This window comes from Lentzea albida, assembly GCF_900111005.1.
GTDB classification, from domain to species: Bacteria; Actinomycetota; Actinomycetes; order Mycobacteriales; family Pseudonocardiaceae; genus Lentzea; species Lentzea albida.
The window spans coordinates 393484-450518 of the sequence record NZ_FOFV01000005.1; the positions used below are offsets into that span (position 1 = coordinate 393484).

57 protein-coding genes and 1 pseudogene (2 of these 58 only partly in view) are annotated in these 57035 nt (G+C 69.8%); 22 read left to right on the plus strand and 36 right to left on the minus strand.

Annotation, left to right across the window (positions count from 1 at the left end; translation table 11 throughout):
* The 3 genes from BMY74_RS16435 to BMY74_RS16445 form a co-directional block, all read right to left on the minus strand.
* Positions 1–877, minus strand: partial view of an ATP-grasp domain-containing protein gene (locus tag BMY74_RS16435; protein ID WP_089916684.1) — the 5' portion only. The gene continues 359 nt to the left of window position 1, outside the view; only the first 877 of its 1236 coding nucleotides appear in the window; its start codon is at positions 875–877; the stop codon falls past the left edge of the window.
* A gap of 93 nt (positions 878–970) precedes the next feature.
* Positions 971–1588: a ScbR family autoregulator-binding transcription factor gene (locus BMY74_RS16440; protein WP_089916686.1), complete on the minus strand. Its 618-nt coding sequence runs from the start codon at positions 1586–1588 to the stop codon at positions 971–973.
* The gene (locus BMY74_RS16445; protein WP_089916689.1) at positions 1585–2004 is read right to left on the minus strand and encodes a nuclear transport factor 2 family protein; all 420 of its coding nucleotides are present in this window, start codon (positions 2002–2004) and stop codon (positions 1585–1587) included. The genes BMY74_RS16440 and BMY74_RS16445 overlap by 4 nt, the downstream gene beginning before the upstream one ends.
* Before the next feature lie 244 nt (positions 2005–2248).
* Here BMY74_RS16445 and BMY74_RS16450 point away from each other — a divergent pair, with 244 nt between their 5' ends.
* The 4 genes from BMY74_RS16450 (at position 2249) to BMY74_RS16465 (ending at position 7917) form a co-directional block, all read left to right on the plus strand.
* Entirely contained in the window at positions 2249–2557 is a 309-nt protein-coding gene (locus BMY74_RS16450; RefSeq protein ID WP_245786160.1) for a helix-turn-helix transcriptional regulator, read from the plus strand.
* A 150-nt stretch (positions 2558–2707) separates the two neighbouring features.
* Positions 2708–3223, plus strand: a complete 516-nt coding sequence (locus tag BMY74_RS16455; RefSeq protein ID WP_177229773.1) for a lamin tail domain-containing protein — start codon at positions 2708–2710, stop codon at positions 3221–3223.
* Between the two features lie 133 nt (positions 3224–3356).
* Positions 3357–3992, plus strand: coding sequence for a lamin tail domain-containing protein (locus BMY74_RS16460; protein WP_089916696.1), 636 nt, complete (start codon positions 3357–3359; stop codon positions 3990–3992).
* 181 nt (positions 3993–4173) lie between these two features.
* Complete coding sequence (locus BMY74_RS16465) at positions 4174–7917, plus strand: S8 family peptidase (RefSeq protein ID WP_245786161.1); 3744 nt, start codon at positions 4174–4176, stop codon at positions 7915–7917.
* Here the strand turns inward: BMY74_RS16465 and BMY74_RS16470 are convergent.
* Entirely contained in the window at positions 7902–8876 is a 975-nt protein-coding gene (locus BMY74_RS16470; RefSeq protein WP_245786162.1) for a helix-turn-helix domain-containing protein, read from the minus strand. The two genes, BMY74_RS16465 and BMY74_RS16470, sit on opposite strands and share 16 nt — an antisense overlap.
* A gap of 58 nt (positions 8877–8934) precedes the next feature.
* Positions 8935–9393 carry a MarR family winged helix-turn-helix transcriptional regulator gene (locus BMY74_RS16475; RefSeq protein WP_218159645.1) on the minus strand — a complete coding sequence of 153 codons (459 nt, stop codon included), beginning with the start codon at positions 9391–9393 and terminating at the stop codon, positions 8935–8937.
* Between the two features lie 108 nt (positions 9394–9501).
* Here BMY74_RS16475 and BMY74_RS16480 point away from each other — a divergent pair, with 108 nt between their 5' ends.
* On the plus strand, positions 9502–10647 hold the full coding sequence (locus BMY74_RS16480; protein ID WP_089916702.1) for an FAD-dependent monooxygenase: 1146 nt from the start codon (positions 9502–9504) through the stop codon (positions 10645–10647).
* A gap of 162 nt (positions 10648–10809) precedes the next feature.
* Positions 10810–11619 carry a dioxygenase family protein gene (locus BMY74_RS16485; RefSeq protein WP_089916704.1) on the plus strand — a complete coding sequence of 270 codons (810 nt, stop codon included), beginning with the start codon at positions 10810–10812 and terminating at the stop codon, positions 11617–11619.
* Here BMY74_RS16485 and BMY74_RS16490 read toward each other — a convergent pair.
* Positions 11593–12852, minus strand: a complete 1260-nt coding sequence (locus BMY74_RS16490) for a PucR family transcriptional regulator (RefSeq protein WP_089916706.1) — start codon at positions 12850–12852, stop codon at positions 11593–11595. The two genes, BMY74_RS16485 and BMY74_RS16490, sit on opposite strands and share 27 nt — an antisense overlap.
* Positions 12853–12933: 81 nt before the next feature.
* Between BMY74_RS16490 and gabT the strand changes: the two genes are divergently transcribed.
* From gabT to BMY74_RS16520, 5 genes are all read left to right on the plus strand, one after another.
* Positions 12934–14217, plus strand: coding sequence for a 4-aminobutyrate--2-oxoglutarate transaminase (gene gabT / locus BMY74_RS16495; RefSeq protein WP_089916711.1), 1284 nt, complete (start codon positions 12934–12936; stop codon positions 14215–14217).
* Positions 14112–15524, plus strand: a complete 1413-nt coding sequence (locus tag BMY74_RS16500) for an aldehyde dehydrogenase family protein (RefSeq protein WP_425434836.1) — start codon at positions 14112–14114, stop codon at positions 15522–15524. The genes gabT and BMY74_RS16500 overlap by 106 nt, the downstream gene beginning before the upstream one ends.
* A 57-nt stretch (positions 15525–15581) precedes the next feature.
* Positions 15582–16544 (plus strand): LacI family DNA-binding transcriptional regulator, encoded by a 963-nt coding sequence (locus tag BMY74_RS16505; RefSeq protein WP_089916716.1) that lies wholly within the window; start codon positions 15582–15584, stop codon positions 16542–16544.
* A 313-nt stretch (positions 16545–16857) separates the two neighbouring features.
* Positions 16858–17370, plus strand: a complete 513-nt coding sequence (locus tag BMY74_RS16510; RefSeq protein WP_089916718.1) for a CAP family protein — start codon at positions 16858–16860, stop codon at positions 17368–17370.
* A 902-nt stretch (positions 17371–18272) separates the two neighbouring features.
* Entirely contained in the window at positions 18273–19562 is a 1290-nt protein-coding gene (locus tag BMY74_RS16520) for an amino acid permease (RefSeq protein WP_089916723.1), read from the plus strand.
* On the opposite strand, the gene BMY74_RS16525 is transcribed toward BMY74_RS16520, so the two are convergent.
* From BMY74_RS16525 to BMY74_RS16540, 4 genes are all read right to left on the minus strand, one after another.
* On the minus strand, positions 19552–20058 hold the full coding sequence (locus tag BMY74_RS16525) for an NlpC/P60 family protein (RefSeq protein WP_089916726.1): 507 nt from the start codon (positions 20056–20058) through the stop codon (positions 19552–19554). The genes BMY74_RS16520 and BMY74_RS16525 overlap by 11 nt on opposite strands.
* Positions 20059–20180: 122 nt before the next feature.
* Positions 20181–20438, minus strand: coding sequence for a helix-turn-helix domain-containing protein (locus BMY74_RS16530; protein WP_089916728.1), 258 nt, complete (start codon positions 20436–20438; stop codon positions 20181–20183).
* A gap of 277 nt (positions 20439–20715) precedes the next feature.
* Complete coding sequence (locus tag BMY74_RS16535) at positions 20716–21354, minus strand: UdgX family uracil-DNA binding protein (RefSeq protein ID WP_089916730.1); 639 nt, start codon at positions 21352–21354, stop codon at positions 20716–20718.
* A complete protein-coding gene (locus tag BMY74_RS16540) occupies positions 21332–21511 on the minus strand; it encodes a CsbD family protein (protein ID WP_089916734.1) in 180 nt (59 codons plus the stop codon). The genes BMY74_RS16535 and BMY74_RS16540 overlap by 23 nt, the downstream gene beginning before the upstream one ends.
* A gap of 219 nt (positions 21512–21730) precedes the next feature.
* Here BMY74_RS16540 and BMY74_RS16545 point away from each other — a divergent pair, with 219 nt between their 5' ends.
* On the plus strand, positions 21731–22075 hold the full coding sequence (locus BMY74_RS16545; protein ID WP_089916736.1) for an ANTAR domain-containing protein: 345 nt from the start codon (positions 21731–21733) through the stop codon (positions 22073–22075).
* Here the strand turns inward: BMY74_RS16545 and treZ are convergent.
* The 7 genes from treZ to BMY74_RS16580 all read right to left on the minus strand — a co-directional run bounded on the left by treZ (position 21994) and on the right by BMY74_RS16580 (position 31887).
* Positions 21994–23667, minus strand: coding sequence for a malto-oligosyltrehalose trehalohydrolase (gene treZ, locus BMY74_RS16550; RefSeq protein ID WP_089916739.1), 1674 nt, complete (start codon positions 23665–23667; stop codon positions 21994–21996). The two genes, BMY74_RS16545 and treZ, sit on opposite strands and share 82 nt — an antisense overlap.
* Complete coding sequence (treY, locus tag BMY74_RS16555; RefSeq protein WP_089916741.1) at positions 23664–25742, minus strand: malto-oligosyltrehalose synthase; 2079 nt, start codon at positions 25740–25742, stop codon at positions 23664–23666. Before treY ends, treZ begins: the two co-directional genes overlap by 4 nt.
* Positions 25742–27847: a glycogen debranching protein GlgX gene (gene glgX / locus BMY74_RS16560; protein WP_089916976.1), complete on the minus strand. Its 2106-nt coding sequence runs from the start codon at positions 27845–27847 to the stop codon at positions 25742–25744. Before glgX ends, treY begins: the two co-directional genes overlap by 1 nt.
* 217 nt (positions 27848–28064) lie before the next feature.
* Positions 28065–28370 carry a hypothetical protein gene (locus tag BMY74_RS16565; RefSeq protein ID WP_177229775.1) on the minus strand — a complete coding sequence of 102 codons (306 nt, stop codon included), beginning with the start codon at positions 28368–28370 and terminating at the stop codon, positions 28065–28067.
* A gap of 94 nt (positions 28371–28464) precedes the next feature.
* Positions 28465–30276 carry a 4-alpha-glucanotransferase gene (locus BMY74_RS16570; RefSeq protein ID WP_089916747.1) on the minus strand — a complete coding sequence of 604 codons (1812 nt, stop codon included), beginning with the start codon at positions 30274–30276 and terminating at the stop codon, positions 28465–28467.
* A gap of 105 nt (positions 30277–30381) precedes the next feature.
* A complete protein-coding gene (locus BMY74_RS16575) occupies positions 30382–30807 on the minus strand; it encodes a RidA family protein (RefSeq protein WP_089916749.1) in 426 nt (141 codons plus the stop codon).
* Between the two features lie 159 nt (positions 30808–30966).
* Entirely contained in the window at positions 30967–31887 is a 921-nt protein-coding gene (locus BMY74_RS16580; protein WP_089916979.1) for a LacI family DNA-binding transcriptional regulator, read from the minus strand.
* Between the two features lie 31 nt (positions 31888–31918).
* On the opposite strand from BMY74_RS16580, the gene BMY74_RS16585 reads away from it, so the two are divergent.
* Complete coding sequence (locus BMY74_RS16585; RefSeq protein WP_089916752.1) at positions 31919–32368, plus strand: peroxiredoxin; 450 nt, start codon at positions 31919–31921, stop codon at positions 32366–32368.
* Here the strand turns inward: BMY74_RS16585 and BMY74_RS16590 are convergent.
* The 10 genes from BMY74_RS16590 to BMY74_RS16630 all read right to left on the minus strand — a co-directional run bounded on the left by BMY74_RS16590 (position 32355) and on the right by BMY74_RS16630 (position 42957).
* Positions 32355–32837, minus strand: a complete 483-nt coding sequence (locus BMY74_RS16590; RefSeq protein WP_089916754.1) for a hypothetical protein — start codon at positions 32835–32837, stop codon at positions 32355–32357. The genes BMY74_RS16585 and BMY74_RS16590 overlap by 14 nt on opposite strands.
* 42 nt (positions 32838–32879) lie before the next feature.
* Positions 32880–33449 carry a TetR/AcrR family transcriptional regulator gene (locus BMY74_RS16595; protein WP_089916757.1) on the minus strand — a complete coding sequence of 190 codons (570 nt, stop codon included), beginning with the start codon at positions 33447–33449 and terminating at the stop codon, positions 32880–32882.
* A gap of 2 nt (positions 33450–33451) precedes the next feature.
* Positions 33452–34402 (minus strand): LLM class F420-dependent oxidoreductase, encoded by a 951-nt coding sequence (locus tag BMY74_RS16600; protein ID WP_089916760.1) that lies wholly within the window; start codon positions 34400–34402, stop codon positions 33452–33454.
* A 67-nt stretch (positions 34403–34469) separates the two neighbouring features.
* Positions 34470–35126, minus strand: a complete 657-nt coding sequence (locus tag BMY74_RS16605) for an O-methyltransferase (protein WP_245786163.1) — start codon at positions 35124–35126, stop codon at positions 34470–34472.
* A gap of 13 nt (positions 35127–35139) precedes the next feature.
* Positions 35140–35898, minus strand: coding sequence for a hypothetical protein (locus tag BMY74_RS16610; RefSeq protein ID WP_089916763.1), 759 nt, complete (start codon positions 35896–35898; stop codon positions 35140–35142).
* Positions 35895–37406, minus strand: a complete 1512-nt coding sequence (locus tag BMY74_RS16615; protein WP_089916766.1) for an HAL/PAL/TAL family ammonia-lyase — start codon at positions 37404–37406, stop codon at positions 35895–35897. Before BMY74_RS16615 ends, BMY74_RS16610 begins: the two co-directional genes overlap by 4 nt.
* Before the next feature lie 296 nt (positions 37407–37702).
* Positions 37703–37912, minus strand: a complete 210-nt coding sequence (locus BMY74_RS46190; protein ID WP_245786164.1) for an AMP-binding enzyme — start codon at positions 37910–37912, stop codon at positions 37703–37705.
* Positions 37887–39131, minus strand: a complete 1245-nt coding sequence (locus tag BMY74_RS16620; protein ID WP_245786165.1) for a class I adenylate-forming enzyme family protein — start codon at positions 39129–39131, stop codon at positions 37887–37889. Before BMY74_RS16620 ends, BMY74_RS46190 begins: the two co-directional genes overlap by 26 nt.
* Before the next feature lie 96 nt (positions 39132–39227).
* Positions 39228–39989 carry a M23 family metallopeptidase gene (locus tag BMY74_RS16625; protein ID WP_245786166.1) on the minus strand — a complete coding sequence of 254 codons (762 nt, stop codon included), beginning with the start codon at positions 39987–39989 and terminating at the stop codon, positions 39228–39230.
* Positions 39990–40863: 874 nt separating this feature from the next.
* Entirely contained in the window at positions 40864–42957 is a 2094-nt protein-coding gene (locus BMY74_RS16630; RefSeq protein ID WP_245786167.1) for a transglycosylase domain-containing protein, read from the minus strand.
* 202 nt (positions 42958–43159) lie between these two features.
* Between BMY74_RS16630 and BMY74_RS45745 the strand changes: the two genes are divergently transcribed.
* A complete protein-coding gene (locus tag BMY74_RS45745) occupies positions 43160–43507 on the plus strand; it encodes a hypothetical protein (RefSeq protein ID WP_218159646.1) in 348 nt (115 codons plus the stop codon).
* Positions 43508–43552: 45 nt separating this feature from the next.
* Complete coding sequence (locus BMY74_RS16635) at positions 43553–44317, plus strand: RNA-guided endonuclease InsQ/TnpB family protein (protein WP_218159647.1); 765 nt, start codon at positions 43553–43555, stop codon at positions 44315–44317.
* A gap of 111 nt (positions 44318–44428) precedes the next feature.
* Here BMY74_RS16635 and BMY74_RS16640 read toward each other — a convergent pair whose 3' ends face one another.
* The gene (locus tag BMY74_RS16640) at positions 44429–45469 is read right to left on the minus strand and encodes a carbohydrate kinase family protein (RefSeq protein WP_089916768.1); all 1041 of its coding nucleotides are present in this window, start codon (positions 45467–45469) and stop codon (positions 44429–44431) included.
* A 51-nt stretch (positions 45470–45520) separates the two neighbouring features.
* Between BMY74_RS16640 and BMY74_RS16645 the strand changes: the two genes are divergently transcribed.
* A complete protein-coding gene (locus BMY74_RS16645) occupies positions 45521–46732 on the plus strand; it encodes an MFS transporter (RefSeq protein ID WP_089916770.1) in 1212 nt (403 codons plus the stop codon).
* Here BMY74_RS16645 and shbA read toward each other — a convergent pair.
* From shbA to BMY74_RS46195, 6 genes are all read right to left on the minus strand, one after another.
* Positions 46695–47390: an RNA polymerase sigma factor ShbA gene (gene shbA / locus BMY74_RS16650; protein WP_245786168.1), complete on the minus strand. Its 696-nt coding sequence runs from the start codon at positions 47388–47390 to the stop codon at positions 46695–46697. The two genes, BMY74_RS16645 and shbA, sit on opposite strands and share 38 nt — an antisense overlap.
* Before the next feature lie 145 nt (positions 47391–47535).
* A complete protein-coding gene (locus BMY74_RS16655; protein WP_089916775.1) occupies positions 47536–48762 on the minus strand; it encodes an SAM-dependent methyltransferase in 1227 nt (408 codons plus the stop codon).
* Complete coding sequence (locus BMY74_RS16660; protein ID WP_245786169.1) at positions 48759–49439, minus strand: DUF1365 domain-containing protein; 681 nt, start codon at positions 49437–49439, stop codon at positions 48759–48761. The genes BMY74_RS16655 and BMY74_RS16660 overlap by 4 nt, the downstream gene beginning before the upstream one ends.
* A complete protein-coding gene (locus BMY74_RS16665; RefSeq protein WP_245786170.1) occupies positions 49436–50674 on the minus strand; it encodes an NAD(P)/FAD-dependent oxidoreductase in 1239 nt (412 codons plus the stop codon). Before BMY74_RS16665 ends, BMY74_RS16660 begins: the two co-directional genes overlap by 4 nt.
* Positions 50667–51338: an alpha/beta hydrolase gene (locus BMY74_RS16670; protein ID WP_245786171.1), complete on the minus strand. Its 672-nt coding sequence runs from the start codon at positions 51336–51338 to the stop codon at positions 50667–50669. The genes BMY74_RS16665 and BMY74_RS16670 overlap by 8 nt, the downstream gene beginning before the upstream one ends.
* Positions 51339–51406: 68 nt before the next feature.
* Entirely contained in the window at positions 51407–51595 is a 189-nt protein-coding gene (locus BMY74_RS46195; protein WP_245786184.1) for a hypothetical protein, read from the minus strand.
* A gap of 120 nt (positions 51596–51715) precedes the next feature.
* Between BMY74_RS46195 and BMY74_RS46200 the strand changes: the two are divergent.
* The 4 genes and pseudogenes from BMY74_RS46200 (at position 51716) to BMY74_RS16690 (ending at position 54404) form a co-directional block, all read left to right on the plus strand.
* Positions 51716–52237: pseudogene (locus BMY74_RS46200) on the plus strand (SDR family NAD(P)-dependent oxidoreductase).
* An 11-nt stretch (positions 52238–52248) separates the two neighbouring features.
* Positions 52249–53073, plus strand: a complete 825-nt coding sequence (locus tag BMY74_RS16680) for an alpha/beta fold hydrolase (RefSeq protein WP_089916783.1) — start codon at positions 52249–52251, stop codon at positions 53071–53073.
* Between the two features lie 20 nt (positions 53074–53093).
* Entirely contained in the window at positions 53094–53729 is a 636-nt protein-coding gene (locus BMY74_RS16685) for a response regulator transcription factor (protein WP_342717078.1), read from the plus strand.
* Positions 53730–53816: 87 nt separating this feature from the next.
* Entirely contained in the window at positions 53817–54404 is a 588-nt protein-coding gene (locus tag BMY74_RS16690; RefSeq protein WP_089916786.1) for a nucleotidyltransferase family protein, read from the plus strand.
* On the opposite strand, the gene BMY74_RS16695 is transcribed toward BMY74_RS16690, so the two are convergent.
* Complete coding sequence (locus tag BMY74_RS16695) at positions 54379–54987, minus strand: C39 family peptidase (RefSeq protein WP_177229777.1); 609 nt, start codon at positions 54985–54987, stop codon at positions 54379–54381. The two genes, BMY74_RS16690 and BMY74_RS16695, sit on opposite strands and share 26 nt — an antisense overlap.
* A 224-nt stretch (positions 54988–55211) precedes the next feature.
* Here BMY74_RS16695 and BMY74_RS16700 point away from each other — a divergent pair, with 224 nt between their 5' ends.
* The gene (locus BMY74_RS16700; RefSeq protein WP_089916791.1) at positions 55212–56162 is read left to right on the plus strand and encodes a MarR family transcriptional regulator; all 951 of its coding nucleotides are present in this window, start codon (positions 55212–55214) and stop codon (positions 56160–56162) included.
* Here BMY74_RS16700 and BMY74_RS16705 read toward each other — a convergent pair.
* Positions 56159–56341 (minus strand): hypothetical protein, encoded by a 183-nt coding sequence (locus tag BMY74_RS16705; RefSeq protein WP_089916793.1) that lies wholly within the window; start codon positions 56339–56341, stop codon positions 56159–56161. The two genes, BMY74_RS16700 and BMY74_RS16705, sit on opposite strands and share 4 nt — an antisense overlap.
* 95 nt (positions 56342–56436) lie before the next feature.
* On the opposite strand from BMY74_RS16705, the gene BMY74_RS16710 reads away from it, so the two are divergent.
* Positions 56437–57035, plus strand: the 5' portion of a protein-coding gene (locus BMY74_RS16710; protein ID WP_089916796.1) for an SIS domain-containing protein. The gene runs 142 nt beyond the window's last position; the window shows 599 of its 741 coding nt (coding positions 1–599); it begins with the start codon at positions 56437–56439; the stop codon falls past the right edge of the window.

Genomic DNA, 57035 nt, shown 5'->3' on the forward strand with positions numbered 1-57035 from the left:
CGGCGCCGGCGAGCCGCGCGCCGATCTCGATCAACCGGGGCCCGGCGGGCGTGACCATGACCGCCACGTGGGCCGGTCCGTTGCGGACGCCGGTCGCGTCGAGCACCTCGCGGACGTAGTCGGACAGCACGCCGACCACGGGGTCGCCGGACTCGACGAGCGTGTTCGACAGGTAGATGCCGAGCCGGTCGCCGCGCCGTTCCTTGGCGTAGCGCCAGACCGCGACCAGTCCGTGGTCGCCGTCGATCGAGTAGGTGTCGACCTCGTACTCGGTGCCCACCGCGAGTTCCTGCACGAGCACCTTGTCGTTGCGGACGTTCCTCTCGTTAACGCGGCCGAGGACGTGGTGGAACTTGGCGCGCCAGTCTTCACCCGGTTCGGCGACGAGCACGTCCCCCGCACCGCCGCAGTTCTGCGACTTCAGCACGAAGGGCGAGTTCTCGAGGCCCTCGCGGCGCAGCCAGGCGGCCACCTCGTCGACGCGGTCCGAGCTGATCTGGCGCAGGTGCGGCACGTCGGCGGCGCGCAACGCCACGCCCATCTGCCACTTGTCGCTGCGCGCGGACGACAGCCTCAGGACGTTCGACCGGCCCGGTGCGATGAGCTCGGACAACGTCTCCGCGGCCTCCACGCCGGACTCGGCGCCCGCCACGACGGCGATCGGGTCGTGCACGGCCAGTTTCGCGGCGAGCTCGTCGAGGTCGTGCAGCACGTGGACCTCGTGGTGGTCATCCGGGTTCCACGTCGGCGCGAGCCACGGGGACGGCCTGCCCGCCGTCAGGACGGCGATCGCGCCGACACCTCGCCGCGCGAACGCGGGGGCGATGCCCCGGCCTTCCGAGAACGGATCCACCACCACGACGCTGCGACCGGCCACCGCTGCCCTCCCCTGCGCGACTCCGCTGAACGCAGGAACACAACAGGGCCGGAGCGAGCAGGCATTCCTGTCTCGATTGGGACGAGACGACCGTCACTCGAACCGCAGCCGCTCCCGGACCGCGGCGGTCACGAGGCAGCCGGAGGTGGCGCGCCACAACCGGCCCAGCCGGACGCCGAGGTCGGTGCCCCCGGTCAGCGCCTGCGCCACGAACTGCAGCCCGAGCAGTTCCGCCACGACCTGCTCGGCCGCGTGCCGCACGTTCACCTCGGGCCTGAGCTCACCGCGCTCGCGCGCGAGCGACAGCAGGTCCCGCACGACGGTGACCCAGCCGATCACCTGCGCGGCGGCCGCGACGTCGAAGAACACGGCCTCCCGCAAGAGCTTCGCGCTCACCCGCACGGTCAGGTCGGTCTCGAGCCTGCGGACGAACTCGAACGACATCGCGATCAACGCCTGCACCGGCGACGGCTCGACGGCGAGCACCTCGTCGCGCAACCGGTGCCACAGCAGGGACTGCTCCTCGATGATGGCGACGCCGAGCGCCTCCTTGGAACGGAAGTGGCAATACAACGCGCCTTTCGACACGTCGGCCCTCGAACACACCGCGGTGAGGCTGGACCTGGCGAAACCCTCGCGGTCGAACACCTCCGCGGCGGCATGCAGCAACTTGGCCCTGGTACGGGACGATCTCTCACGGTTGACGCTCATGCCTGGGTCCGCGCGACTCCTGTGGCGACGGCCGTGGCCAGTGTGTCCGGCAGCTGCCAGCACTGCTCGATCTCCCCCAGGTGAACGGAGAGCACCACGACGAAACGCACATCCACCCGCAGAGCAGAGGCGAGAACCCGCCAGCGCGCCGAACACACCACGGCCGCGTCTCCTCCGTCGACGATCACCTGGCGAGCCGAGAGCCGTTCCAGGCAGAACGTGGCGAACAGGGTCAGGAACTGGGACTCGACCTCCCTGCGGGTGCGCAGGCCGGTGGTCCAGCAGACGCCGTTGGGGTCGGGCGCCTCCCATTCCACGGTCGGTGCGCACAGTCGCGCTATACCCGCTGCGTCCTGCGCCGCGAGCCGCGCAAGAAACACCTGCACCACTTCGACCGTCGAGAGCACTTTATCCACCTTCTCGTCCTGGTCATTGCTGTCGCAACGATCACGGTGTTGTCACACTAGTCAGAGCCCCATAATGCGAGAACGCACACCCCATTGGCCCAGCTCCGTTTCCCCCAAACATCCGATCAGACGATTCCCGCGGTACAAGAAATTTCAACGACCACCGGTATCACCGCAATGCACGGATCGGAGATCCGCACTCTGCGGCATGGTGGTGGACACACCCAGCACCCCACCGAAACGGAGCAGAACCGTGCTCAAGGCAGCCCAACCCGCCCACGAGCACCAGGACGTGCCGCCCATTACCTCGTTGATTCCGCAGGCCAGGCGGGAGCGAGGCCTGACCCAGCGCGAACTCGCGGACCTCTTGTGCGAGATCTCACACAATGACAGCGTGACCCGTGAGGAAGTGTCGCGATGGGAACGCGGTAAACGCATTCCTGGCCCCTACTGGCGCACCTTCCTCAGCGCCGCTCTCGACGTACCACACGCAGCGGTCGACCGTGCGGCGTTGATCGAACGGGAAACTCGCAGAGCCAGGACCGAAGACCCGTCCCGCTAGCGGAGCGCGGGCAGCCGGCAGAGGACTGCCCGCCCGCGGGGAGGTGGCCCCCGGCAGCGGAGGAAAGGGGGCCACTTTCTCCGCAAGGCCCTGGTTGCGAGGACCTTTGGCCCCGTGTGCCACAGTGCACACGGGGCCAGACTGCGTCTTGTGACACCCCTCGGAAACACCCTCGCAACACTGCTGTTCGCCGTCGGCACGGTCGGTGGTGGCCCGGGGGTCTCCCCGATCAAGGTGAACGAGATAGCACTCGGGGCCGCCGGATTCGTCGAGCTGCGCAACACCGGCAGCGCCGCGGCAGACATCGGAGGATGGACGATCGAGACATGCGAGGACGGCATCATGCGAATCCTCGCCGCCATCCCACCCAACACCGCCCTACCAGCGGGCGAATACTTTGTGATTGTCGGATCCGGGTTCAGCGGAACCATGCCGCCCGGACTCCTGGTGGACGCCGTCCACGGAACAGGCGTCATAGCCAGAAACCGGACAGGCGCGCACATCGACAGCATCGGCCTGAGCTCGCACTCGCCGTGCCGCGAAGACGATCCCGCGGCACCGTGCGCCGATTCCTCGCTCGGCCGTGATACGGCTTCCCGCGACACGAATCACAACTCGACCGACTTCACCTGCCAGATTCCGTCTCCCGGCGAAAACAACCCGTAACCTGAATGAAATGGCCCCTTTCGGACCCGAACAGTCGAGAGCAGAGTCAGTTCCAGCGGCACGACAGGCCATCCCGACAAGCCAGTCAGCCGTTTATGAGAAAGTCCGAAACATTTCTCGAAGGGACAGGACAATGCGTCGACTGCTGAGTGGCGCCACCGCACTCGCGATCGCGGGCACCATCGCGCTCACGGGTCTGGCGAGCGCCGCCGAGGAGCCGGAGGCTCCCGAGGTCATGCAGCTTCCGGTAGCGCTGATCAACGAGGTCTCCGCGATGGGCCCCAACGGGCCGCTCGACGAGGCCATCGAGATCATCAACACCTCGTCGCAGCAGCTTGACCTGAACAACTGGGTCATCCGGATCTACAACCAGCGCAACGAGGTCATCCAGACGATTCCGCTGGTCGACGTGACCGGTGAGTCGGTCGTGCTGGCGCCGAGCGGCAACGTCGGCAGCACGCTCGTGCTGACCGGTGCCGAGTTCTCCGGCACCGTGACCAGCCCGAACGTCCTGCCCGTGCGCTTCCTCGGTGAGGAGGGCATCCCGGTCCACGGTGGTGTCGCGGTGTTCGGCAGCGCCGCGCCGAACGCCTTCAAGGTCGACGGTGTCGCGTTCTCGTCGGCGGTGTCCGCCGCCAAGGAGGGCGTGCACGCGCAGCCCGAGAACCAGCGCACGGCGCAGCTCAACGGTTCCAACACGCGGAACCTGCTGAACCAGGACACGAACAACAACCAGCGCGACTTCTCGTTGCAGGAGCGCACCTTCTGATCGACAAGATCTGATCTTCCAAGCGGGTGCACAGGACGTGCCCGGGTCGTTGTTCCTCGACGGCCCGGGCACTTCTCTCTTGTGGCGCGAAGTCGCCAACGGCGACCAGCCGCCGCTTTTTCCTGTTTCCCAACGATTTGCGGCCCCTCATCCTGCTGTGACTGATCACCGAGGAGGCGCCGTGATTCGACAGGTTCTGGCACTTGCCATCACAGCGGCCGCAGTGGCCGCGCCACCGGCGTCCGCCGCCCCGGCGACGTCGGCCCCGCCGCGGACGTCCGAGACGTCACATCGGATCACGCTCATCACCGGCGACGTCGTCGACTACACCGAACGCTCGGACGGTCGCGAGGTCGTCCAGATCCAGGCTGCGCCAAGGGAAGGCGAACCTCCGATCTTCCACACGATGACGACGGACAAAGGTCTGCACGTCTACCCGTCCGACGCGATCGGCGCCATCACCTCGGGCACCGTCGAACGCTCCCTCTTCAACGTCACGGATCTGGTCCGCACCGGCCAGTCCGACGAACGGGCCACCACCGTCCCCGTTCTCGTCACCGGCGGTGTCCTCGCCGGCGCGCACACCAGGATCAGCAGCATCAACGCTTCCGGCGTCCACGTGGAGAAGACCAGGGCGCGGGAGTTCTGGCGGTCACTGGACACGAGCGCGAAGTCCGGTGTGCGGGTGCGCTACGACCGCCCGATCCGTCTCGCGCTCGACCAGACCACGAAACAGGTCGGTGCTCCCTCCGCCTGGCAGGCGGGCCTGAACGGCAGGGGCGTCAGCGTCGCCGTCGTCGACACCGGCATCGACGCGGGACATCCCGACGTCGCCGGGAAGATCACCGCGGCGGAGAACTTCTCCGACGAACCCGACGTGGTGGACCGGCACGGCCACGGCACGCACGTCGCGTCGATCATCGCGGGCACCGGGCAGGCCTCGGCGGGCCGGTACCAGGGCGTCGCTCCCGCCGCGGACATCATCGTGGCCAAGGTGTTCAACGCGGCGGGAGAGGCGGACACGTCGCAGGTGATGGCCGGGATCGAGTGGGCGGCGCGGTCCGGAGCCAAGATCATCAACCTCAGCCTCGGCGGTGCCGTCACGGACGGCACCGACGAGCTGAGCGCGCTGGTGGACCAGCTCTCCGCCGACACCGGCGCGCTGTTCGTGGTGGCGGCGGGCAACAACGGCCCGGCCGGCCGCTCGGTGACCTCGCCCGGCGCGGCGACCTCCGCGCTCACCGTCGGTGCGGTCGACCGGCAGGACAGGCCGGCTCCGTTCAGCAGCACCGGCCCGCGCATCGGCGACGCCCACGCGAAGCCCGAGATCAACGCTCCCGGCGTCGGCGTCGTCGCGGCCCGCGCCGCCGAGACCGGCATGGGTGCCCCTGTCAACGACCGCTACACCGCCGCGTCAGGCACGTCGATGGCCACGCCGCACGTCGCCGGCGCCGCCGCGCTGCTGGCGCAGCAGCACCCGGAGTGGAACGGCGAAACGCTGAAGAACGCGCTCGTCACCAGCGCGACCGACGTCGGCATGCCCTGGTACGAGCAGGGCGCCGGCCGGCTCGACGTGACACGGGCGATCACCCAGAAGGCCACCGGCACCGCGGCGGCGAACTTCGGGCGCTACGAACGCGGCCCGCGAGGGGTCCTCACCCGAGAACTCGAGTACGTCAACGACTCCGACGCGGCGCTGACCCTCGACCTCGCCGCGACGGTGAGGGGCTGGGACGGGAAGTCCACGACGGGGTTCCAGCTCAGCACGGGCAAACTGACCGTCGCTGCTCGCTCCAAGGCCACGGCGGTGCTCACCCTCGACCCCGAGGTCGGCCCCGCGGGCGTGTACGGCGGCGTCGTCGTCGCCACCGGTCAGGGGGTGTCCCTCCGCACCCCCGTCGCCGTGTACGAGGCGCCTCGGACGTTCCCGGTGTCGGTGCACGTCCGCGACGCCGCCGGCAGGCCACCGGCCCCCGCTTTCGGCCAGCTGATCGACGACTCCAACGGCGGCGACGACGTCAACGACCCGTTCGACGACACCGTCAGCTATGTGTTCGACGTCGTCGACGGCGAAGGCATCGCGAACGTGCCGACCGGCAGGTACTCCGCGCTGAGCTGGGCGACGGAGAACAGCGCGGGCACCCGCCGCTGGTCCGCGCTCGCCGCACCGGAGCTGACCGTCACCGGCGCCGCGGAGGTCTCGCTCGACGCGCAGAGGACCGTGCCGATCGAGGTCGTGCCTCCCGGCCCGGCCGAACAGCGGGACCGCACCGTCGCGATGCGCCGCGTGCTGCCCGCCGAGGGCGGGAGAGCGCCTTTGATCACCGAGATGACCGCCGCACTCGGTTCGGCTCCGTGGGAGGTGCGCGCCACACCCGCCGCCGCCTCGAAGCGAGGTGCGATCTCGTTGCAGGACAACGTGACGCTGCAGACGGCCACCGTCACGGCGACGTCCGGCGGCCGGACGCTCAGGACCGACGGCGACGTGGGCGTGCTGACCGCGAAGTGGTCCGGTGACCGCGACCTCGCGATCGGGGGCGACGCGGCCCTGGTGAAGATCAAGCCGGACACCCCGGCCGCGATGGTCAAGGCCGCGAACGCCGCCGCGTCGGCCGCGGCACAGCAGGGGAAGAAGGCGGTTCTGTCCTATGTGGACTCCCCAGGCGCCCTCGCGCTCACCGGGCTGTCGAGCGTCGCGCTGCCGTCGTTGAGCATCAGCAACGCCGAGGGCGAGTTCCTGGTGGGTCAGAAGGCGGTGCGGCTGAGCGTCGCACGGAGTCCGGAAGCGGTGTTCAACCTCAGCTACCTGGACGCGAACGGCATCCCCGCGGACCACCGCCGGGTCGTCGACCCGGCCGCGCTCGTGCAGCGCAGGACCGCCTACCACGCCGAGAAGCCCGGGTTGACCGCGCAGAAGTCGTGGTACCCGTTCCCCACCGGTCTCTGGCAGTCGATGATCATGCGCGGTACCTCGTTCACCCCACCGGCCGCGTGGACCGAGTACATCGGCCCCGGCGACGACCGCATCGTCTGGAAGCGTTCGGTGACGCTGAGCGGCACCGACGCCCAGGGCCAGCGGGCGGCCATGACCATGTTCCAGGAGAACGTGTTCCGCACCGGCCAGCCACCAGGGGTCGAACGCTGGTTCGCCGGGCCGATGCACAGCACGGTGATCGACCTGCAGTCCGACCACCCGGCCCGCTACCCGGCCTCCGGCACCGCGTGGCGGCAGCTCTGCTCCCACTGCCGTGCGGGCGACACGTTCGTCCCGGCGCTGCAGTGGACGGACGACACGCCCGGCCATTACACGAACCCCTACCAGAACAGCAAGTACTTCACCACGACCAAGGTCCGTCTCTTCCGGGGAACCGAGGAGATCCCCGCCGACCAGGAACCACTGGCGTTCTACCCCACGTTCACGATGCTCCCGGAAAAGGCCACCTACCGGCTCGAGGCGGTCGAGACCCACGCACCGGGAGCCGTCGCGGGCGCCGTCAACCCGGTCCTGTTCACCTCGGCACCGCGAACGGACACCACGTGGACGTTCCAGTCCTACCGTTCGCTCAACCCGGCACCACGCGGCTACTCCTGCCACGCGCAGGCGACCAGTTGCCAGTTCCAGCCGCTGATCCGCCTCCGCCACGACCTGCCACTCGACCTCACGAACTCGGCACCGGCGGGCGAACCGTTCGTCTGGCACGTGCACGCCACGAACAGCGCACCCGTGACCGTGGTGAAGGTGCAGTGGTCGGCGGACGGTGCGACCTGGCACCAGGCGGCGGTCCAGCCGAGCGGAGACCGGTGGCAGGCCACGATCGACAAGCCCAGCGGTGACGTGTGGTTGCGCACCGAGGCCAGGGACGGCGCCGGGAACACCGTCACGCAGACCGTCCAGAAGGCGTTCCGGACTCACTCCGGCGGCTGAGTCGGTGGTAGCAGGGAACCGGCACCTCGAGCCGCGGCGCGCAGACCCGCCTGGAAACGGGTCTGCGCGCCCAACTCCTCCATCAGCCGCTGCAGGCGGCGCTGGAACGTCCGATAGCTCAGCCCGAGCTGCTTGGCGATGCTCCGGTCCGGCAGCCCGGTGGCCAGCAACGCGAGCAGCCGCGCGTCCTCGATCAACACCTCGCTGCTCGCGGGCCGGCCCGGCAGGGACAGCGGCACCGCGTCCTCCCACAGCGTGGCGAACAGTGCTCCGAGCGAGTCGAGCAACGCCGACCGGTACACGATCACCGCGCTCTCCAGCGTCGTCTCGGTGCTGTGCAGCGGGATGAGCCCCAGATGACCGTCCGCCAGGATCATCTTCGTCGGCGCGACGGCGACGACCCGCGCCTCCTCCCCCAGCGACAGCCCCATCTCCAGGTCGGCGCGCAGGTCGTGCAGCTCGAGCGCCCGGCGCTCGTAGATCCCGCGGAACCGCACGCCGCGGTTCAGCAGCTCCTCCTCCACCGGGTGCAACGACGTGGGAGCCTTGGCGTAGGGCGGCTTGTCGACGAAGCGGACCTCGTGCCGGGCGGTGCGCATGACCTGGTCGACGCGCCGCGAGATCGCCTCGGCGCCGTGCACGACCTCGACGAGATCGGCGGGCGCGCGCACCCCGGCCGCGCGTTCGTACCGGGCCTGCAGCTCCCCGGCCAGCACCCGGTCGCGGCGCAGGTCGTCCTCCCTGCGCAGGAAGTGCACGGCCAGCGCGACGTCCGGAGCCACCGCGATGTACAGCCCGTCAACCTCGTGGACGAACCCGAGGTCCGTCAACGACCTCAGCGCGGCGCGGACGGTCCGGTCCGCCAGATCTGTCGCGAGGCAGAGCTCGGTGACACCGAGCTGGTAGGAGCTCACCAGCGCCTCGTAGACCTTGTGTTCAGCCGGACGCAATCCGAGCACGCAGGCCAGTATGCCGACTTCCGGCACGGGGTGGCGCGGGGCCGGAAACGGGGCGGCCTCACTCCCCGACGAGGTGCTCCTGCAGGTCGTCCACGAAACGGCTGAGCAGCCGGCCGAACGTCGCCCTGTCCTCCTCCGACCAGTCGGCGATCGCGTCACCGAACCAGCCGAAGATCGCCTCCAGGTAGCGCCCCGCCACCCCGGAGCCCTGGTCCGTCAGTTCGACCAGACGCGCGCGCTGGTCGTCCGGGTCGACCACGCGGCGGACCAGGCTGGCCCGCTCCAGTTCGTGCAGGTGCCTTGTGACGTGCGGACCGACGACCTGCATCCGCGCGGCGATCTCCCCCACCCGCAGTGGCTGACCGGCCATGCGCAGCGTGACGAGCACGGTGAGGCCAGGCCGGTCGATCTGCACGCCGACGTGCTCCACCGCCCGCTCGACCAGCCGGCTCCGGTTGAGCACGGTGCCCAGTCGCATCAGTTGCGGCAGCATCGCCGCGGGGTCCAGCGCGCTCATCTCACACCTTACTTACCTAACTTAGGTATACGCTTGCCCTGTTCGCGTTCACGGTAGCGATCATCGCGCCGCGAAAAAGGATACCTAAGTTAGTTATCTGGAGGGACGATGGGTTCGATCCTGATCTCCGGGGCCAGCATCGCCGGCCCCGCGCTCGCGTTCTGGCTGCGGCGGCGCGGCCACGACGTCACCGTGGTCGAGAAGTCGCACGCCCTGCGCGGCGGCGGGTACCCGATCGACATCCGCGGCACCGCGGTGACCGTCGTCGAGCGGATGGGCCTGCTCCCCCGCCTGCGCGAGGCCCACGTCGACACCCGCCGGTTCACGTTCGTGGACGCCGAGGGCGGCCGGGTCGCGTCGATCCGGCCCGAGTCGCTCATCGGCGACACCGGAGGTGACCTCGAAATCCGGCGCGGTGACCTGGCCGAGATCCTCTACGAGGTCGTGCGCGACGACGTGGAGTTCCTCTTCGGCGACAGCATCATCGCGCTGGAGGAGCACGCCGGCGGTGTCGAGGTGACGTTGCGCAGCGGCCTGCGGCGCACCTACGACCACGTGGTCGGCGCGGACGGGCTGCACTCGGCCGTGCGCGAGCTGACGTTCGGGCCGGAGGAGCGGTTCCACCGCTACCTCGGCTACTGCTTCGCGGGCTTCACGCTGCCGAACCACCTCGGCCTGGAGCACGAGGCGTTGCTGTGGAACGAACCCGGCCGCGCCGCGGCGCTGTACGCGGTGGGGGCGGAGAAGACCGTCCACGGCTTCCTGAGCTTCACGCGAGACGAGGCCCCGTTCGGCGCGTTCCGGGACCCTCAGGCCCAGCGCGACCTCGTGGCGTCGGTGTTCGCCGGTGACGGCTGGGAGGTGCCCGGGATGGTGAAGGCCATGCGGGAGGCGGACGACCTGTTCTTCGACACGGTCAGCCAGATCCGCATGCCGCGCTGGTCGTCCGGCCGCGTCGTGCTGACCGGGGACGCCGCGCACGCGCCGTCGTTCCTGACCGGGCAGGGCTCCAGCCTCGCGCTGGTCGGTGCCTACGTCCTGGCGGGCACCATGGACGACTTCGCGGAGTACGAGCGGCTGCTCCGGCCGTTCGTCGAGGCGAACCAGAACCTGGTCGACGTCGGCGACGCGGAACTGTTCCCCGGTACGGCCGAAGCCCTGGCCGCGCGCAACGCCGCCCTGCGTGCGCGCGAGACGGTGCCCGCCGAGGCGCGGCCCGAACACTCCGCGATGACGCTCCCCGACTTCGGCTAGTGGTGTGGCGCAGAAGGTGGCCGGGGGATTTCGCGGTCAGACGGGTGGATCGTGGCGCCCTGCTGGGCCCGCATCACCTCGCCGACCTCCTGCGACGCACCACTAGCTACACAACAGGTTCTCCACAGGCGACTCACAGGAAGCAGCCGCACTCTGAGTCGCATGACCGACAACCACGACCGCGGCCTCCAGTTCGACCTCGCCACGCTCATCGGGCGCAGGCGGGCGTTGTCGCTGCTCGGCGGCGCAGGCCTCACGCTCGTGGCCTGCGCCCCGTCGACCACCACCGCGACGTCGACCACCACCACCGGCTCGTCCACGACCACCACGACCGCCGACGGCTCGCCGCTGGAGGCGATCCCCGAGGAGACCGCCGGGCCCTACCCCGGCGACGGTTCCAACGGACCGAACGCGCTGACGCAGAGCGGCATCGTGCGTTCGGACATCCGCTCCAGCTTCGGGTCCTCGACCCGCACGGCCGAGGGCGTGCAGTTGACCATCGACCTGACGGTCAAGAAGGAGGACGGCAGCGCGTTCACCGGCGCCGCGGTGTACCTGTGGCACTGCGACATCAACGGCGACTACTCGATGTACTCGGACCGCGTGAAGGACGAGAACTTCCTGCGCGGCGTCCAGGAGGCCGACTCCTCCGGCAGGCTGAAGTTCGTCAGCGTGTTCCCCGGCGCTTACTCGGGGCGCTGGCCGCACATCCACTTCGAGGTCTACCCGAGCCTCGCCGAGGCGACCAAGGCGGGCAACAAGATCACGACCTCGCAGCTCGCGTTGCCCGAGACGACGTGCAAGGAGGTCTACGGCACGACCGGCTACACGCAGAGCGTCCGGAACATGTCGCGGACCTCGCTGGAGCAGGACATGGTGTTCCGCGACGGCGTGGACGAGCAGATGGCCACGATGTCGGGCAACGCCCAGTCCGGCTACACCGCCTCACTGGCCTTCGCGGTGCAGGGCTAGCCACAGCTCCGCGCGCAGGCCCGGTGAGTCGAGCGAGCGTCCCAGTGCCTGCTCGGCCTTCCGCACCCGGTTCCTCAGGGTGTGGCGGTGCACGCCGAGCTGTGCGGCCGCCGGGTCCCAGGCGCCGTGGTGGGTCAGCCAGACCCGCAGCGTCTCGCGGGTCTCGGGGTCGAGCGGCCTGAGCAACGCGTCCGCGAACCCTTCCGGGACCTCGAGGCTGCCCGCGAGGTCCTCGAACCGGCGCACCCCCGCTTGACGTGCCTGGCGGGCCTCGCGGTAGCCCCGCGCGACGCCGGTGACGTCCACTTCGGACGATGCGAAGCCGTCGAAGTGCTGTGCCAGCACGACGATCCGGCCCTCGTGCTCGGCCCAGAACCCGTCTGCGGGCGGCTCGTCGGTGAGGAAGACGCGGAAGCGCTCGGGCAGGCCGTCGACCGGGATCCCGTTCAGCAGCAACCGGAACTGGCCCGCGCGCAGCTCGCGGTGCGCCGCGTCGACGGCGTCGTTCTGCGCCAGGGCGAGGGTGAGCAGCGAGGCCGCGGTGTTCACGATGCCCGGATCCGGGTTCGCGGCACCGACCGCCAGCACACCCCGGGCACGGCTGCCGAGCACCTGCAGGAACACGTGCACGCCGTCGAGCTCGAACGCGGCGCTGGCGAGTCCGCCCGCGGTCCTCAGCCGGGCGAGCTCGCCGGTCAGGTCGGGGACGAGGCGCGGGTTGTGCGCGTGGACGGGCTCCCCCGCCGCGTCGAGCAGCACGACCCAGCCGTCGACCCACTGCCCGAGCCGCCGCACCACACCGGCCACACCACCCCGCACGGCCGCCCGGCTCAACGCCCGTTGCGCCTCGCTCATCCGAGTCAGTGCCGCGTACTCGTCCGCGGCGAGGGCCTTCGACACCGCCTTGCTGATGGCGATGAACGGCACCTCGCGCGGCACCTCGACCAGGCCCAGCCCAGCCCCGGCGGCCGCTTCCACCAGCTCGGGCGGCACGACGTCGTGGCCCAGTCCCGTGCCGAAGCCGAGCCCGACCACGCCCGCGCGCACGAGCCGTTCGACGTACTCGGCGCCGACCACGGCCAGTCCCGTCGTCAGGAGCAGCTCGCCGCCCTCCAGGAACGGCGTGGGGTCCGCGAGCTCGGTGCCGTGCACCCAGCCGACGGGTCTCGACACGTCCCCGGCCAGCACCGGGAGCCGCAGCGTCCGGGCCAGGTCCCGCAGCGCGATGGGCATGTGCCAGTTTGTACAACCTCGACCGCGAAGATCGCCATTTCAGCCACTGCGCGCCGCGTTGACCAGGGCCATGCTGAGCACATGACCCGACTGCGCACCGCGATCCCCGGTCCCAAGTCGCTGGAACTCCAGGCGCGGCGCAAGGGCGCCGTCGCCACCGGAGTCGGCTCGACGCTGCCCGTCTACATCGAGTCCGCCGACGACGGCCTGCTCGTCGACGTCGACGGCAACCAGCTCATCGACCTCGGCTCCGGCATCGCGGTGACGAACGCGGGCAACCCCGCGCCCGCCGTCGCCGAGGCGGTGCACGCGCAGATCGACAGGTTCAGCCACACCTGTTTCATGATCACGCCGTACGAGAGCTACCTCGAGGTCTGCGAGGCGTTGAACGAGCTCACGCCGGGCGAGCACGAGAAGCGGTCGGTGCTGTTCAACTCCGGCGCGGAGGCCGTCGAGAACGCGGTCAAGATCGCCCGCCACGTCACCGGCAGGCAGGCCGTCGTGGTGTTCGACCACGGCTACCACGGCCGCACCAACCTCACGATGGCGTTGACGGCCAAGAACATGCCGTACAAGCACCGGTTCGGACCGTTCGCGCCCGAGGTCTACCGCGTGCCGGGGTCCTACCCGCTGCACGACGGCCTGACCGGTGCCGAAGCCGCGGCCAGGGCGATCGCGGCGATCGAGAAGCAGGTCGGCGCGGACAACACCGCCGCCCTCGTGATCGAGCCGATCCAGGGCGAGGGCGGGTTCGTCGAGCCCGCCGAGGGCTTCCTGCCGGCGATCGCGCAGTGGTGCCGTGACCGCGGCGTGCTGTTCGTCGCCGACGAGATCCAGACGGGCTTCTGCCGCACCGGCTCGTGGTTCGCGCTCGACCACGAGGGCGTGGTGCCGGACCTGATCACCACGGCCAAGGGCATCGCGGGCGGCCTGCCGCTCGCCGCCGTGACCGGTCGCGCCGAGATCATGGACGCCGTGCACGTCGGCGGCCTCGGCGGCACTTACGGCGGCAACCCGGTGGCCTGCGCCGCCGCTCTGGGCGCCATCCGCACGATGCGCGAGCGCGACCTCAACGCGGCCGCCCGCCGCATCGAGGAGACGGTGCTCGGCAGGCTCCGGGCGATCGCGGAGAAGACCGACGTCATCGCGGACATCCGCGGCCGCGGCGCGATGCTCGCCATCGAGTTCACCGAACGCACGCCCGACATCGCCGCACGCGTCGCGAAGGCGTGCCACGAACAGGGTGTCGTCGTGCTGACGTGCGGCACCTACGGCAACGTGATCCGCTTGCTGCCACCGTTGGTCATCCCGGACGACCTGCTCGCCGAAGGTCTCGACGTGCTCGAAGGAGCCCTGCTCGCATGATCGACTTCCACACCGCCACCGACGTCGAGAACGCCGTCGCGAAGGCTTCCGCCGTCGCTCCCGAACTCGCCGCGCTGCCCGCGCACCGCCGCGCGTCCGCTCTGGACCACGTCTCGCGCCGGCTGGCCGAGCGCGCCGAGGAGTTCGCGCAGGCCATCAACGACGACTCGGGCAAGCCGCTGAAGTGGGCGCGGGTCGAGGTGACCCGCGCGATCTCCACGTTCCGCTGGGCGGCCGAGGAGGCGCGCCGGTTCTCCGGCGAGTTGCAGCGCCTCGACACCGACCCGTCCGCCGAGGGTCGCCTCGCGCTGGTCCGCCGGGTGCCGCGCGGCCCGGTGCTGGGCATCGCACCGTTCAACTTCCCGCTGAACCTGGTGGCGCACAAGGTGGCGCCGGCCATCGCCGTCGGCGCCCCCATCGTGCTGAAGCCCGCGCCCGCCACGCCGAAGGTCGCATTTCTGCTCGCCGACCTGCTCGCCGAGACGGACCTGCCGGACGGCGCGTTCGCGGTCCTGCACCTGTCCAATGAGGACACCGCCGCGCTGGTCGAGGACCCGCGCCTGCCCGTGGTGTCGTTCACCGGCTCCGGCCCGGTCGGCTGGGGCATCAAGGACCGCGTGCCGCGCAAGCACGTGACGCTCGAACTCGGCGGCAACGCGGCCGCGATCGTCGCGCCGGACTGGCAGGACGTCGAGTTCGCGGCACAGCGCATCGCCACGTTCGCGATGTACCAGGCGGGCCAGTCGTGCATCTCGGTGCAGCGCGTCTTCGTGCACACCGACCTGTACGACGCGGTCTCGGAGGCCGTGGTGCGGCACGTAGCCAAGCTCGACGTGGCGGGCGACGTCGGCCCGTTGATCAACGACGCCGCCGCGGACCGCGTCGAGGAGTGGGTGCGCGAGGCGTCGGCCACGGTCCTCACCGGCGGGACCCGCAACGGCCGCACCTACGCGCCGACCGTGCTGACGGACGTGCCGGAGGACTCGAAGGTCAACGCCGAGGAGGTCTTCGGCCCGGTCGTGACGCTCACCCGCGTCGACAGCGTCGAGGAGGCGTTCGACCGCGTGAACGCGTCCCGCTACGGCCTGCAGGCGGGCGTGTTCACCACGGACGTGCGACTCGCTTTCCGCGCCGCGCAACGACTCCAGGTCGGCGGCGTGATCGTCGGCGACGTGCCGAGCTACCGCGCGGACCAGATGCCGTACGGCGGCGTGAAGGAGTCCGGCACCGGCCGCGAGGGCCTGCGCGCGGCCATGGAGGACATGACCGAACCGCGCGTGCTCGTCCTGACCGGCCTGGAGCTGTGACCCCCGCGCTCCTCCGACGCGCGAGGCGCACTTGACCTTGACTGCGATGATCTGCACGTGGCCGTCACGATCAGGGATGTCGCTCGCCAGGCTCAGGTCTCCGTCTCGACGGTGTCGCGCGCGCTCAGCGCACCGGGCCTGGTGAAGGAGGCCACCCGCCAACGCGTCCTGGAGGTCGTCGCCGGCCTCGGCTACCAGCCGAACCGCGCGGCGCGCAGCCTGATCACCGGCCGCACCGGCAACCTCGGCATCGTGGTGCCCGACCTGCTCAACCCATTCTTCCCGTCGGTCCTGCGGGGAGTGCAGACGAGGGCGGGCGAGGCGGGCACCTCGGTGTTCTTCACCGACAGCAGGGAAGACCCCGACACCGAGGCGCAGCTGGTGCGCACGATGTCGGCGCAGGTAGACGGCGTGGTCCTGTGCGCCTCACTGCTCTCCGACGACACCATCGCCGAACTGGCGGCACTCACCCCGCTGGTGCTCATCAACCGCATCGTGCCGGGCGTCTCGTCGGTCCTGATGGACAGCGCCTCGGGCATGGACCAGGTCGTCACGCACCTGGAAGCGTTGGGCCACAAGCACCACGTCTACCTCGGCGGCCCGGCGGCGGCGTGGTCGAACAACCGCAGGATCCAGGGCCTGGCAGGCCGAGCGCACCTGCTCGGCTCGTTCGACCCGAACTTCGACGGCGGCTACCGGGCAGCGGAACAGGCGCTCAAAACGGGCGCGACGGCGTTCATCGCCTACAACGACCTCATCGCCCTGGGCGCACTCGCCCACCTCGCGGAACGCGGCATCAAGGTGCCGGACGAGATCAGCGTGACGGGCTTCGACGACATCCTCTACGCCACCATGTGCTCCCCGCCGCTGACGACGGTCCACATGCCGACGGAAACCGCGGGCGAGGTCGCCGTTGACCTGCTCGCCACTCTCCTCGACGGAGGACCCGCCGAGCACCGGGAACTCCCGACGACACTCGTAGTGCGTGGAAGCACGGCCAAACCTCGGATGTCGGTCTGACTCCCGGCAGCAAGACCGGAACCTGACGAAGACCCTGCCCGCCGACCACGGGTAGGACGGATCTCTCAGGCGTGAATCACCCATTCGACGCGACCGCATTCATCACGGTGAACACACGACCACGTCGAGTGATCTCTAGTCGTACCCGCGAACGTGCCCGTCCTCGTCGGCGAGAATGTCGTAGCCATCCATGCGAAGCTCCTTCCAGCACTAGTCGACCAACAAACAGTAGAGCCTCAGCCGCGTCCTGTGGAGTGAATTTACGCCGCAACCGGGGTAGTCAACGCTAACCCAAAGGAGTCGCAGGGACACCATGCTCATCGCAATCGTGACAGCCACAGCCCTGCTCCTCCCCACACCTCCCACCAGCACCGATCCAGTAGCCACCACGGTGCACACCATCAACGCTCTCCGCGCAATGCACGGCGCGCCACCCCTCTCACTCGATTCCGAAGTGTCAAGAACGGCGCAAGAATGGGCGGACCACCTCCAGTCCACAAACCGATTCGAACACCGACCTCACAACCCCTACGGCGAGAACCTCTACGAGACCGGCCACAACCGATCAATCGATTCAGCGGCAGCCGACGCCCTCGAAGACTGGTACCGCGAATCCCGCCGCTACGACTACTCCGAGGAGATGACGCAGTCGAACCTCGACCTCTCACTCCTGCACTTCACCGCGATGGTGTGGAAGTCGTCCGATCGGGTGGGCGTGGGCCTGGCCCAGGGCCGCAACGGCACCTACGTGGTGGTCAACTTCGCGGCACGCGGCAACACGCTGAACCGCTTCCGGGCGAACGTGCACCCACCGACCGAGGGCTGAGGGGGCGGGCGGGACAGGAGGGGGTTGGCGACAGCCGCGACGCCGCAGGCGAGCCGTCCTCAGCAAAGAGGTACCGCCACCGCAACCACACTACGAAACAGGCAGCCGCTCTACGCAGCAGGCGTGCCATCAACCCGCTATCGGCGCTACCCCCTGATCAGATTGCCGGGGTCTGGGGCAGAGCCCCAGGGGAAGCACGCAAGGCGACCAGGCCGCCCGCAGAAGCGGCCACCCCCTCACCGCAACCCAGCAGTCTCCGTAACCGCCCTCAAAGCCGCCACCACAGCAGAAAACGGCGGCAGCCCAGGCCTCCCACCAGCCCCAGCCCCAGGCCCATCCCCCAACCACCGCACCCCACCCCCATCAATCCGGGAGGGCGGCAAAGGCACCAACGTCCCCAACCGATGAGTAAGGGCTCCCCGAGCCCGCAACCGAATCAGGTTCACCTGAGAGGCGGAATCCGCGGACTCGGTGAGAAGCAACCACCTCTCCGCACGCCCAGCGGCAGGCAACACCACCACAGGCCCACCAAGCAGCCGCACGGACAGGTACTGCTGCACCTCAGCCCCGACCCCGGCCGGCATCTCCACAGCGGACACCACGGCATCGGTGGTCAGCAGCAACCGGTTCTCCGACCGCAACACCAACCACCCCCACTCCGCATACCGCTCCAAAGCACCAGAAAACGTCTCAAGCCGCGGCAGGACCTCCGACGACAGGGCCTCGGACGGCAGTACTCCCTCAGGCGAGCTCATCGATCTCACCCTCACTCATCTCGGTGCGATGTAACTCCGATCACACGATTTGACTACCCACCACCACAAAACTCACTATCGGCGCGCCATCGTCACACTCGAACGGGGCTGGAGCACGTGAGTCACCTGCGGGAACGGCATGTCACCATGATCGCGCTGGGTGGCGTGATCGGAGCCGGTCTGTTCGTCGGGACCGGGGCGGGCATCGCGCTCGCCGGGCCGGCGGTCCTGATCTCCTTCGCGTTCGCCGGGCTCCTGGCGCTCCTCGTCCTGCGCATGCTCGGCGAGATGGCGGCCGAGCACCCGAGTGGCGGCGCGTTCTCGGTGCACGCGGAGAAGGCGATCGGGCCGTGGGCCGGGTTCACGGTCGGCTGGACCTACTGGGCCGCGGTGGGTGTCGTGCTCGCCGTCGAGGCGACCGGGGCGGCGAAGATCGCGTCAGGCTGGGTCCCCGCGGTGCCGCAGTGGACGTGGGTGCTCATCTTCATGTCGGCGCTGACCGCGGTGAACCTCGTGAACGTGCGCAGCTTCGGCGAGTTCGAGTTCTGGTTCGCGGGGCTCAAGGTCGCCGCGATCGTGCTCTTCCTGCTGCTCGGCCTCGCGGCCATAGCGGGCATCGGGTTCGACTCCCCCGGCACCGAGAACCTGGAGGACTTCCTGCCCAACGGGTGGGGCGGCGTGGTGGCCGGTTTCATGGTCACCGTGTTCGCGTTCGGCGGGCTGGAGGTCGTCACGATCGCCGCCGCGGACGCCGAAGACCCGAAGCAGGCCGTCAAGAAGGCCGTGCGGACGTCCATGACGCGGCTGCTGGTCTTCTACCTCGGCTCGATGGCGGTGGTGGTGACCCTGCTGCCGTGGAACGACTCCGAGGTCGGCGCGAGCCCGTACGTCGCCGTGCTCAACCGGCTCGGCATCCCCGCGGCCGGGCAGATCATGAACGTCGTCATCTTCGTGGCGCTGCTGAGCGCCATCAACGCCACCCTCTACGGCGCCGCGCGCATGCTCAGCTCGCTCGCCGAGCGCGGTGAGGCGCCGAAAGCCTTGCTGAACAAGAAGAACGGGGTTCCGCGCAACGCCGTGCTCGCGTCGGTCGCGTTCGGATTCTTCTCCGTGCTGCTCAACTACCTGTGGCCGGACACGGTGTTCCTGCTGCTGCTCAACGCCGTGGGCTCGGCCCTGCTCGTCGTCTGGGCGTTCATCGCCGTCTCGCAGATCCGGCTGCGCCGCGACACCCCGAACCCGGCCGTTCCCATGTGGGGCTACCCGTACCTGTCCTGGCTGGCGCTGGCGGCGATCGTCACGGTCATCGTGCTGATGCTCAGTGACGAGCAGGCCCGCGTCCAGATCCTGTCCACGGGCGTGCTCGTCGCCGCCATCGCGGCGGTGGCGCTCATCAGGTCAGCGGTCCGCCGCAACGGGGAGAAGATCAGTCGGTGATGTTCTTCAGCCGGTAGGCCTTGTACTTCGTGTCCGTCAGGCCGTACGTGAGCGCGCGGTGGTCGGTGCCGTGGCCGCCGCGCTGTTCGTAGGCCAGGTACTGCGACCTGTCGTCCGCAGTCCACTTCTCGAAGATCACGACGTGCCGGAAGTCGTCGCCGGGTTCGTCGACCGGGTCGATGAGGAGATCACCCGGCCGCAGATCGGCGACCTCGATCGGCGTGGTGTATTCGTCGGTGGCGAGAACAACGGTGTTCGGACCGCCCTGGGGATTCGCATTGTCCAGCAGGGCGGCCATCGAGACGAAACCCGAACAGTCCTGCCGGTACCCGTCCGCCCAGTACTCCGTCATGCTGTACGGCACCTGCGCACCGCCGTTCGCGGTCAGCCACGTCGCAGCCCTTTGGAGCAGCTCACCCCTGCTGATCTGCGCTTCCGGCGCCGCGGACGCCGCAGGAGCACCCACGAGGACGAGCGCGAAGAATGCGGTGATCAACCCTGAAATGAATTTCACGGCTTCCCCCTGCATCGATAAGAGCGGATTTCGCAGCTCCAACCGAACACAGGCGAGAAGTGGAGGTCAAGAACACCAGCGGGTAAACCACCCACACCGGCGAACTAGGCCGAGCGGCTCTGCGGGCTCAGCAGTTCGTTGATGGAATCGAGCGAGATCCCGAGGGCGCCGGCGAGCGCGGCGATGGTGAAGAACGACGGCGTGGGTGCGCGTCCGGTCTCGATCTTGCGCACGGTCTCGGCGGACAGGCCCGCGCGGGCCGCGATCTCGACCATGCTCTCGTCACCGCGGGCGTCCCGCAGCAACTGACCGAGCCGCCTGCCGCGATCCCGTTCCAGTGACGTCAGGGGGATGCGCACCATGCCTGCGGATTCTACGCGAACCAGACGCTCGGGGTGACGTGAGAAAAGTCCGTTGCACGGCCCCGCGATCACGACATAGGTTCGAAGTACACAAGAGAGGAGGTGGTCCGAAGTTGTATAGCTACAGGACTCGTGAGGTGGCTGTCCGCTAGGACCGCCTTTGGTGACGCCTAGTCGTAAACCCAGGCAGCCACCCGACCCCCGGACTTCGAGCGCTGGTCCCGCTCGGCCTGCTCGCGCAGGAGTCGTCCGGGGGTTGTCCCGTTTCCGGGCCCTGTCAGGCCTGCGCAACCGCCTTCTGGACGGCCACGAGGTCCGCCACGAACGCGTCGAACGACTCGCGGAAGTCCTCCGCCCGCACCACCGAGGACGGGTGCACCGTCACCCCGACCCGCAGCCCGTCGTGCTCCAGCACCTCACCCCGGTGCTCGGTCAGCTTGAACGACGGCCCGAGCACGGCCTTGGCCGCCACGGCGCCCAGCACGACGACGAGCCGGGGCTCCACCACCCGGATCTCCTCGCGCAACCACGGGAAGCACGCCACGACCTCGCCACGCCGGGGCGTCTGGTGGATCCGGCGCTTGCCCCGCTCGACGAACCTGAAGTGCTTCACCGCGTTCGTCAGGTACGTCTTCGCCCGGTCGATGCCGGCGGCGTCCAGCGCCTTGTCCAGCAACCGCCCGGCGGGCCCGACGAACACGTGGCCCTCGGTGTCCTCGCGGTCACCGGGGCACTCCCCCACCATCATCAGCTTCGCGGGCACCGGCCCCTCGCCGAACACGGTCTGTGAGGCGTCGCGGTACAGATCGCAGCCGCGGCACCCGGCGGCCGCCGAACGCAACGCCGCCCAGTCCTTCCCCTCGGGGACGAACTGGGCGGCGCCGGTGTCCTGGCTACTTGTCCGAGCGGAAGGCATCCTTGACCTTCTCGCCGGCCTGCTTCAGAGCGCCCTTGGCCTGCTCCGCGCGGCCCTCGGCCTGCCACTGCTCGTTGTCCGTGGCGTCGCCGACAGCTTCCTTGGCGCGGCCCTTGAGCTCCTCAGCCTTGTTGCTGATCTTGTCGTCGGCACCCATGGATCAGGCTCCTTCACTAGCGGTCGACTACGTTGTTCGGTTACCCGGCGAGCACGGTCTGAAACAGTTGATAAGGTGATCACTCGCGGTTGAGAACCCAGCCGCAAGCCGTTGTGACGGCTTGCTCTGGGTGTGCCCGCCCTTCGCAATGCGCTTCCAGAGCAGTCGTCCGTCGCATCGGCATGCCGCTGTGACCGAACGACGCGAAAGGAGCCGGCGGTGTCGTCCGCGAGAATCACCGCCCTCGAGGCCGAGGTGGCGGGGCTGCGCAAAGCTCTGGTGTCCCGGACAGTCATCGGGCAGGCCACGGGCCTGATCGCCGCACGCAAACCCTGCACACCCCAGCAGGCGTTCCAGCTGCTGGTGCACATATCCCAGCACCACAACATCAAGCTGCACGTCGCCGCCGACCGGTTGGTAGCGGCGTTCGTGCAAGCGCACCTCGGACGGCCCGTCGACCTGGCCGACCAGATGCTGTGGGATCACGTCGACGCGACCACCGCGAACGATTCCGGTGAGAGCGACGACGGGATCGCCGAGGAGGTCAGCAGCACGTCTCCCTGAGGCAGTGGGACGGGGGACGTGCCGAGGTTCACCACCACGCGGGTCGTACCGCGGTGCAGCACCAGGCACTCCCCGTCCTGTTCGACCACGAACCTGTCCAACCGCGGATCGGCCAGCTCCGGGCGGGAGCGCCGCAACGCGATCAACGCGCGGTAGGTGTCCAGGACGACGCCGTGATCCCCTTCGCGCACCTCGTCCCAGCGCAGCCGCGAGTTCTCGACGGTCTGCGGGGACATCGGGTCCGGAACGTCCGATTCTCCCCATCCGTGCCGGGAGAACTCACGCCGCCTGCCGGTCCGGACGGCCTCGGCGAGGCCCGGGTCCGGGAACGACGCGAAGAACTGCCAGGGCGTCGAGGCCGCCCACTCCTCCCCCATGAAGATCATGGGCGTGTAGGGCGAGCACAGCACGATTGCCGCCGCACACAACAACTTCCCCGTCGACACGGACGCGGTCAGCCGGTCGCCGGTGGCGCGGTTGCCGATCTGGTCGTGGTTCTGGCTGTACGCGAGGAACCGGTAGCCGGGGATCAGCGCCGTGTCGACCGGCTTGCCGTGGTGCTTCTCCCGGAACGACGACCAGGTGCCGGCGTGGAAGAACACCTCCTCCAGCGTGTTCTTCAACGCCCCTGGCGCCGCGAAGTCCTCGTAGTAGCCGAAGGTCTCGCCGGTCAGCGCGACGTGCAGGGCGTGGTGCAGGTCGTCGGACCACTGCGCCTGCAGGCCGTAGCCGCCGCCTTCCCGTGCCGTCACGAGCTTGGCGTCGTTCAGGTCGGACTCGGCGATCAGCGTGAGCGGGCGGCCCAGCGACGCCGAGAGCGCGTCCACCTCGACGGCCATCTCCTCGAGGACGTGCACCGCCCGCTGGTCCGCCAGCGCGTGCACGGCGTCGAGCCGCAGCCCGTCGACGTGGAAGTCCCGCAGCCACTGCAGCGCGTTGTCGAGGACGTACCGGCGCACCTCGTCGGAACCCGGTCCGTCGAGGTTCAGGCCGGGGCCCCAGTCGTTGCGCCCGGCGAAGTACGGCCCGAACTTGTCGAGGTAGGCGCCGGACGGCCCGAGGTGGTTGTAGACCACGTCGAGCAGCACGGCGAGCCCTCGGGCGTGGCAGGCGTCGACGAACCGCTTGAACCCGTCGGGACCGCCGTACGGCTCGTGGACGGCACCCCACAGGACGCCGTCGTAGCCCCAGCCCTCGACCCCGTCGAAGCTGTTGACCGGCATGACCTCGACGAACGTGATGCCGAGGTCCACCAGGTGGTCCAGCCTGCCGATGGCGGCGTCGAACGTGCCCTCCGGCGTGAACGTGCCGATGTGCAGCTCGTAGATCACGCCGCCCTGCAGCGGGCGGCCGGTCCACGCACCGTCGGTCCACTCGAAGTCGTGCCGGTAGACGCGGGAGGCCTCGTGCACACCGGCGGGTTGCCACAGCGACCGGGGATCCGGGTACGCCTTGCCCTCGATGACGAACGCGTAGTCGGTGCCCTCCGCGTCGGAGAGCCACCAGTCGCCGTCGCGCTTCATCTCGTGGTCGACGCCGTCGACCCGCACGTGCACCGACTCGGGCGCCGGCGCCCAGACGGAGAAGCTCACTGATCCCCCTGCACGAGCAGCGCTACCGGATAGGTGTCGAGCAACGAGGCCAGGTCCTCGGTCGCCGGCCGTCCCGTAATGACGTCCGTCCACTTCGCACCTGGCAACGGCAGAACCGTGTCCTGCCAGCCCTTCTGCTCCAGCCCGACCGGCAGCCGCGTGGCCACCGTGATCACGCCGGAGCGCTGGAACGCCAGCACGTGCTCGGCCGCGGGGCCTTCCGCGCGCAGCGGCCGGTACCCGTGCAGGCCGCGCTTGCGGACCTGCAACGCCTTGTGGACCACGAGGAGCTTGGCCGCTCCCGAGTCGTCGACCTCCGGCAGCCAGCCGGATTCGAGGCGCTCCAACAGGTCCCTGCGCACCTCGTAGTCGACCGGGCGGCGGTTGTCCGGGTCGACGAGCGAGAAGTCCCACAGCTCGGTGCCCTGGTACACGTCCGGCACGCCGGGCGCGGTGAGCTGGACGAGCTTCTGCCCCAGCGAGTTGACCCAGCCGGGCGCCTTGATCCGTTCGGCGAAGGAGGCGACCTCGGGCTCGTTCAACGCCTTCGCGGGCCACGCGGCCACCTCGGCGTCGAAGTCCTCGTTCCGGTCGACCCACGACGTCTTGATCTTCGCCTCGCGCGACGCCTTCTCGAGGTACGCGCCCAGGCGTTCCTCGGTGAGCGGCCACGCGCCGACGACCGACTGCCACGCCAGGCGGTTCAGCGTCGGCTCGGAGATGCCGTACTTCCCGGTCATCGCGGCCTCGAACGCCAGGTACTCGTCCGGGATCTCGGCCAGCACCGCGAGCCGCGCCCGGACGTCCTCCGCGCGCTTGGTGTCGTGCGTCGACAGGGCGGTCATGGCGAGCGGCTCCGCGGCCTCGCGCCGTGCGGCCCGCTGGTGGAACTCGTCCACCGACAGGCCGAACCGGTCCGGCGAGCCGCCGACCTCGTTGAGCGCCACGAAGTTCGTGTACCGGTAGAACGCCGTGTCCTCGGTGCCCTTGGCGACGACCATGCCGGAGGTCTGCTGGATCCTCGTGGCCAGCTCGCCGTGCGGGTCGGCGCGGACCTGCTCGTCCAGCGCCCGCACGGCAGGCGACTTGCTCAGCCTGACCGCCGTCTCCCAGTACCGCAGGCCTTCCGGCAGGTACGACCGGTACACCGGGAAGTTGACCATGACCTCGGCGACGGCCTTGCAGGCGTCCTCGAACTCCACGCCCTGCACGAGCCGCGCGATCCGGCGCACCTCGGCCACCAGGATCGAGTCCGCGACCTGTTGCCGCGACGAGTGCTCGACCTCGTGGAAGTTGCCCGCGAACGCGTCCGTCAGCGGGAGGAACACGCCGCAGACCTCGCGCAACGCGTCGTACCCCGTCGTGCCGTCGACCGGCCAGCTCTGCGGCAGCTCCTCGTCCGGGCCGAGGATCTTCTCCACGACCAGCCAGCCGTCGAAGTGCTCGCGCAGCCGCCGGAAGTACCCGCCGGGGTCGGCGAGCCCGTCCGGGTGGTCGATGCGCAACCCCGTGACACCCCAGGACAGCACCGCGCGGTGCGTCGCCTCGAACACCTCCGGGTCCTCGACCCGGATGGCGGCCAGCTCGGTGATGTCGAAGAACCTGCGGTAGTTCAGCTCGGTGTTGCCGCGCCGCCAGTTCGCCTTGACGTAGTGCTCGTGCACCTCGTCCTCGGCGTCCTCCGCGAGCACGGGCAGCAGCACCTTGCCCGAGGACCAGTCGATGTCGAAGTACCGCGCGTACTTCGAGGCCTGCCCGTGTTCGAGGACGTCCTCCCACCACGGGTTCGGCACGACCATGTGGTTCGGCACGATGTCGACGACCAGGCCGAGGTCGAGCTCCCGCAGTCTCTTCTGCAGCTCTTCCCTGCCCTCGTCACCGCCCAGCTCGGGCCGCGCGCGGGTCGGGTCCACGACGTCGTAGCCGTGCGTGGACCCCTCCCGCGCGTCGAGCATCGGCGACGCGTACAGCGCGCCGACGCCCAGGCGCGCCAGGTAGTCCGCGACGGCCGTGGCGTCGGCGAAGGTGAAGGACGGGGTGAACTGGACGCGGTACGTCGAGGACGGCGCGCCCATCAGCCCACCCGCTGCAGCACGACGAGCGACCGCGCGGTGAGGTTCAGCGTCTCCCCTGCCGCGATGGGCTTCTCGCCCTTGCCGACCTCACCGGTCGCTGTGTCCACGACGACCCTCCACTCCGGACCGTACTCGGCGTCGGGCAGTGTCACCTCGATGTCCTCGTGGTGCGCGTTGAACGCCATCAGGAACGAGTCGTCGACCACGCGCATGCCGCGCGAGTCGAGGTCGGGGATGCCCTCGCCGTTGAAGAAGACGACGATGCACTTGCCGAAGTCGTCCTCCCAGTTCTGCTCGGTCATCTCCTCGCCCGACGGGGTGAACCACGCGATGTCGCGCAGCTCCTCGCCCTTGCGGATCGGGCGGCCGGCGAAGAACCGGCGGCGCCGGAACACCGGGTGCGCCTTGCGGAACGCCGTCAGCGCCGAGGTGAACTCCATCAGCTCGGAGTTGGCCTCGAGCAGCGACCAGTCGACCCAGGACACCTCGTTGTCCTGGCAGTAGGCGTTGTTGTTGCCGTTCTGCGTGCGGCCGAACTCGTCGCCGTTCACGATCATCGGCACGCCCTGCGCGAGCACCATGGTCGCCATCAGGTTGCGCCGCTGCCGCCGCCGGAGGGTGAGGATCTCCTCGTCGTCCGTCGGCCCCTCGACGCCGCAGTTCCAGGACCGGTTGTGGCTCTCGCCGTCCTGGTTGTTCTCGCCGTTGGCCTCGTTGTGCTTCTCGTTGTACGACACCAGGTCGTTCAGCGTGAAGCCGTCGTGCGCGGTGACGAAGTTGATCGACGCGTACGGGCGGCGGCCGTCGTCTTGGTACAGGTCGGACGACCCGGTGATGCGCGACGCGAACTCGCCGAGCGTCGCCGGCTCACCGCGCCAGAAGTCGCGGACGGTGTCGCGGAACTTGCCGTTCCACTCGGTCCACAGTGGAGGGAAGTTGCCGACCTGGTAGCCACCGGGACCGACGTCCCACGGCTCCGCGATCAGCTTGACCTGCGACACCACCGGGTCCTGCTGCACGACCTCGAAGAACGTCGCCAGCCTGTCCACGTCGTAGAACTCGCGCGCGAGCGTCGCCGCGAGGTCGAACCGGAAGCCGTCGACGTGCATCTCGGTGACCCAGTACCGCAGCGAGTCCATGATGAGCTGCAGCGTGTGCGGCGAGCGCACGTTCAGCGAGTTGCCGGTGCCCGTGTAGTCCGTGTAGTACTGCGGGTCGTCGTCCACGAGCCGGTAGTACGACTCGTTGTCGATGCCGCGCATCGACAGCGTCGGGCCGAGGTGGTTGCCCTCCGCAGTGTGGTTGTAGACGACGTCGAGGATGACCTCGATGCCCGCCTGGTGCAGGGCGCGGACCATGCCCTTGAACTCCTGCACCTGGTTGAGCGGCAGCGCCGCGTAGCCGTCGTGCGGCGCGAAGAAGCCGATCGTGTTGTAGCCCCAGTAGTTGCTGAGGCGCCGCTCGATCAGCGTGTGATCGCTGATGAACTGGTGCACCGGCATGAGCTCCACCGCGGTGACGCCCAGCTTGGTGAGGTGGTCGATCATCACCGGGTGCGCGAGGCCGGCGTACGTGCCCCGCAGCCGCGGCGGGATCTCCGGGTGGTCGATCGTGAGACCGCGGACGTGCGCCTCGTAGATGACGCTCTCGTTGTACGGCGTCCTGGGCAGCCTGTCGTTGGTCCAGTCGAAGAACGGGTTGACCACGACGGACTTCGGCACGTGCGGCGCGGAGTCGTCGTCGTTGCGCTCGTCCGGCGAGCCGAACTTGTACCCGTAGAGCGACTCGTCCCACGCGAGGCCGTTGGAGATGGCCTTGGCGTACGGGTCGATGAGCAACTTGTTGGGGTTGCACCGCAAGCCCCTGGCGGGGTCGTGCGGGCCGTGCACGCGGTAGCCGTACCGCTGCCCCGGACCGACACCCAGCAGGTAACCGTGGTGGACGAAGCCGTCCACCTCCGGCAGCCGCACGCGGGTCTCCGTGCCGTCCTCGTCGAAGAGGCAGAGCTCGACGTACTCCGCGACTTCGGAGAAAAGAGCGAAATTGGTGCCCACGCCGTCATATCCAGCGCCAAGCGGGTAGGGCCTTCCAGGCCAGGGTCGCACGATGCTGTTGCTCCTCGTCACAAACGGCGGACTACCCGTCGACCCTATCCACCTAACCCTGGTCTGGCATCACACTCGCGTGTGCAAGAACGCAGCGCCGCGCGACGACTCCCGGCACGGCTGAGGGGCGCGCGGCAGCGCCCGGGCCCTCGCCGGACCGGGCACGCTCCGGCAGGCCTGAGTTCGACGTGCTCCGGTGGACGACCACCGGCAGCGGTCAGACCGCTCCGTGTGCCAGCACCAACTGCCCACGTGCGGCCATGAGCAACGTCCGCGCCTCCTGGATCTCCACGTACTTCAGGTGTTCACAAGCGGCCTCCGCGCACGCCAGCGCGTGCTGCAGGGCGGGGTTGTCCTCCACCACGGGACCTGCGTCCCGCAGCGCGTCACGCAGTGATTCCTCCGCGCGCCGTGCCCCGGCCACCGGGTCGCCGAGCGCGGTCGGCCTCACCGAGGCGAGGACCTGCTCGACTGCCAGTTCCAGCACGCCGGTCGGTCTCCGCGTGCTCACGGCTGAACTCATGTGTAACGCCACCTCCAAGAACGTTCGTCTTCCGCCGTCGGGTGACGGCCCCACACTACTCCACAGGTCTATGACCTGCTGTTACGCAAAAGTTTCACTTTTCTCGGTTGCGCAGCGGCCGGGTGATCTCGCGGACGCGCGGGAAGAATTCGTCCAGCGGTACCGGCAGGGGAATTCTCCAGTTCGGGTGCTCGTCGATCGTGCCGGGCACGTTCGGCTGCCGGGTCTCCCTCAGTGCGTCCTGGGGTGAGGTCAGGACCAACGCGCAGGGTGCCTGCGCGAGCAGTTCGTGGGCGCCCTCGACCCTGTCCGAGGCCTTGATGCCCTCCTGCCGCATCAGCTCGTCGAAGTCGGGGCCGTCCTCGCCCGCGAAGAACGTCGCCGCGGTGGGCAGGTCGTGGGTGGAGATGCTCGCCATCTGGTTGGGATTCCACTGCGACGGCGGGATCAGCGGGTGGCCCTCGGCGTAGTAGTCGCGCTGGAAGTAGAGGACGGCGCTGGTGAGCATGCCGTTCTCCTGCAACGTCTTCGTGACGACGGGCTCGACCGTGCCGAGGTCCTCGCCGACCACCACCGCGCCCGCCCGGTACGCCTCCAGGGCGAGCACGCCGAGCATCGCGTCGGCGTCGTAGTAGACGTAGGTGCCGCGCGACGGCGGCTCGCCCGGCGGGATCCACCAGAGCCGCCAGAGCCCGGCGACGTGGTCGATGCGGATGCCGTCCGCGTGCTGCAGGACGCTGCGCAGCACCTGCCGGAACGGCCGGTAGCCGGTCTCGGCGAGCTTGTCCGGGCGCCACGGCGGCAGGCCCCAGCCCTGGCCGTCCGCGCTGAACGCGTCGGGCGGCGCGCCGACCGTGACGCCGATGGCGAACGCCTCCGGGTCGGCGAACGTGTCCGCGCCGCCGGGCGCGACGCCCACCGGGAGGTCGTGGATGACGCCGACGGCCATGCCGGCCTCGTGCGCGGCGATCCGGACGTCCTGGAGCTGGCGGGTGCAGAGGTGCTGGACCCAGGCGTGGAACGCGACCCGTTCGGGTGAGGCGTCGGCGCGGTCCTCAGGCCACTCGCGCCAGTCGGGGCCGTGGACCTCGGCGAGCGCGCAGTAGGTCGCGAACTTCTCCAGCTCGGCGTCCATCTCGACCTCGCCGCCGGGGAACAGCAGCTCCAGCGCCTGCTTCTTCGCCTCCCACACGGCGTCGTAGTCGATCAGGTCCTCGTTGCGCGGCCGCAGGTCGCGGATCAGCTGCCGGGTGCGCGGGCAGGCCTGCAGGAACTCGGCGGTGTCGGTGACGCGCAGGTACAGCGGGTTGGCGAAGCGGCGGCTGGTCGGCGAGTAGGGCGAGCGCTCGACCGGGTGGGTCAGGCTCGGCGCCTGCACGGGGTTGACCAGCACGACGCCGGCGTCGAGCTCGAGGCTGCTGCGCCGGGCGATCGTCGCGAGGTCGGCGAAGTCGCCCATCCCCCACGAGTCCTTCGAGCGCGCGGCGTAGAGCTGCAGCATCCAGCCCCACGTGTGCGGGACCTCGGGCAGCGTGCGGGGCGCGACGGCGAGCGTGACGGTCTGGTCGGCGGTGACGACGCGGTGCCAGCCGAGCGGGACCGAGTCGGGCAGGTGCCGTTCGACGGCGAACGACGTGCCGTCCTCCAGCTCGACGGTCGCGGGGCCGTGCAGGTCGTACGTCTCGTACTCGCGGAGGACGATCGTCGGCGGGAGCTTCTGCTCGGCCCGCCTGCGTTCGACCTCGGCGAGCTCGCGGGCGATCGAGTCCTCAGTGGACGCGTCGACTCCGAACTGGGCGAGCACCTTGACGACGACCTCGGTGTCGACGACGGCCTCTTGCTGGTCCGCATTCTCGTACCGAGTGGCGACGCCCCAAGCGTCCGCCAGCCGCGCCAACTGCTCCACGAGTACAAGCTATGTCACAGCGGGCGCCGCATTACCAGAGCAAATGGTCACTGGTCACCCGATGGGTGCAGGGCTGTTCGGAGGCATGCGCGGAGTTGCATTCCATCAAACATCCGATGGGTCACCCGGAATCGCGACGACGGCCTCGACCTCGACCAGGAAATCGGGCCCGAACAAAGCCGCCACCTGAACGAGCGTGCTGGCCGGGTTGGGCACGTTCCCCAGTGCGGGCCGCAGGATTTCATCCCGCACGTCACGAATGGTCTGCACCTCCCGCGCGTCGAGCACGAACCAGGTGAACTTCACGACATCCGACCAGTCAGCGCCAAACCTCAACATGACGTGATGAAGATTGCTCAACGCCTGCCGCGTCTGGGCGGCGAGGTCGTCGACCCCGACCACGCAGCCCTGGGCGTCGACCGCGACCTGCCCGGAGACGAAGGCGAGCCTGCCGGTGACCGTCACGGCGTGGGCGTAGCCGGGGGTGGTCGGCAGTTCGGCGATCTCGGTCAGGCGCTCTTCGACGGGCATGGCGTCACAGTACTTCGGGCGGGCACGGCACCAACCCGCGCGCCGTAGGCCGTCAGGCCAGGCGCCCACACCACGAATCGTCGAGCCCCTGGCATCCCGCGCGGCCGTCGAGACCGGCGCCCCCGCACCGCCGACCGTCGAACCCCCAGCGCCCGCACCTCACCCCGCCGCGGCGACCGGTCCGCTCGAGTTCCTCACGACCAGCCGCAGCGGGTGCTCCGCCGGCTCGATCTCCCCGCCCCTGATCAGCGTGAACAGGTCCGCGACGGCCCGCTCGCCCTGCTCCTTCGCCGCCCCCTCGACGGCGGTCAGCCCGACCACGCGGGTCAGTTCCTGCCCGTCCAGCGACACGATCGACACCTCGTCCGGCACCGCGCGCCCGTCGCGCTGCACGCGCAGGAAGATCCCCACCGCCGCGGCGCCGTTCGAGCTGATCACGGCCGTCGGCAGGCGTTCGCCGTCGAGCAGCACGTCGACCACCTGCTCGCCGCCGTCCACGGTCGGCGAGCACCACACCGTCCACTCCGGACGGACCTGCAGCCCGGCGGAGATCAGGATCTCGTCGTAGCCCTCGTCCTCGCCGTCGGACAGCACCAGGGCCACGTCGCGGTGGCCGAGGGACACGACGTGCGACACGGCGGTCTGCAGGGCGTGGCGGAGGTCGGTGTCGTCGACCGTCACGTGCGGGACTTCCAGCGACTCCAGCGCGGCCCGCTCGGCGGCGGACATCGTGAGCGACAGCAGCAGCACGCCGTCCACGCGGCGGCCCAGCGGCAGCTCGTCGAAGAACTTCGCCCGCGCGCCGGCGTCGCCCAGGACGTAGAGCAGCACGTCGTACCCCGCCTGCCGCAGCGCGCCCTCCGCGCCCGCGAGCACCGGGCTCACCTCGGACGTCAGCACCGCGATGGCGTACCGGCGGCCACCGGCCAGCGAGGAGGCGTCGCGTGCGATCGCGTACTTCATCCGCCGCGCGACGTCGCTCACGTGCTGCCGGGTCGCCTCGGACACGCCCGGTTCGCCCCGCAGGGCGCGCGATACGGTCGCAGCGGACACCCCTGCGGCCTTGGCCACGTCGGACATGCTGGTCACGGCCCGAGCGTATTGGAGATCCATGAAGCCCGGCGACCTCGCCCCCGACTTCTCCCTGCCCGACCAGGACGGCACCGAGCGCAAGCTGTCCGCGCTGCTCGAGAACGGCCCGGTCGTGCTCTTCTTCTACCCCGCCGCGATGACGTCCGGGTGCACCGCGCAGAGCTGTCACTTCCGCGACCTGGCCAAGGAGTTCGAGGAGGCGGGCGCCCAGCGCGTCGGGATCTCGATGGACGACGTGGCGAAGCAGAAGCAGTTCGCCGAGCTGAACGGCTTCGACTACCCGCTGCTCTCCGACGTGGCCGGTGAGGTCGCGGAGCAGTTCGGGGTGAAGCGCCGGTTCGGGATCACGCCGGTCAAGCGGCACACGTTCGTCATCGGCACCGACCGGAAGGTCATCGAGGTGGTCAAGAGCGAGTTCAGCATGAACTCGCACGCGGACAAGGCGCTGGCGGCGCTCAGGAGTCGGTGATCGTCAGCACGCCGTAGGGCCCGGAGGCCTTGCCCTCGCGCACGGGGGTGCGGGCGATCGTGTACTTGCCGTGCACCTCGGCGCCGTCCGGGCCCGCCACGACCACGAGCACCACGGGCTTCGCCGGGGCGCCGGCCGGCACCTCGACGGTCCGGGTCCACGGCAGCGTCACGTCCTGCTCGGTGTGGACGGACGTGCCGGCGGTCGCGGTCACGGAGAACGCCTTCCCGGCGCCCGTCACCTCGAACACGACGACCTGGGCGGATGGCACCGGCGGTTCGGACGGCATCACATGCGGCTCGATGGAGCCGTAGGTCCGCTCCAGCATGTTCTGGACGTGGTTGCCGAAGGCGAGCGCGCCCAGGACCAGCGGCACGGCGACCAGCGGCACCACCCACAGCCACCTCGACGACCTCGGTGGTTCGTGCAGCGGCGGCGCGATGCCGAACTCGATCGGCTTCTTGTCCACGGTTCCCCCCCGTTCGAGAAGTCGATCTCACGCCGCCGGTCGTCACCGCAGCCCGGCCAGCACGAAGTCGGCGATCTCCTCCGCCAGCCGGCCAGGGGTCTTCGGCCCGTCCGGCCGGAACCACATCGGCAGCTGGTTCACCACGCCCAGCGCAATCCGCACCACCGTGTCGGCGGGCACGACGGAGCTGAACTCGCCGTCGGCCTGCCCCTTCTCGATCACCGCGAGGAACGTCTCGTGGTAGCGCCGCCGTTCGGCGCGGAAGTCGGTCATCCGCTCCTCGCCGAGCCGGTGCAGCTCGCGGACGAACACCGCAGTCTCGTCGACCCGTTCCGCGGTCGACGAGACGAGCGACGCGAGGATCTCGCGCACCGTCTCGCCGGCGGGCAGGCCGAGGCCGATGATCCGGTCCATGTCGGCGGACTGGGCCGTGATCAGCAGCCGGTAGATCTCGAAGAGCAGGTCGTCCTTCGAGCGGAAGTAGTGGTACAGCGCGCCCTTGGTGATCCCGGCGGCGTTGACGATCTCCTGCACCGAGGTCGCGTCGTAGCCCTGCGACGCGAACAGGCGCACGGCCGCGTCGATGATCTTCTGCTCGGTCGCGCCGGCCACCGCTAGGCCTTCGGTGCCAGTGCGCGCACCTGCTCGACCTGGTCACCGCCGGTCGGGAGGAGCGCGATGATCGGCGTGTCGACGCCGTTGGCCTGGTACTCGGCGACCCGTGAGCGGCACTCGTCGATCGACCCGTGCACGACGAGCGCGTCCACGACCGCGTCCGGGATCGCCTTCGACGCGGCCTTGCGGTCGCCCGCCGCCCACGCCTCGTGCATCGGGCGCAGCACCTCGCCGCGGCCCAGCCAGTCGTGGAACGCCGCGTACGCGGGCACGGTCAGGTACGTGCTGATCAGCATGCGGCCCAGCGCCCGCGCGGCGTCGGCGTCCTCGGTCGGGCAGACGAAGATCCGTGCCGCGAGCTCCGCCTCGCCCAGCTCGGCCCGCACCTGCGCGACGTCGGACGCGGCGAGCCAGTTGGTGATGGCGCCGTCGGCCTCGCGTCCGGCCAGGCGCAGCATGTTCGGGCGCAGCGCTGCGAGCATGATCGGCACCTTCTCCGCAGGCGGGCGCTCCAGCTTGAAGCCCTTCACCGAGAAAGTGTCGTAGTCGGCGCTGACCTTCTCCCCCGCCAGCGCGGCCTTCAGGAAGCGCAACGTGTCGCGCGTGCGCTTGAACGGCTCCTCGAACGGGATGGCGTTCCAGCGCTGCACGATCGCGGGCGAGGACGAGCCGATGCCCAGCACGAAGCGCCCGCCGGTCACCTCGGCGAGCGTCGCGGCCGTCATCGCCAGCGTGGCGGGCCCGCGCGTGTAGACCGGCGCGATCGCCGTCCCGAAGCGCAGCTCGTCCGACCACTGCGCGGCCAGGGCCAGCGGCGTGAACGCGTCGGTGCCGGTCGTCTCGGCCGACCACACGTCCGTGTAGCCGAGCCCGGCGAGCTCGGACACCAGCGCGCGGTGCTCCAGCACCGGCACACCGATCAACGGCAGCGTGATACCCCAACGAGCCATGAACGCCTCCAAGCAGCTGCTGTGTGCTTGGGCGCCACCCTACCGACCGGTCGGTATGCTCACAACCTCACTTCTTGCGGGCCATCGTCAGGCCGTCCGCGATCGGCACCAGCACCGACTCCACGCGCGAGTCGGAGCGCACGAACCTGTTGAAGGCGTCGATCGCGGCCGCGTTGCCCTCCGGCTGCTCGTCGGCCGCCTCCCCGTAGTAGAGCGTGTTGTCGGCGAGCAGCAGCCCGCCCTGCCGGACGCGCGGCACGAGCAGCTCCCAGTAGTGGACGTACCCGACCTTGTCCGCGTCGATGAACACCAGGTCGACGACCGGCTCCTCCGGCAGCTCGGCCAGCGTCTGCGCCGCGGCGCCGATCCGCAGGTCGATCTTGTCCCGCACGCCGGCCGCGTGCCACGCCTCCTCGGCGATCGCGGTCCACTCGTCCGAGAGGTCGCAGGTGATGACCTTCCCGGACGCGGGGAGCGCCTGCGCGAACGCCAGCGTGGAGTACCCGGTGTACGTGCCGACCTCGACCACGGTCTGCGCGCCGGTGAGCTTGACCAGCAGGGACAGCAGCACCGCCTGCTCGTGCGGGATCTGCATCTCCGCCGAGTCGCCGAGCTCGGCCGTGCGGGCGATGAGCTTCTCCTGCACGGCGCTCGGCTGGCCCGCCTGCTCGCGCACGTAGCGGTAGATCTGCGGGGTCATGACCACGGTCTTGAAGTCGTTCACGCGCGGCCTTCTCTCATAGGTGGGTGGTGAACGTCCTGAGTGTCTCTCCGCACGCGGGGCTGAGCGGGTGTTTCGCGAGGTCGTGACCGATCGCGGACAAGACGGCGGCGCGGTGCGCGTGGTAGCGGCTCACGCACACGTTCTCCCGGCTCACGAGGAAGAACTCGTCGAACCGGGCGCGTTCGGCGTCGGTGGTCTCCATGCGCGCACGACCGGACTCGCGCAGCAGCGACGGGCCGTCGGGCACGAGTTTGCGCATGACCTCCATGTGTGCCACCAGGTTCGCCTTGCTCGCGACGGAGAGCGGTTCGGCCGCCACGGGCCCCAGCGCGGCGCGCGCCCGGCGCAGCAGGGCGGGCAGTGGTTCGTAGTCACGTGCCCACCGGCCGCTGAACGCCGGGTCGAACGCCATCATCATCGGCCGGATGACGTCCTCGTACACCTCGCGGGAACAACTGCCCGAATAGGCGAGCATCACCGAGTACGCGTCGTATCCAAGCGCAGCGCGGCGGACCAGCTGCGAATCAGGCTCGTGTATCAGCCGATCGAGTGAATCCGCGAGGAACTTCCACACCAGGAACGCGCCGTGGTGGCCGAGGAACCACCGGTGCACGGCCAGTTCCACCGGGTCGTCCGGGGTGTGGATGGCGAACCGCGTCCGGAAGCAGCCGTCCGCGCACGGGATCAGTTCCGCACCCGGCATCGGCAGTCGCAGGACGGGCAGGTCGACCCAGGTGTGCCCCCACGCGGGAAGGCAGGCGGGAGCGCTCATCGCCGACCCTCCACTTCGGACGCCACGGTGTCGAGCAGGTCCGCGACGCGGGCGAGGGTCGTGTCCAGCGGGCGGTCCTCCACGATCGGCGGCACCTGCTCGGCGATCCGGTCGAACACGGCCGCGAGCCGGGGCGCACGCGGCGGGCGCGCGCCGACGTGCACGGCCTGGCGCAACCCGACGGCGAGGGCGGCGTGCAGGTAGCGCAGCAGCTTCGCCTGGTCGAGCGCGGTGAACGCGGCCTGCGTGCCGAACGGGACGACGTCCTGGTTGTGCAGGTTCGTCGGCAGGCTCTGCACCGACGCGGGCGCGGCGGCCCTGCGCATCGCGGCGACGGTCGCCGTCGCGCCGATCTGCACACCTTGCAGCGCGTGGTGCTGACCGGGCAGCGGACTGAGCATCGGCGGCAAACCGTTGGTGCGGTGTGGATCCACCAACAGGTCGAGTTGCCGTTCGGCCAGGTTGCCCAGCTGCACGAGGGCGACGTTGAGCTGGTCGGCAGCGAAAGCGCTGGGCTGGCCGAAGAAGTTGCCGCCGTGCACGACCTCACCGGTCTCGGGGAAGAACAGCGGGTTGTCGCTCACGCCGTTGAGGTCGCGGCGCACCACCTCGTCCGCGTGCCGCACGCTCGTGCCGGCCGCGCCGATCAGCTGTGGCGTGCAACGGATGCTGTAGGGCTCCTGCAGCGGGCGCTCGCCGGAAGGCCTGCTCCCCTCGAGCCATGACCTGATGGACGCACCCGTTTCAGCGACGTCCGGATGCCCGAACGCGGCCAGTAGTCCAACCGACGTGAACTCGGTGCCGCAGCCGAGGACGTCGGTCAGCAACGCGGACAGCAACTCCGCGGTGCTCCGCGCGCGAACCGCCTGCGCCACAGCGAGTCCGAGTGCTGCGGCGGTCACCGAAATGCCGTTGACCAACGCGAGCGCGTCGCGACCGTCCAACACGAGTCGCGTTAGGCCGGATCGTGCAAGCGCTTCCCCGGCGGTCGTCAGCCGTCCTTGGAAGAAGGCGTTCCCGTTACCGCGCAACGCATGTGCCACGTACGCGAGCGGTTGGAGATCACCACTCGCACCGACTGACCCCAAACGTGGTACCGCTGGGGCGAAATCGGTGTCCAGCATGGCAGTCAGCGACGCCACGACCTGCTCGGACACTCCGGATCGCCCCTGTGACAACGAGAAGAGCCGCGCGAGGACGGCGGCTCTGGCGATGGCGGGCGGCAGCAGTTCACCGTGGCCGACGATGTGGTGCAGGATCGTGTTGTCGCTCTGAGCGGCGCCGTCGGCACGGCCCTCGAACTCAACGAGCGGGCCGAAACCCGTTGTGACACCGTAGATGGCGCGACCGGACGCGCTGATCTCGAGCACGAACTCGCGGCAGCGCCGCACGCGGTCGAGCACGTCCTGCGGGAACTCGACGCGGATCCGGTCGCGGGCGAGCTCGAGCTGTGCCGGTTCGAGGTGTGCGGCCAGGTTCAGGGCAGCAGGGGATGTTCCGACAGGCATGACGCCTCCTGTGGATTGGGGGCCACTCGCGACGATCCCCGGTGAGCTGCCAGGGAGGAAGGGCCTTATGTACGCACTAAACGAGGAAAATTTCTCAGCTGCGAAGCGGCTCGCTCAAGCCGCCGGAGAGGTGATCGAACTCTCCGCGCACGATTCGCCCCAAAAGATCGCCGCACTGCTCCACCGGGGTGAACACGGCTCGCGGCGCTGAGACCTCGCCCACACCGAGGTCCGCCGATGTCCTTGCACGCCAAGGATTACGCCGAACGCCCACGCGGCGCCGGTGATCGAAGAGCTCACTTCTGGGTGTCCTTCAGCAGGCGGCGGAGGACCTTGCCGGACACGGACTTCGGAATCTCATGCACGAAGACAACTTGGCGCACCTTCTTGTACGGCGCCACCTCCGCCGCCACGAAGGCCATCAGTTCCTCCGCCGTCACATCGCCTTGCGTCACCACGAACGCTTTCGGGATCTCCCCGTTAACTCGATCGGCCGCACCGATCACCGCGGCGTCCCGGACGGCGGGGTGGCGGCGCAGCACGGCCTCCAGTTCGGCCGGCGCCACCTGGTAGCCCCTTGTACTTGATCATCTCTTTGATCCGGTCCACGACGTGGAACCGGCCGTTGTGGACGCGCACGAGGTCGCCGGTGCGCAACCAGCCGTCCACGAAGGCCTCTCGCGTGGCCTCGTCGTCACCCAGATAGCCGTCCATCACCTGGGGACCGCGCACGAGCATCTCGCCCTGCGCCGCGTCCGTCGTGGTGCCCGGCTCGACGACGCGCGCCTCCGTTCCGGGACAGAGCACCCCGACGCTCGTGGGGTCGGATTCCACGTCGTCGTCGAATGTCTGGTGCGTGCCACCGGCTTCGGTGAGCCCGTAGCCCTGCCGCACGGGCGCCCCGAGCCTGCGTTCGGCTTCCTGCCGCACGGCGTCGTCGAGCGGTGCGGCACCGCAGAGGACGAGCTTGAGCCGGAGTTCCGGCACCGGGCCTTCGTGGTCCGCGATGGCGGCGGCGAGTGGCGGCACCAGGAACGCGCGCGTGATCTTGTGCTCCGCCAACCGGTTCAGGTAGGTGCCCGCGTCGCTCCTCGGCATGGTCACGAGGGTGGCGCCGCCGAGCAGGCCGGAGTTGAGGATGATCGTGAAGCCGTAGACGTGGAAGAACGGCAGGTTCGCGGCGAGCACGTCGGTCTCGTCGATGCGCCAGCCGGGCCTGTGCTGCTCCAGGTTCGCGACGAGCGCGCGGTGGCTCAGCCGCACGGCCTTCGTCAGACCCGTTGTGCCGCTGGAGAAGAGGACGACCGCGGTGCTCCGCGGGTTTCCCGGCGGGAGCGAATCGCCGTCGCCCGCGGGGAGGTCGTCGAGATCGAGCGTCGCGGTGACGTTCGCGAGTTCCTCGAGCCGCGCGATCTCCGGCGGCGTGAGCATCGGGTTGATCAGCGCGGCCGTCGCGCCCGCGGCCATGACCGCGTGCAGGCCGACGGCGAACGCGGGCCGGTTGAGGCTCGCGATCGCGACCGTGTCACCGGGCCTGATCCCGTTGCGCACCAGGCCTTCCGCCGTGGTCTGGACCTGCCGGGCCAGCTCGGCGTACGTGAGCGACTCCCCCGTGACGGCGTCCACGAGGGCGACCTTGTCGTTGTGCCGTGCGCGTTCCAGAACGTGTTCGGGCACCGTGCGTTCGGGAACCGCCACCGCCGGCAGGGGGCTGCGGTAGATCACAGGCTCGGCTCCGGTCTCCACGCCGCCGCGCCTCGTGCACGGCGGCGTAGCCGGAGGTTATCGGGACTTCCCGTGATCGTGTGACCGAAAAACCGGTCAGAGGGTCACACCGCGCTCGGCCAGCCAGCCCACCGGGTTGATCTTCTGGCCGCCGGCGACCCACACCTCGAAGTGCAGGTGCGGCCCGGTCGACTGACCGCGGTTGCCGATCGTCGCGATCTGCTGCCCGGCCTTGACCTTCGCACCCTGCGGGACGTCGATGGTGTTCATGTGGCCGTAGACGGTGATCGTGCCGTCCTCGTGCTGCACGCGCACCCACAACCCGAACCCGGACGCGGGCCCGGCCTCGATGACCGTGCCGTCCATGACGGCGACGATCGGCGTGCCGATGGCGTTCGCGATGTCGACACCGTTGTGGCTGGTGCCCCACCGCGCGCCGAACCCGGACGTGAACGAGCCCTGGGCGGGCCGCACGACCTTCGGGCGCTTCGCCTCCTCCTCGGCCGCGATGCGCGCGGCCTCGGCCTTGGCGGCCTCCTGGCGCTTCACGAACGCGCCCTCGGCGGACTTGATCGCCTCGGTGACGGTGAACTGCGCCTGGATCTGCTCTGCCTGCAGCAGCTTGCGCGTCTCGGACCCGGTGTCCACGGAGTGGATCGTCTGCGGGCCCTGCGGCGGCTGCGCGGTCATGGCCGCCGCGGCGAGGTTCTTGGTGGCCGCGACCGGCATGATCATCCGCTCGACGGGCCCGACCGTGGTGGCCGCCTGAGCGAACCCGGCGCCGGCCAACGCGCCTGCGGCGACGACCACCGCGACTGCCTTCTTGCGGTCCAGGTCCACTTTGGTGATGACGTCCACCAGCGGACCCTTCGCTCCTCGCAGGAGGGACTTCGTCTGTGACGACGAGCCCTCCGCACGATGCCGTGCCAAACCTGCCTCCATGCACTCGGGGGAGTTCGACGACCGCGCTTCGCCGGGCTTCGGGGGTCCTGGCTGCGGGCTTCGGGGGCCCGGTGTCGGACTGGACCGCTTCGGGGGGCGTTCCGTGTCCTTGCGGTTATCGAACCGTGACATGCGGCGCAGAACGTAACCTCGCGTGACCGGCGCAGGCAAGCGAAGTGGGGGTTCAGGTGATTAGGCCCACTACTGGTCACTTTGGGTAATCGGTTGGTTTAGGGCATGGTCAAGGCGCTTTAGACCAATCCTCGCGTTGGCGTTTGTACTGGTCAGTCGCTTTATCGTGAAAGGTTTGCCTCGGCGGGAGTGGGGAAAGCGGGTCGCCGGGTGGCTACTTCGCGTGGCGGCGTCGTTTGGGCGCATTTGGCTCGATTGAGCGCGTTGGGGCGTTGTCGAGCCGGCGCCGGTCATCGCCGCTTCGCGACGATCGCGATTGGGGCTGAGTCACCACCGCTGCTCAGAGCCCGTGTAGGTAGGGACGGCTCGGCTTCGCCATTGCGTTGGTAGCCAGGTCCCGCCTCCCCTCGCCCTGCCGCGCCCACACCCCTGCGCCCCAGACGGCCGCGCCTCACACCACCCCCGCGCCCCCACGCCACAGCCTCCGCACACGTCCCCGCTGCGACCCACCTCTCCTCCGCCTCCGCCTCCACCTCTTTCCGCCCGCCCCGCCCCCTCTTCCCGCGCCGCCTCTCCCCCACCCCACTGCTCCTCGCCCACAGAAAAGGGGCCGCCGGACGCACGTGGCGTCCGACGGCCCCTGGGCCGAGCTGCGTGACTACTTGTACCGGGCGGCGGCAGGCGGCAGCGGAGCCACCGGCAGGCCCTCGTGGATCACCTTCATGGCGTTGAACCACGTCGGTGCGGCCACCTGGCCACCGAAGACGCCCTGCGAGCTACCGGGGCAGAGCCTGATCGGGCTCGCGCAGATGACCTGCGGGTTGTTGCCGTCGGCGTAGGTCATGACGGCGCCCGCGAACTGCGGGGTCGCGGCCAGGAAGGCCACCGACTTGTGCTCCTCGGTGGTGCCCGTCTTGCCGATGGTGGGGCGGTTCCAGCCCGAGGCGGACGCTGCCGTGGCGGCGGTGCCGTTGCCCGTCGTGTCGTGCGACATGCCCTGGGCCAGGGAGGCGGCGAGGTCCGGGTTGATCGCTTCCTCGCAGGGCTTCTCCTTCAGCGGGATCGCCTTGCCGTAGCGGTCGAGGACCTGCTCCACCGGGGTCGGCGGGCACCAGGTGCCCTTCGAGACGATGGTGGCGGCGACGTTCGCCAGCTCCAGGACGCTCGTGGCGCCGGGGCCGAGGGTGTACGAGCCCGCGTTGTTCTGCTTCGTCCAGTCGCCCTGGGACGGGCCGTTCGACTTGTCGGAGTTCAGGGGCTCGCCGCCGCGGTTGACGCCCTGCAGCGTCTCGCGCATGCCGAGTCGGTAGGCCATGTCGACGACGTTGTTGAGGCCCGCCTTCTCCTGCAGGATGATGAAGCCGGTGTTCGGCGAGGTCGCGAGGGCCTGGGTGAGCGACATCTTGTCCGCGTACTTGCCCGAGTTCTGCACCTTCCACGGCGCGCCGCCGTTGGGGTAGACCCTGGAGAAGTAGACGTCCGGCACGTCGATGGTCTTGTCGATGCCGGTGAGGTTGCGCTCGAGTGCCGCGGCCGCGGTGAAGATCTTGTTCACCGAGCCGGGGCCGAACGGCAGCACCTCCGCGGGCACGGGACGGGCGACCTGGCCGAGCTCGGCCTTGTTGCCGAAGTCGCGGGAGGCGACGAGGGCGCGCACGCGGTGCTTGTCGGTGCCGGGCTCGACGACGGACATGACGTTCGCGATGCCGTTCTGCGTCTTCGGCACCTGCTGCTCGGCCGACTCCTTGGCCGCCTTGGTGGCCTTCTGGTCGAGCGTGGTCTTGATCGTCAGGCCGCCGCGCTGCAGCTCCTTGTTCGTGATGCCGGCTTCGCGCAGGTAGTCGAGCAGGTAGGAGCAGAAGAAGCCGTAGATCGGGCCGTCACCGGCGCCGACGCAGCCCTTGGGCAGGATCTGCAGGTCCTCGACGATGCCCAGCGGCTCGGCCTTGTACTCCTCGGCCTTCTTCTTCGCCTCGGTCTCGTCGGCACCGAACGCGCCGTTCTCGCGCATCTTGTCGATGACGATGTTGCGGCGCTCCAGCGCCTTCTCCGGGGAGGCTCCGGGGTTCAGCGACGACGGGCGGTTCGCGATCGCGGCGAGCAGCGCGGCCTGCGAGACCGTCAGCTTGTCCGCGGTCGTGTTGAAGTACGCCTTCGCGGCCGCGCCGACGCCGTAGGTCTGGTTGCCCAGCGGCACGATGTTGAGGTAGCCGGTGAGGATCTCTTCCTTGCTCATCTGCTGCTCGAGCTGCAACGCGACCCGCGCCTCGCGCATCTTGCGGCCGATCGTCGCCTCGGTGGCCTTCTCCCAGGCCTCCTGCTCGTTGTCGGCGCCGAGCACGAACGCCATGTAGTTCTTCACGTACTGCTGGGTGAGCGTCGACGCGCCCTGCGTCGCCCCACCGTCCACACCGGCCTTGGCGGCGGCACGGGCGATGCCCTGCCAGTCGACGCCCTGGTGCTCGAAGAACCGCTTGTCCTCGATCGCGAGGATCGCGCCCTTCATGGTGTCCGCGATGTCCTTGGACTCCAACGGGATGCGGTACTGGTCGTACAGGTAGGCGATGGGCTCGCCGTTGCGGTCCTGGATGGTGGTGACGAGCGGCAGCTCACCCTTCGCGAGGTCACCCGACGTCTGGTCGACCGTGTCGGCCGCGCGGTTGGACGCGAGCCCGAGACCTCCGACGAACGGGAACACCATCGCTGCGAGGAGGACGCCCGCCGTCAGGCACAACCCCATCAACTTGACCAAGCCTGACGCGCGTGCGGCGAACAAACCGCAACTCCTTCCGAACAAACCCCAGAAAGTCTCTACGTATTAAGTCGCGCGGGAGGCCCGTGAGGTTGCGTCCGCTGATCGACTGTTTCCAACCATTGTCGCAGGGATCCGCGTCTCCCGAAGGTTGGGGAGACAAACGCCAGGTCATGGCTCCACACCCTTACCCCTCGAACGGATGTTCTACTCTGAGGCGGTGAAGGTGGTCGTGCGGGTGAAGCTGCTGCCGACGCCCGCCCAGGCGATGGCGCTGTCGGCGACCCTCGCCGCGTGCAACGAGGCCGCGGGGTGGGTGTCGGAGATCGCGTTCCGCACCGGCCGGATGTCCAGGTCCGCGCTGCAGAAGGAATGTTATCCAGGTCTCAAGGACCGTGGCCTGTCCGCTCAGCCCGCGCTGCACGTCATCCGCAAGACCGCCGACGCCTACACAGTCCTGGAAGCCAACGTCGGTGCCGGCAACCTGACGGGTAAGAGCAGGGCCAGGGCGAAGTCGAAACCGATCACCTTCCGGCCGGACGCGGCATAGCCGTTCGACGACCGGTGCCTGTCGTGGCAGCACGAGGCCCGGACGGTGTCGATCTGGACCACCGCGGGCCGGGTGAAGGGAATCGGGTTCACAGGAAGTCCCGATCAGCTCACGACGGTCCGGGAACGCCGACGCGGTGAGTCGGACCTGGTGTGCGACAACGGGATGTGGTTCTTGCTCGCCACCTGCGAGATTCCCGAACGCGAGCGGTTCGAGCCCGTGGACTGGATCGGTGTGGACCGCGGCATCGTGAACCTCGCCACCACCAGTGACGGCCACAACTTCCAGGGCCGCCGGTTGTCTCGCTACCGGCGCTGGCACGCCCGCAAACGGGCCGAGCTGAACTCCAGGAACACGAAGTCCGCGAAACGCCGGCTGAAGCGCAGGGCGAAGAAGGAATCCAGGCACGCCACGTGCGTGAACCACAAGATCAGCAAGGAGATCGTGGCTGTCGCCGAACGCACCGGCCGCGGTGTCGCCATCGAGGAACTGGGCGGCATCCGCGAACGGGTACGGCTGAACCGGCGCCAGCGAGCCACGCTCTCATCCTGGCCGTTCCATCGCTTGGGCGCGTTCATGGCCTACAAGGCCCGACGTGCTGGGGTTCCATTCCAAGCGGTGGACGCTCGCCACACGTCCCAGATGTGCCCGAGGTGCCGGCACACCGCGAAGAACAACCGTCCCACCCGAGATGTCTTCCTCTGTCGCCGGTGTGGTCTCGCTGGACCCGCTGACGTCGTCGCCGCCGTCAACGTGAGAACACGGGCACGGTCGGCGTGGGTATTTGCCACCATGCCCGCACCACTCTGAACAGACTGGTGGATGCGTCACGGATGCCGCAGCCAGCGGTACGCCGCGAACGCGACTCGGTGTGAACTGTCGAGCCGGTGGGCTCGGCCGTGCACGGCCGAGGAGGTGGCCCTACCGGAGCAGTCGGAGGCCGATCGTCGGACTGGCCCTGCGGACCTCGACGCCCGAGTGGTCGGGCAGCAGGTCGTCGAGGAACCCATAACGCGACAGCTCCTCGTCGGGGCGCCTGCTCACCGTCCGCCACCAGACCGCGATGTCCCCCCAGCCGGGCGCCGACAGGGAGCCACCGAAGTGCTGCACGGACAGGGCGGCGCACAGGTTCGCGAACCGCACCCGGTGTTCGAGCGGCCACCCGGCCAGAGTGCCCATCACGAACCCCGCGCCAAACACGTCCCCGGCACCTGTCGCGTCGAGTTGCGCGACGTTCAGCCCCGGCACCTCCACGCACTCGCCGGTGGCGCTGTCGACGGCGACCGCCCCCGCGCCGCCGCGTGTGACGACCACCACGGGGACGTGCTCGGCGAGTTTGCGGGCGGCGGCCTCCGGGGTGTCGGTGCGCGTGTAGCCCTGCGCCTCCACGTGGTTCGGGAGGAACACGTCATAACCGTCGAGCCGGCGCAGCAGCTCCGGCGACCACGCGCCGGTGCGGTCCCAGCCGATGTCGGCGAAGAGCTTCGCGCCGTTCTGCTTCGCCGTGCGCACCCACTGCTCGTCCTCGGCCTGGATGTGCACGAAGCACGCCCGTGCGGACGGCGGTGGCGAGAAGAGGTCGTCGGCGACGACGGGGGCCTTGTGCCCGTGCGTGACCATGCTGCGGTCGCTCTCCATCGCCATGCTCACGGTCACCGGCGAGTGCCACCCGTAGAAGCGGCGGCAGTAGGAGAGGTCGACGCCCTCCTGGTCCGCGAGCACGTCCCAGCAGAAGTCGCCGTACGCGTCCTCGCCGAACGCCGCCGCGAGCGCGGTCTTCAGCTCGAGCCGGCGCAGCGCCACGGCGAGGTTCGCGATCCCGCCGGGACACGACCCGAGGCCTTCTGACCACACCTCGGTGCCCGGCTCCGGTGGGCGGGGCAGGCCGGTGAAGATGATGTCGAGGAAGACCGTGCCGGTCAGCAGCACGTCGAAGTCGGGGGCAGCCGTGGGATCAGCCATGCGTAGACCTTGCCACCCGGCACCGACGACCATGCGTTAGAAACGACGCTCATGGGGGTTCCGCTCAGGAAAAACGTCCAGTTCCAGCTGCTGTGGCTCGGGGGCACCGTGTCGCAGCTCGGCACCACGATGACGACGCTGGCGATGCCGCTGCTGGTCGTGGCGCTCACCGGGTCCTACTTCCTGCCCGGCGTGATCGCGGGCGCGCGGGCGGCGGCGCTGCTGCTGGCCCTGATGCCCGCGGGCGTGTGGGTGGACCGCTGGGACCGCGGGAGGACGCTGGTCTGGAGCCAGACGGTCCAGGCCCTCGCGGCCGCCGCGCTGGCCGCCGCCGTGCTCACCGGGCACGTGCAGGTGGTGGTCTTCGTGGTGCTGGCCGTCGTCGACGGCGTCTGCACGGCGTTCGCGGGTCCGGCGCGCACCGCCGCGATCCAGGCCGTCGTCCCCGAGGAGCAGCTCAGGACCGCCTACGCCCAGGAGGAGGCCCGCGGCCACGCGGCACGGGTCGCCGGACCGCCGCTCGGCGCGCTGCTGATCGCCGCCGGCCGTGCGGTGCCGTTCGTGGTCGACGCGATCACGTTCGCCCTGGCCGCCGTGTGCGCCTGGTTCGCGAAGATCCCGGCGCGCGGCGAGCCGAAGCCGCGCCAGCGGATGCGGCACGACCTGAAGGACGCGGGCCGCTGGCTGTGGCGCCAGACCGGGCTGCGGAACCTGACGGTCGTCTTCCTCGTGCTGAACCTGCTCGGCGGTGCCTCGATGCTGCCGGTGCTCGCCCTCGTCGCGGAACGCGGTGGCTCCGGCCTCGACACGGGAGTGGTGATCGCGGGCATCGGGGTCGGCGGGATCATCGGTTCGCTGGTGTCGCCGAGGGTCGCTCTCGCGCCCGGCAGGCTGATGGTCGTGGTGCTGGTCGTGTTCGGCGCCTGCAACCTCGCGATGGTGCTCCCGTTCGGCGTCTTCTGGCCGTTCGTGCCGCTGGCCGTCACCGCCACGGTCACGCCGTTGATCAACGTCTCGGTGTCCGCGCTGCACTCGCAGCTGGTGCCCGAGGACATGATGGGCCGCCTGGACGCGGTCTCGACGCTGGCCGCGCGCGTGCTGACCCCGCTGGCCCCGGCGCTCGGCGGTCTCCTGGCCGGGGTGGTCGGCGGGGCGGTGGCGTTGGCGGTCTTCGGTGCGTTGATCCTCGTCACAGCGCTGGTGGCGGCGTTCACCGACCTCAGCGTCAGCCCTCCTCGGCGATCATCTCCCGCATCCGGGTGAGCGCGCGGTGCTGCGCCACCCGCACGGCTCCCGGAGTCGACGAGACGGCCAGTGCGACCTCCTCGGCGGACAGGCCCACGGCCACCCGCAGCACGAGGATCTCGCGCTGGCGGGCCGGCAGCTTGTGCAGCAGGCGCGTGACCTGGGCCATCATCTCGCCGTTGACGGCGTGCTGCTCCGGGCCCGCCTCCAGCGAGGGGCAGTCGGGCAGCTCCGGGACGACCTCCGCGCGGTTGCGGACGGCGCGGCGGCGGGCGTCGGCGACCTTGTGCGCGGCGATGCCGTAGACGAACGCCAGGAACGAGCCCGGTTCGTAGCGGTACTTCGACAGGGCGCCGAGGACGGCCACGCAGACCTCCTGCGCGATGTCCTCGGCCGAGACGAGCGTGCGCTCACGGCCGCCGACCCGTGCGCGGCAGTAGCGCACGATCAGCGGCTGGATGCGGCCGAGCAGGTGCTCGACCGCCCGTCTGTCTCCGTCAAGAGCGGCGTCGACGAGGTCGGAGAACTCGGCTTCGGCGAGCCACTGGTTGGAGACCGGTGCCTGGCGCACCCGACGGCGCATGGGCACCGTTGGCGAGTTCCACGCCCCCGTGTCCTCAGTGGGAACGAGTACCGCGACACCACCACCGGTCCGCACGGCTGTGGGCATGACCATCCCGGCGACCTCCTCCACTACAGCGACACTGGGGTTCCACTGAAGAAGAGACCGCAGCGTGCCGTTTGATACCGGCTGCTTCCAAGAGGACCACGAAGTCCAGTCGGGTGGGGCCACCAGCACCCTTTTGGGGTAGAACGTGGTCCTAACGGCCCAGTCTTTCGGCCATGCCGAACTGCTGGACGCCGAGGTATCCGACGCGGAAACCGGCCTCCGAGTAGGCGAGGTAGAACTCCCACATCCGGCGGAACGTGTCGTCGAAGCCCAGGTCCGCCACCTCGTCCCAACGGGTGAGGAACGTGTCGCGCCAGCGCTTGAGCGTCTCGGCGTAGTCGAGGCCGAACGACCGCGACTCGACGATCTCCAGGCGGGTGTGGTCGCGCACCGACTCCTCGATCGAGCGGACCGACGGGATGAGCCCGCCGGGGAAGATGTACTTGTGGATCCAGGTGTAGCTGGCCTTGCTCGCGATCATGCGGTCGTGCGGCATCGTGATCGCCTGCAGTCCGACGCGGCCTCCGGGGGCGAGCACGCGGTCGAGCATCGAGAAGTACGCGGGCCAGTACTCGGCACCGACGGCCTCGATCATCTCGACGCTGACGACGGCGTCGTACCGGCCGTGCTCCTCACGGTAGTCGCGCAGCTCGACCGTCACCCGATCGTGGAGGCCCGCGTCCCTCACCCGGTCCAACGCCAGCTTCCGCTGCTCTGCGGAGATGGTCAGCGACGTGACGGTGGCGCCCCGCTGGGCGGCCCGGATGGCGAGCGCGCCCCAACCCGTGCCGATCTCCAGCACGCGTGAGCCCGAGCGCACGCCCGCGTAGTCGAGCACGCCGTCGATCTTGCGCAGCTGGGCGCTGTGCAGGTCGGTGTCGGAGCCCTCGAACAACGCCGACGAGTACGTCATCGTCTCGTCGAGGAACACGCCGAACAGCTCGTTCGACAGGTCGTAGTGGCGGTGGATGTTCTGCCGGGAGCCCGCCACGTCGTTGATCTCGGTCTGCCGCCGCTCGGCCCACCGCCGCATCCGCTGCAGGCCGGGCGGGATCAGGGTCGAGAGGCGGGCCGCGAACGCCGCGAGCACGTCCGCGAGCTCGTCGGACGTCCAGTCGCCGACCATGTAGGCCTCGCCGAAGCCGATCTTGGCGTCGGCACCGAGCCGGTGGAAGAACTCCGCGGGCCGCACCAGGTGCATGACCGGGCCGCCGGCGCCCCACTCCCTGCCGTCCGGGAACCGCACGGTCACCGGCAGCGAGCGCACGGCGTTGCGGAACAACGACTCGGCGATGCGGGCGCGCATCGGCGACCGCGGCGCGTCGAAGAGCCCCGGCCAAATGCCCTGGCCGGGTAGTGGCAACGACAACGTGCTCATCCATCACTCCTGGGGATGATCGGTACGCGCCTCAGGTAGAGCGCGATTCCATGACGCCTGATCAGCGCGGACACGCGCTGGGGCATCAGCGGCCGCCGGAACAGCATGCGCAGCCCGGAGCTGCGCGTGCCCTTCATGGTGGCGCTGAAGGTGGTCTTGCCGTTCTGCCGCAACGCGATCGTCACGGACAGCTGGTCCCCCGGCTTCGGCAGCTTCATCACGTAGTGGCCGTCGACCTCGAGGAACGGGGAGACGTAGAACTCCTTGTCGACCGACGCACGGCCCTTGTCGTCGGTGCGCAGCAGATAGCAGTGCCGTCCGCCGTAGGTGTTGTGGACCTCCGCGACGACGCACACGAGCTCTCCGGACGCGTCGTGGCACCAGTACACGGACAGCGGGTTGAAGACGTAGCCGAGCACGCGCGCGTTGGCGAGCATCAGGACCTGGCCACCGCCGAGGTCGATGTCGCGCTCGGCCAGCCACTCGTCCAGGTTCTGCCGGATCGTCCTGTCAGGCGATCCGAGGTGGTCGCGTGCCTCGAACTTCGCGAAAGGCCGCGCCCACAGCGGCAGCCGCGGCAGTCCGTCGAGGTCGACCAGCCACATGTAGGCGCGGTGGCTGAACGCCCTGTCGATCAGTTCGCGACGCGAGTGCGTGATGAGGACGTCGTAGATCACCACTCGACCCCGAAGTGCCTGGCAGCTCTCACCCCGGATGCGCAGCCGTCCTCGTGGAAGCCCCAGCCGTGGTAGGCACCGGCGTAGGCGGTCGAGCCGGTGTTGAGCTCGGGCAGACGTCGTTGCGCCGCAACGGAGTCCGGCGTGTAGATCGGGTGCTCGTAGACCATCTTCGCGAGCACGCTGTCCGGGTTCACGTCGTGCGGGTTGAGCGTGACGACGAAGTCGCGGGGCTCGTCGAGGCGCATCAGCCGGTTCATGTGGTAGCTGACGAGCACCTCGCCGCCCGTCTCGCGGCAGGCGCGCTTGTAGAGGTTCCACGAGGCCCGAGCGCCGGGCGTGCGGGGCAGGATCGACGCGTCGGTGTGCAGCCAGGTCTCGTTGCGCGAGTACTGGAACGCGCCGAGCACCTCCTTCTCCTCGCCCGTCGGGTCGGCGAGCAGGCCCAGCGCCTGGTCCGGGTGCGTGGCGATGACGACGTGGTCCGCGGTGTGCAGCACGTTGTCCTCGTCGCGGATCTCGACGCGGCCGCCGGTGCGCGTGACGGCCCGGACGGGCGTGCCGACGTGGACGGCCTTGAGGCCCTTCACGGCGCGGTCCACGTAGTTGCGCGAGCCGCCGACGACCGTCTTCCACTGCGGGGTGCCGCCGATGGTGAGCATCCCGTGGTTCGACAGGAACTCGAACAGGTACCAGGCCGGGTATTTCATGCTGAGCGCCGCGCCGGACGACCACACGGCGCTGACCAGCGGGATGATGAAGTGGTCGACGAAGTACCGGCTGTACCCGCCGATCGCCAGGAACGCACCGAGCGTGACGTCGTGCGCCTCCTCGTGGGCGAGGACGCGCTGGGCGTGCCGGTAGAACCGCGTGACCTCGCTGAGCATCCGCAGGTAGTCGAGGTTGATGGCGTTCTCGCGGCGGGCGAAGAGCCCTGGCAGCTTCTTCGCGCCCGCGTACTCGAGGCCGCAGCCGTCGCAGCGGACGCTCATCGACATCTCGGAGTCCTGAGTGGACACGCCGAGCTCGCGGAAGAGCTTGATCAGGTTCGGGTACGTCCGTTCGTTGTGGACGATGAACCCGCTGTCGACGTGCACGCCGTCCAGGTCGTGCGTGTGCGCGTGACCGCCGAGCCTGTCGTCGGCCTCGAACAGCGTGACCTCGTGCTTGCGTTGCAACACATAAGCTGCCGTGAGCCCGGCAACCCCTGCTCCGACGACGGCGACCTCAGCCACGCGAGCCTCCCAACGGCACGTCGAGGCCTCGCGGTGAGGCCTCCCGCATCGCATTCGCGATGTCGGGCGCGACCGGTTCGAGCCCCAGCTCACCGTGGACGAAGGAGACGACCAGCCGCGTCCAGTCCCTGGCCCTCTTGAGCATCGCGTGCCCGTCACCGACGACGCTGAACCGCGCCACCCGGTCCGTCACGGTCTTGGCCTGTCGCGCGAACGCGAGGGACTTCGCGGGGTCGGTCATCCGCTCCTGGTCGCCGTGCGCGATCAGCAGCGCCTTGCCGCGGAGCTGTTCATAGGGCTCTCCGGGCACGAGCCACGGCGCGAGCGCGCACACCGCGACCACGCTCGGATGGCCCGCCACGCGTAACGCCGTCCGCCCGCCCATGGAGTGGCCGACGAGGACGACCGGTGCGCCCGGATGCAGCTCGGCGATCCTGTCGAGCGCCCACCGCGCGTCCTTGACGGGGTCGAGGCTCGGCGCGTTCCAGCCGCGGACCCGGTAGCGGAGGTTCCAGACCTCGACGCCGGGCGCGCGCAGGGCGCGGGCCAGCGGCACCATCCTCAGATACGCGAGGTTGAGGCGCTTGACGGGTTCCTGGCCGTGTTCGCGGCCGCCGTGCAGCACGAGCACGACGGCATTCGTACCGTCCTGCGGTTTCGCCACGTCTACATGCGGGTGCACATTTGATGTTCGTGAGGTCACGCCCTTCGGCTCGCCCGTTGAGAGCCAGGTCACACCTCGCGGACGAACTGCCTCATCGCCGTGCCGACGAGCCCGTCGAGCTGCTCCGGTCCCGCGAGGGCGCTGTTGATGACGAGGGCGATCCCCTGCAGCATCGCGAACATGACCAGCCCCAGGCGGTCGGGGTCGTCCGGCCGGAGCAACCCCTCCGACTGTCCACGCAGGACCAGCTCCCGCATCAGCCCGAACGGCCCCTCGGCCGCCGCGACGATCCTGCTCGCCGATCTCCCCGGCCAGGTCGCGCAGGGCGGTGCGGAGGTTGCCGTGGTGGTAGGGCCGGTCGTCGGGCACGAGCCTCCCTGACCGGCCGCACCGTCGTCGTGACCGGCGCGAACAGCGGGATCGGGCGTGCCTCCGCCCGCGTGTTCGCCCGTCGGGGCGCCCGTGTCGTGCTCGCCGTGCGCAACCCGGACAAGGGCGCGGAGGCCGCCGCGACGATGACCGGCGAGGTCGAGGTCCGCCGGCTTCGAGCTGCAGTTCGGCACCAACCACCTGGGCCACTTCGCGCTCACGAACCTCCTCCTGCCGCGGATCCGGGAACGGGTCGTCACGGTGTCGTCCACCGGCCGACGGCCGCGTACGCGCAGACCAAGCTCGCCAACCTGCTGTTCACGTCCGAACTGCAGCGCAGGCTCGCGCGGGCCGGCTCCCCGGTGACCGCGACGGCGGCGTACCCCACGCTGTTCGCGGCGACGCAGGACGTTCCCGGCGGGTTCCTGGAGGGGCGTGGCGCGCCGAAGCTGGTCGGCCGTTCGGCGAGGGCGCGCGACACCGCGGTGGCGCGCCGCCTGTGGGACGTGTCCGCCGAACTCACGCAGTAGGGTTCGCACCCGTGATCGACCACATCAGCATCGAGACCGAGGCAGGTTCCTTCGACGCCATCGCGTCCGGTCCCGAGGACGGCCGCCCGGTGTTGCTGCTGCACGGTTTCCCCGAGGCCGCCATCGAGTGGGAGCACCAGGTGGCGGTGCTCGGCGTGAACGGCTTCCGCGCCGTCGCCCCCGACCAGCGCGGCTACTCCCCCGGCGTGCGCCCGGAGCAGGCCTCCGAGTACACCGTCACGCACCTGGTCGGTGACGTGGTCGCGATGGCCGACGCGCTCGGCTGGGGCACGTTCGACCTGGTCGGGCACGACTGGGGCGGCGCGGTGGCGTGGTGGACGGCGATCGAGCACCCCGAGCGCGTGCGCACGCTGACCGTCTTCTCCACACCGCACCCCGGTGCGTTGAAGACGGCGCTGAAGACCGACGAGGACCAGGCGATGCGGTCGCAGTACATGCTCGACTGGCGTGAGCGCAGCACCGAGAAGCGCATGCTCGACAACAACGCCCACGCCCTCAAGCAGATGTTCGAGTGGCGGGTCCGGCCCTCGCACGTCGAGGAGTACGTCCAGCGACTGAGCGAACCGGGCGCGTTGACCGCCGCCCTGAACTGGTACCGCGCCGGAAGGCCGCACGGCGCCGCCGACAAGGTGAGCGTCAAGACCATGTACGTGTGGAGCACCGAGGACGTCGCGTTCGGATCGGTGGCCGCGTTCGAGACCGAGAAGTGGTGCACCGGGCCGTACCGGTTCGAGATGGTCGAGGACGTCAGCCACTGGATTCCGGAGGAGATCCCGGAAGCGGCCTCCTCGCTGATCCTGGAGAACCTGAACTAGCGAGCCACAACGCCGCCGCCGTGTACGCGCCGAGCACCGCGAGACCCGCCCACCACGGCAGCGACCAGGGGATGCCCGTCGACGTCGCGCACGACGGGCTGACGGCCGCCGCCGAACTCGACCTCACCGGGTACGACGTCGTGGTCCTGGACCGCGACCTGCCGGGCCTGCACGGCGACGTGCTGTGCCAGATGATCACCGACCGGGCAGACCGGCCGATGGTGCTCATGCTGACCGCGGCGAGCGCACCCGGCGACCGCGTCAGCGGACTGACGCTCGGCGCGGACGACTACCTCGCCAAGCCCTTCCACTTCCCCGAACTGGTCCTGCGCGTACGGGCACTCGCCCGCCGCAGGCCGGACGCCAGGCCCAGGGTGGTGCGCGTGGCCGGGATCGAGCTGGACCCGGTGCGCAGGACCGTCGTCCGCGACGGGCGGCCGCTCGCCCTCTCGGTGAAGGAGTTCGCCGTGCTGGAGGCCCTGCTGCGGGCGCACCCCGGCTTCCTCAGCGCCGAGGCGCTGCTCGAGCAGGTCTGGGACGAGAACGCCGACCCGTTCACCAACACGGTGGCGGTGACGGTGGGCCGGCTGCGGCGCAAGCTCGGCGACCCGCCGATCGTCTCGACCACGCCGGGAGTGGGCTACCGGATCACGTGACGCCGCACGGACCGATTCCGCAGCGAGCCACCGGACCGCATGACGCCGCACGGGCCGTTTCCCCGACGAGCCACTAGATTCGAACCCATGCGCGTAGCCGGTCTTCTGCTCGCCGCGGGGGCCGGCCGCCGCTTCGGCTCCCCCAAGGCCCTGGTCCCGTTGCACGGCAAGCTCTTCGTGGACTCGGCCGCCGAGCTCCTCAGGGCCGCCGGCTGCGACCCGGTCGTCGTCGTGCTCGGCGCGCAGGCCGCGGAAGTGCGCGCCCAGGCCGTTCTCGAAGGCGTGACCGTCGTCGACAACCCGGACTGGGCCACCGGCATGGGGTCGTCGCTGCGCACCGGGCTGCACGCGGCCGGCATCGCGGACGCGGTGGTCGTCCTCCCGGTCGACACCCCCGGGGTCACCGTCGCGGCGCTGCACCGCCTGATGGCGCTCGCCGAGCCGAAAGCACTGGCCAGAGCCACCTACGACGGCGAGATCGGCCATCCGGTGCTGATCGGGTCGGACCACTTCGCGGGCGTGATGTCGTCCGCGGCGGGCGATCACGGCGCGCGGGACTACCTCAAGGCGAACACCGTCCGCCTCGTCGACTGCGCCGACGTGGCGGACGGTGCGGACATCGACCGGCCCGAGGACCTCGGGCCGTGGATCAGGCCACGTACCGGCGGAGCTTGATGCCGCTCGCCACGTTGTCGGCCTTCAGCCAGTGCAGCGCGCCACCCGCGTAGGCGGGGTCGGCCACGGCGAACTCTCCGCCGCCGGCGCGGTAGCCGACGATCGTGGCGTAGTGGCCACCGGAGTAGTTGCGGCCGTTGAGCTTCACCACGTTGATGACGACGGCGTGGCCGCGGTTGGCGTTGTAGACGACGTCGGCCCTCAGCTTCTCCCTCAGCTGTGCGTCGGTCGACCACTGCTTGACCTGGTAGTAGGTCGAGCCGGTGTAGTGGTCGAGGGCGTTCTCGAGGTTCTTGATGTTGGGCAGGCCGTTGGTCGTGACCTTCATGAACGAGGCCAGCGTGGACTGCTCGACCTTCTTGCCCCGCGCGGTCAGGGCGATGCGGGCGGCCGCCGCGGAGCACCAGTAGCCGGTCTTCTGGACCTGGAACTCGTGCGGCAGAACGCCTTCCGCCTGCACGCCGAGCTCGGCGGCGGCCGGGATGACGGTCTCCCCCGGCGACGCGAGCGCGACCGGCGCGGTCAGGATGGTCATGGCGACACCGGCGGCCGCGATCGCCCCGGTGATCTTGGCGAGCTTCACTGCTGTTTCCCCCTTGGTGGTGGCGCCGTCCCCTGATCGGCGCTGGACGAAAGCTTGGCGGCGGAGCGCGAAGAGCCGCCACCACATTCGGCCAGGACCTAAAGAGCCAGGTAGACGCACTCGCGGCAACGCACGCAGCCACTCAGGGTGGGCGATATGCCTCTTTCGGATGAGTCACCTCGAATCCGGTACAGGTCGCGGTCCGCTGTGCCAGCCTGCTTGCTGTGCTGCACGTCCACTTCACGGCGGAGGACCTGGCGAGGGTGCGCGTCGCCGCTGGTCCGGACCCGATGTGGGAGATCCTGCTCAGCCTGCACGTGCTGCGGCAGCGGTCGGCGGCGGCTGTGTTCGGCACGTGGCGGACGGCGGCGCGGACGACGGTGCGCGACGACGCCCGCTGGCTCATGCAGCTCGCGCCACCCGTGGGCTACTCACCGGACTTCCTGACCCCCACCGCGGGCTCGTGCGAGGTGGACGCCGGCATCGACGCGGTGCTGTCGACGCCGGTGGAGTCGTTGCGCGCGGACCTGGAGCAACTGGGCTGCCAGCAACGCCTCGACCCGCGCACGCACCTGCTGGCGTGCGGCGACGTGGCCACTTTGGACTCGCTCGGCGAGGCGTTGCGCGCCTACCACCGCCACGCGCTCGCCCCGATCTGGTCCGAGGTGCGCGCCGTCGTCGACGCCGACCGGGCGGTGCGGGCGCGGTCCTTCCTGGACAACGGTTGCGAGGGCGTGCTCGCGTCCCTGCACCCGACGATCACGTGGGCGCCACCGGTGCTGTCGATCGAGTCGCGCTTCCCCCGGCGGGACGTCCACCTGCGCGGCCAGGGGCTGGTGCTCGTGCCGTCGTACTTCTGCTGGGAGCGGCCGATCATGCTCCGCGACCAGAACCGCGCGCCCGTGCTCGTCTACCCGATCGCCCGCGACCTGCACGTGACCAGCGCGGGCAGACGGCCGCTGGAGGCGTTGCTCGGCCGCACCCGCGCCGCCGCTCTGGAGGTCATCGCCGGCGGCTGCACGACCACGGAACTGGCGCGCCGGCTGGGGATCTCCGCCGCCTCGGCCAGCGCGCACGCCTCGGTGCTGCGCGACGCGGGCCTGGCCGTGGCGCAGCGCCACCGCAACTCGGTGCTGCACACGGCGTCGGCACTGGGCATCGAACTGCTCGCCTAAGGCCTCGCGTGCACGGCCGCCCGAGCGCACCCGCCGGCGACCACGAGCAGCGCCAGCGCCACCCACACCGGCCAGAGCTCGGAGTAGGTGACCGCCAGCGCGATGTTCGTGGCCGCCGCCGCCGTGAAGACCGCGACCAGCACCACCCAGAAGTAGAAGTACCGCCTGATCCAACCCACCCCCTGCCCGCACGAGTGCCGTCATCGCGCGTATCGAGGTTTGTGGTGCCCGGGTTACTGGTGGGGTCATGCGTGATCGGGTACTACTGACCGGCATGACGACCGACACCGTGACCGGGTCCGACTACGGCAACCTCGTGCGCACGCACCTGACGCGCGTCGAGCAGCACAACGCGGCCGCGCTCGACGACGTGGCCGAACTCGTGCTGGCCGCCGTCCAGGCCGACGGAATCCTCCTCACCGCGGGCGCGGGGCACTCGCTGGCAGCGGTCGCCGAGACCTTCTACCGGGCCGGTGGCCTGGCCTGCGTCCGCCCGATCTACCACCCCGAACTGCTGCCGATGCACGGCGCGATCAGCAGCACTTCGGCCGAACGCCGCTCCGGCCTCGCCGCCGAGGTGCTCGGCGAGTCCGGCCTCGCCCCGCACGACGTGCTGTTCGTGTTCTCGACGTCGGGCGTGAACTACTACCCCGTCGAGCTGGCGCAGGAGGCCGCGAACAAGGGCTGCCCGGTCGTGGCCGTGACGTCGGTGGCGTCGAGCGCGCAGGCCCCGCGCCGTGCGGGTGTCACGCTGGCCGAGGTCGCGACCGTCGTCCTCGACAACCTGGTGCCGCCCGGCGACTCGACCTACCCGGTGGAGGCCCCGGTGACGGCGGCGATCTCCACGGTGGCCACGACGTTCCTGTGGAACCT

Excerpts from the sequence above, each read along its gene's own strand:
- BMY74_RS16440 (WP_089916686.1), bottom strand. The coding sequence starts at position 1,588 with ATGAGCGTCAACCGTGAGAGATCGTCCCGTACCAGGGCCAAGTTGCTG.
- BMY74_RS16460 (WP_089916696.1), top strand. The coding sequence starts at position 3,357 with ATGCGTCGACTGCTGAGTGGCGCCACCGCACTCGCGATCGCGGGCACC.
- BMY74_RS16475 (WP_218159645.1), bottom strand. The coding sequence starts at position 9,393 with ATGAGCGCGCTGGACCCCGCGGCGATGCTGCCGCAACTGATGCGACTG.
- BMY74_RS16480 (WP_089916702.1), top strand. The coding sequence starts at position 9,502 with ATGGGTTCGATCCTGATCTCCGGGGCCAGCATCGCCGGCCCCGCGCTC.
- BMY74_RS16485 (WP_089916704.1), top strand. The coding sequence starts at position 10,810 with ATGACCGACAACCACGACCGCGGCCTCCAGTTCGACCTCGCCACGCTC.
- BMY74_RS16490 (WP_089916706.1), bottom strand. The coding sequence starts at position 12,852 with ATGCCCATCGCGCTGCGGGACCTGGCCCGGACGCTGCGGCTCCCGGTG.
- gabT (WP_089916711.1), top strand. The coding sequence starts at position 12,934 with ATGACCCGACTGCGCACCGCGATCCCCGGTCCCAAGTCGCTGGAACTC.
- BMY74_RS16510 (WP_089916718.1), top strand. The coding sequence starts at position 16,858 with ATGCTCATCGCAATCGTGACAGCCACAGCCCTGCTCCTCCCCACACCT.
- BMY74_RS16520 (WP_089916723.1), top strand. The coding sequence starts at position 18,273 with ATGATCGCGCTGGGTGGCGTGATCGGAGCCGGTCTGTTCGTCGGGACC.
- BMY74_RS16530 (WP_089916728.1), bottom strand. The coding sequence starts at position 20,438 with ATGGTGCGCATCCCCCTGACGTCACTGGAACGGGATCGCGGCAGGCGG.
- BMY74_RS16535 (WP_089916730.1), bottom strand. The coding sequence starts at position 21,354 with ATGCCTTCCGCTCGGACAAGTAGCCAGGACACCGGCGCCGCCCAGTTC.
- BMY74_RS16540 (WP_089916734.1), bottom strand. The coding sequence starts at position 21,511 with ATGGGTGCCGACGACAAGATCAGCAACAAGGCTGAGGAGCTCAAGGGC.
- treY (WP_089916741.1), bottom strand. The coding sequence starts at position 25,742 with ATGGGCGCGCCGTCCTCGACGTACCGCGTCCAGTTCACCCCGTCCTTC.
- BMY74_RS16565 (WP_177229775.1), bottom strand. The coding sequence starts at position 28,370 with ATGAGTTCAGCCGTGAGCACGCGGAGACCGACCGGCGTGCTGGAACTG.
- BMY74_RS16575 (WP_089916749.1), bottom strand. The coding sequence starts at position 30,807 with ATGCCCGTCGAAGAGCGCCTGACCGAGATCGCCGAACTGCCGACCACC.
- BMY74_RS16580 (WP_089916979.1), bottom strand. The coding sequence starts at position 31,887 with ATGTCCGACGTGGCCAAGGCCGCAGGGGTGTCCGCTGCGACCGTATCG.
- BMY74_RS16585 (WP_089916752.1), top strand. The coding sequence starts at position 31,919 with ATGAAGCCCGGCGACCTCGCCCCCGACTTCTCCCTGCCCGACCAGGAC.
- BMY74_RS16600 (WP_089916760.1), bottom strand. The coding sequence starts at position 34,402 with ATGGCTCGTTGGGGTATCACGCTGCCGTTGATCGGTGTGCCGGTGCTG.
- BMY74_RS16610 (WP_089916763.1), bottom strand. The coding sequence starts at position 35,898 with ATGAGCGCTCCCGCCTGCCTTCCCGCGTGGGGGCACACCTGGGTCGAC.
- BMY74_RS16615 (WP_089916766.1), bottom strand. The coding sequence starts at position 37,406 with ATGCCTGTCGGAACATCCCCTGCTGCCCTGAACCTGGCCGCACACCTC.
- BMY74_RS45745 (WP_218159646.1), top strand. The coding sequence starts at position 43,160 with ATGTTCTACTCTGAGGCGGTGAAGGTGGTCGTGCGGGTGAAGCTGCTG.
- BMY74_RS16640 (WP_089916768.1), bottom strand. The coding sequence starts at position 45,469 with ATGGCTGATCCCACGGCTGCCCCCGACTTCGACGTGCTGCTGACCGGC.
- BMY74_RS16645 (WP_089916770.1), top strand. The coding sequence starts at position 45,521 with ATGGGGGTTCCGCTCAGGAAAAACGTCCAGTTCCAGCTGCTGTGGCTC.
- shbA (WP_245786168.1), bottom strand. The coding sequence starts at position 47,390 with ATGGTCATGCCCACAGCCGTGCGGACCGGTGGTGGTGTCGCGGTACTC.
- BMY74_RS16655 (WP_089916775.1), bottom strand. The coding sequence starts at position 48,762 with ATGAGCACGTTGTCGTTGCCACTACCCGGCCAGGGCATTTGGCCGGGG.
- BMY74_RS46195 (WP_245786184.1), bottom strand. The coding sequence starts at position 51,595 with ATGCGGGAGCTGGTCCTGCGTGGACAGTCGGAGGGGTTGCTCCGGCCG.
- BMY74_RS16690 (WP_089916786.1), top strand. The coding sequence starts at position 53,817 with ATGCGCGTAGCCGGTCTTCTGCTCGCCGCGGGGGCCGGCCGCCGCTTC.